This is a genomic window from Vibrio sp. Vb1337 (assembly GCF_033338715.1).
Classification (GTDB): Bacteria; Pseudomonadota; Gammaproteobacteria; order Enterobacterales; family Vibrionaceae; genus Vibrio; species Vibrio alginolyticus.
On sequence record NZ_JAWOTD010000031.1, the window covers coordinates 1 to 46,527 of the forward strand.

Genomic DNA, 46,527 nt, shown 5'->3' on the forward strand with positions numbered 1-46,527 from the left:
ATCCCAACAATGTTGGTTTTGATCACCGTATCTTTCTTTCTTATGCGCTTTGCACCGGGAAACCCTTTCTCGACAGAGCGTCCATTGCCACCCGAAGTAATGGCAAATATCGAAGCTAAATATGGCTTGGATAAACCTGTATTTGAACAATACACCACGTATTTGACCAATGTTATCCAAGGTGATTTCGGACCGTCATTTAAATACCTTGATTACTCAGTAAACGAGCTGATCGCGGTTGCCTTACCAGTTTCGGCTAAAGTGGGCTTCATCGCCTTTATCTTTACTTTGATAATGGGGGTTACCGTCGGTACCATTGCTGCGCTCAAGCAAAATACTTGGATTGATTACACCATTATGTCGACTGCGATGCTTGGTGTGGTAATGCCATCCTTTGTATTAGCGCCTGCGCTTATCTACATATTCTCGCTTCACTGGAATATCTTCCCTGCGGGCGGTTGGCAAGATGGTAGCTGGCAGTATTTAGTGCTTCCTGTTATTGGTATGTCGCTACTGTATGTTGCTACTTTTGCTCGTATTACGCGTGGTTCGATGATCGAAACCTTAAACAGTAACTTTATTCGTACGGCACGTGCTAAAGGTCTAAGTTACCGTTACATCATTATCAAACATGCTCTGAAGCCGGCACTTCTCCCTGTTGTTTCTTACATGGGTCCAGCTTTCGTAGGTATCATCACCGGTTCCGTTGTTATCGAAACCATTTTTGGTCTGCCTGGTATTGGTAAACTATTCGTTAACGCTGCGTTTAACCGTGACTACTCGCTAGTAATGGGGGTAACCATTCTGATTGGTTTCCTATTTATTCTATTCAACGCGATTGTAGATATTTTACTTGCAATGATTGACCCGAAAATTCGCTACTAACAGGGACGTTTGGTTATGTTAACGAAAAAAGAAAACCTAGAAGCGATTGAGAAATTCTCCGAAAACTTGGAGATTGAAGGTCGCAGTCTTTGGCAAGATGCTCGTATCCGTTTCATGCGCAACAAAGCGGCGATGGTGAGCTTATTCCTTCTTGTTCTAATGACGTTGGCGGTTATTATCCTGCCAATGATCGCACCGTACACATTTGATGATACTGACTGGTACGCGATGCACGTTGCACCGAATGCTGACCATTGGTTTGGTACTGACAGCTTAGGCCGTGATTTATACGTGCGTACGCTAATTGGAGGTCGTATTTCGTTGATGGTAGGTGTTATGGGTGCATTTGTAGCGGTACTGATTGGTACGCTCTACGGCGCAGCATCTGGTTTCATCGGCGGTAAAGTTGACCGCGTAATGATGCGTATTCTAGAAATTTTATACGCGGTACCGTTTATGTTCCTGGTGATTGTACTGGTAACATTCTTCGGTCGTAACATCATGCTGATCTTCGTTGCGATTGGTGCTATCGCATGGCTAGATATGGCGCGTATCGTACGTGGTCAGACTCTTAGTCTACGTAGCAAGGAGTTTATCGAAGCAGCACATGTGTGTGGTGTAAGCAACTGGAAAATCATTACTCGTCATATCGTACCGAACGTACTGGGTATTGTAGCGGTATACTCTACGCTGCTTATCCCAAGTATGATTCTAACGGAATCATTCCTATCATTCCTTGGTCTTGGTGTTCAGGAACCAATGACAAGTTGGGGCGCTCTTCTACAAGAAGGTGCACAGACGATGGAAGTAGCAATCTGGCAGCTGGCATTCCCAGCAGTGTTCATGGTTGTGACGCTATTCTGCTTCAACTACGTTGGTGACGGCCTGCGCGATGCGCTGGATCCAAAAGACAGATAATTAAAAGATAAGATTAAGGAAGCAATGATGAGCTTATTAGATGTCAAAGATCTGCGCGTCGAATTCACCACGCAAGATGGTATCGTAACCGCAGTAAACGATTTGAACTTCTCTCTCAACCAAGGCGAAACCTTAGGTATCGTTGGAGAGTCGGGATCAGGTAAATCTCAAACCGTATTCGCAATCATGGGCCTTTTGGCTAAGAACGGTATTATTTCTGGTAGCGCAAAGTTTGAAGGCAAAGAAATCCTAAACTTACCGGAAAAAGAACTGAACAAAGTGCGTGCGGAACAGATCGCAATGATCTTCCAAGACCCAATGACATCACTGAACCCTTACATGAAAGTGAGTGATCAGTTGATGGAAGTGCTTATGCTGCACAAAGGCATGGGCAAAGCGGAAGCATTTGAAGAATCAGTACGCATGCTGGAAGCGGTAAAAATCCCTGAAGCGCGTAAGCGTATCACGATGTACCCGCATGAGTTTTCAGGCGGTATGCGTCAGCGTGTAATGATCGCGATGGCGTTGTTATGTCGTCCTAAACTGCTTATTGCCGATGAGCCAACAACAGCACTTGATGTGACGGTACAAGCACAGATCATGGACTTGTTGAATGAGCTGAAATCTGAGTTCAACACAGCGATCATCATGATCACGCACGACCTTGGTGTGGTTGCAGGTTCGTGTGACAAGGTGCTGGTGATGTATGCAGGCCGTACTATGGAGTACGGCAACGTAAACGAAATTTTCTACAATCCAAGCCATCCTTATGCGGAGGGGCTGCTGAAGGCGATTCCTCGCCTCGATACTGAGGGTGAAATTCTGCCGACCATTCCTGGTAATCCACCAAACTTGCTTCGTCTACCGCCGGGCTGCCCTTATCAAGAGCGCTGTCACCGTGTGATGGATCGTTGTAAGCGCGAGGCGCCAATTCTGACACCATTTGGTGATGGTCGTCAGCGTGCATGTTTTTCTGAATGGGAGGCTTGGAACAAATGAACGCAGTAGACAAAAAACTAATTCTGGACATTTCTGAGCTGAAAGTTCACTTCAGCATTGCCTCAAAGTCGGCATGGCCGTGGTCAAAGCCTTCGAGCCTGAAAGCGGTAGATGGCGTGAACGTTCGACTATACGAAGGGGAAACGCTTGGTGTAGTAGGTGAATCAGGTTGTGGTAAATCGACGTTTGCTCGTGCCATCATTGGTCTGGTTGAAGCTACTGACGGCCAAGTAGTTTGGTTGGGTCAAGACCTTACTAAAATGAAAAGCGTTCAGCGCCGTGAGACGCGTAAAGAAATTCAGATGATTTTCCAAGACCCATTGGCATCGCTGAATCCGCGTATGACTGTTGGTGATATCATTGCTGAACCTCTTGAGACATTCTATCCAGAACTGTCTAAGCAGGAAGTGAAAGATCGCGTTAAAGAGATGATGGCGAAAGTTGGCCTATTACCTAACGTGATTAACCGTTACCCACACGAGTTCTCGGGTGGTCAGTGTCAGCGTATCGGGATAGCGCGTGCGCTTATCCTTAAGCCTAAGATGATCATTTGTGACGAGCCAGTATCGGCGCTTGATGTATCTATTCAAGCTCAGGTGGTTAACCTGCTTAAAGAGATTCAAAAAGAGTTAGGGCTTTCTCTGGTATTCATTGCGCATGACTTGTCTGTCGTTAAACACATTTCAGATCGCGTTTTAGTTATGTATTTAGGTAATGCCGTGGAACTTGGCGAGGCCGAGGCTCTGTTTGCTGATCCTAAGCACCCATATACGCGTGCGCTGATGTCTGCGGTTCCGATCCCGGACCCGGATATTGAGCGCAATAAGAAAATCCAAATGCTAGAGGGTGATCTTCCTTCACCTATCAACCCACCGTCGGGTTGTGTATTCCGCACTCGTTGCCCACAAGCAACCGAAGAGTGTGCGAAGACGAAGCCAACCATTTTAGGTAATGACGTTCACGCGGTATCTTGTTTACACGTTAGTGTATAAATTCAGCCTGTGACGGGCTTAAGCGCGACACCTTCATCGGGTCGCGCTTTTTTTATGTGTCTGATTTATACATTCGAATTTCTTGAACATGATGTCCTAAGTTCGATGATTCTCTGTTTGATAGGAAACGCTAATATAGACACAAACAAAACGAGAGGAGAGCAATCATGGGTAAGTTGGTTGAAGGTGTTTGGCAAGATGTCTGGTATGACACAAAATCAAATGGTGGCAAATTTGTGCGCGAAGATGCCGGATTCCGTAACTGGGTTAAAAACGACCCTGATGCGGAATTTACACCAGAGTCCGGTCGATACCATTTGTATGTCTCTCTTGCTTGTCCGTGGGCACATCGAACCCTCATTTTCCGCAAGCTGAAAGGTTTAGAACCACATATTGATGTCACGGTCGTTTGCCCTGATATGCTCAGCCAAGGTTGGCAAATGGGGCTTCCTGAGCCATTGTTTGGTCACACGCGCATGTATCAAATTTACACGCAGGCCAAACCCGATTACACGGGCCGCGTAACCGTGCCTGTACTTTGGGATAAAAAGACCAATACTATTGTGTCAAACGAGTCGTCAGAGATCATTCGCATGTTCAATTCGGAATTCAATGCGTTAACAGGGAATCACGACGACTACTATCCAGATCATCTAAAACACGTTATTGATGAGTGGAACGATTTTGTTTATCCAAATGTCAACAACGGAGTGTATCGTTGTGGCTTCGCGACTACACAAGAGGCGTATGAAGAAGCGTTTGATTCTTTGTTTAATGCGTTAGATAAAATCGATGCTCACTTAGCGACGCATCGTTACTTAGCAGGGAACACAATTACTGAGGCTGATTGGCGTTTGTTTACGACTCTTATTCGTTTTGATGCGGTGTATGTGGGGCATTTCAAGTGTAACAAGCAGCGCATCGCAGACTACGAAAATATACAAGGCTACTTAAAAGAGTTATATCAAGTCGAAGGCGTCGAAGAAACGACGGATTTCTATCACATTAAACGCCACTACTACTTCAGCCACACTGGGATTAATCCGACGCAAGTTGTACCAAAAGGGCCTGATTTAGACCTAAATACTCCTCATGGAAGAGAAAGGATTGGCTAGTTTGCTGCTTCCATCGCAAATGAAAAAGTACTTAACGGTTAGCAATGCCGTTAAGTACTTTTGTGTCATCTAAATACCGGGAGTAGGAAGTTTACTTTTTCATTCATCGCCACCTTACTTAGCGCGTACGATGTCCATCACTAGCTTTCCGTCCACTTTTACAGGACCGTCCCCTTTAGCGCCGAGCGTATACTCAAACACACCAGTCTTCATGCCACCTTTCTCTCCGTGGACCATTAACATCAGCATATCGCCTGATTCTACTGGTTCCATCAAAATTGCATTTACGTTTTCATTCTTTCCCATTTTTAACGGAGCGTAGCCGATAACAGGACCAGGCTTCATTGATTCGTCTGTTCGGTGGACAACCATCCACCCATTGTCATCAGCATGAGCCATTTCAGCGGTCACCGTTCCTCCGGACATATCTTGATCGACGCCTTTAATACTCGGGGCGGAAAAGCTGAATGAAGAAAAACTAATCAGAAACGCAGCTAAACCAAACTTTATCAGTGATGTATTGATGAAATCCTTCATATATATTCCTTAGCAGTCAATGAGTTTGTGCATTGCAGTAGCTTTTACGTATTTCCTAGCAAAAAAGTTTAGCTAAAACGTAAATAATGTCGATAAATTGAACAGGGACCGTGCTGCTTTGGAGCCAATGCATTTTGGGGAGTGGGTCAATCGGTGTAAGAACAAGCACGAGCAATGTCGATTAGGTATGGGGGGCGATAGGGAGAAAAGCTTTGTGCACCAGTAATTATAGGTTGTGCAGTGATTGGTATAAAAAACAAATAAGTGTTCTGGCCAGCAATAGAAAAAGCCCTCGATGAATCGAGGGCTTTGTATCTATATCCAACTAGATGTCAGAAGCGATTATTTAGCTTCTTGGTCTGCTTGGATAGCTGTTAGAGCGATGGTGTACACGATGTCGTCTACTAGCGCGCCACGAGACAAGTCGTTTACAGGCTTACGCATACCTTGCAGCATTGGACCGATAGATACTAGGTCAGCTGAACGTTGTACCGCTTTATAAGTTGTGTTACCCGTGTTTAGGTCTGGGAATACAAATACTGTCGCTTTACCTGCAACTGGAGAGTTTGGTGCTTTAGAAGCAGCAACGTTTTCCATAATAGCAGCGTCGTACTGTAGAGGACCGTCAATGATAAGATCAGGACGTTTCTCTTGAGCCAGTTTTGTTGCTTCACGTACTTTATCAACGTCTGCACCCTTACCAGATTCACCAGTAGAGTAAGAGATCATTGCAACGCGTGGTTCGATACCAAATGCTGCTGCAGAGTCAGCAGATTGGATAGCAATTTCAGCAAGCTGTTCAGCAGTTGGATCTGGGTTGATTGCACAGTCACCGTAAACCAGTACTTGATCAGGCAGAAGCATGAAGAATACTGAAGATACGATAGACGCATTTGGTGCCGTCTTGATGATTTGGAACGGAGGAACGATAGTGTTCGCCGTAGTGTGAACAGCACCAGAAACTAGGCCGTCAACTTCGTCGTTCTCAAGCATCATTGTGCCTAGGAATACTGAATCTTGTAGCTTCTCACGAGCCACAACTTCAGTCATGCCTTTAGCACCGCGCAACTCAACTAGGCGAGCAACGTAGTTTTCACGAACAGCATCTGCATCAATGATGGTTACACCAGTACCTAGCTCAACGCCTTGTTGAGCCGCTACGCGACGGATTTCATCTGGGTTACCTAGAAGTACACAGTCTGCAATGCCGCGTTCAGCACAGATTGCTGCTGCTTTAACTGTGCGTGGTTCGTCACCTTCTGGAAGAACGATACGCTTACCTGCTTTACGAGCAAGTTCAGTTAGCTGGTAACGGAACGCTGGTGGGCTTAGACGACGAGACTTCTGAGTGCCTTCAGTCATAGACTCGATCCAGTTACCGTCGATGTGGCCAGCAACGTGTTCGTTGATGAACTCGATACGCTCTTTATCGTCTGCAGGTACTTCGATGCTGAAGCTCTGTAGGTTTAGAGACGTTTGCCAAGTGTTACCTTGAGCTTTGAAGATAGGTAGACCAGTGTCGAATGCTGGTTTACATAGGCCTTCGATTTCGCTAGGGATATCGTAACCGCCAGTTAGCAGTACTGCACCAATATCCACACCGTTCATTGCAGCAAGAGAAGCAGCAACGATAACATCAGGACGGTCTGCAGAAGTAACAAGTAGAGAACCCGGTTTGAAGTGCTCAATCATGTTTGGCAGAGAACGCGCACAGAAAGTGATGCTCTTGATGCGACGAGTGTTGATGTCACCTTCGTTGATGATATCTGCTTTCAGGTGTTTAGCCATGTCGATTGCACGAGTCGCAATCAGATCAATGCTCCATGGCACACAACCTAGTACACGAATTGGAGAAGTGTTGAAAATTTCCATCACTTTCAATTCGTTTTGTTTCGCGCTGTCTGCATCGTCAAAGATTTCAGATAGGTCAGGGCGAGTACGGCCAGCTTCGTCAACAGGAGCGTTTAGCTTGTTGATGATAACGCCAGAGATGTTTTTGTTTTTAGTGCCGCCGAAGTTAGAACATGCTACTTCGATACGCTCTTTCAGTTGCGCAGGGTTATCAGTACCTGGAGTCGCAACTAGCACGATTTCTGCACCAAGTGTTGCCGCGATTTCCGCGTTTACTTGGTTTGCAAATGGGTGCTTACGAGTAGGTACAAGACCTTCGATTAGCGTAACGTCTGCGTCTTTGTTGATTTGGTTGTAACGTTCAACAACGGTTTCTAGCAGCTCGTCCATGTTGTCGTTACCGATTAGGCTTTCAGCAACAGACATCGCCATTGGTTCACCGATCTTCATATCGCTGTTACGACCAACGATAGTTGAAGTCAGATCTGGTTGATCACCACCTGAACGTGGCTGACAGATTGGCTTGTAGAAAGAAACTTTAACGCCTTTACGCTCCATAGCGCGAAGAACACCCATGCTAACGCTTGTTAGGCCAACGCCTGCGCTAGTAGGGATAAGCATAATAGTACGAGACATTCGTAGAGTACCTTTAGCTATTTGGGGGATAAAAGCTCAACTCTTATTCCATGAAGCTCGAAGAATAGGAGTTGAGCCCCTAAGAAATTCGTTTGAATGAAAATCTGGCTAGCCGAGTGGCTAGCCAGGAATTCAATTAAAGACCTGTCAGGCGAGCAGTGTCTTCAGCGATGACTAGCTCTTCGTTAGTAGAGATAACCATTGCAGGGATACGGCTGTTTTCAGTCGTGATAACGCCTTCGCCGCCGAAGCGAGCTTTAAGGTTAGCTTCGCTATCTACTTCGATACCGAAGATGCCAAGACGGTTTAGAACCATTTCACGGATAGGGCCAGAGTTCTCGCCGATACCGCCAGTGAAAGTGATTGCGTCTAGACGGCCTTCCATTGAAGCAGTGTAGCCAGCAACGTATTTAGCTAGACGGTGGCAGAACACGTCCATTGCGCGTGTTGCTTCTTCTTTTTGACCGTAGTTGTCTTCAACGAAACGACAGTCAGAAGTCACTTCAGTTAGACCTTGAAGACCAGACTCTTTAGTTAGCATCGTGTTGATTTGATCAACAGAGTAACCTAGAGCGTCGTGTAGGTGGAAGACGATAGCAGGGTCGATGTCGCCACAGCGAGTACCCATTACCAGACCTTCAAGTGGAGTAAGACCCATAGAAGTGTCTACAGATTGACCGTTCTTGATCGCACATACAGATGCGCCGTTACCTAGGTGACAGTTGATGATGTTTACTTCTTCAACTGGTTTGTTTAGTAGGCCTGCAACTTCACGAGTGATGAACAAGTGAGAAGTACCGTGCATGCCGTAACGACGGATACCGTGTTCTTTGTATAGGTTGTATGGAAGAGCGTATAGGTAAGACTCTTCAGGCATAGTTTGGTGGAACGCAGTGTCAAATACAGCAACGTTTTTCAGCTCTGGGAAGTTTTTCTTAGCCGCTTCGATTCCGATGATGTGAGCAGGGTTATGAAGAGGTGCAAATGTTGCAGCGTCTTGAATACCTTTTAGAACTTCATCAGTAATTAGTGCAGATTGAGTGAACTGCTCGCCGCCGTGAACGATACGGTGACCGATTGCGCCTAGGTTAGCTTTAAGCTCTGGCTTAGAAGCAAGAATAGTTTCTACCATAAACGCTAGTGCTTCTTCGTGAGCTGCACCATTGCCTAGTTGAGCTTCGTGCTTGCCATCAAGTTTCCACTTGATGCGAGCTTCAGGAAGGTGAAGACACTCAGCAAGACCTGACAAGTGCTCGTCGCCGTTCTCGGCATCAACAACGGCAAATTTAAGAGAAGAACTACCGCAGTTTAAAACTAAAACTAGCTTAGACATGTATGACTACCTGTTATTCGTCTGATAAAAAATCAGTTAAAGAATGAAAAATTAATCACAAGAATAGCCGATACCCAGAAGGCTGCGTACTAATCCTGGTCAAAAATTGTTCTAATTCCATATAAAGAAATAGTGATGAACCCTTCCATCACTATGATGCGATCCGTGCAGATAGATATCTCGGAGTTGCTTAAATTGTAAATAACAGCAACAATGAGATTGAGGGTCTGCAAAGGATAGCGATAATAAGCAATGATAACAAAAAAAATTTGAAAGAATATTAACTTTCATCAATTTTTTGTACCTTCAGTTGAAATGTTCAACTATTTTTTAGTGAGAGAGCGGTATGAGTAATAAAGTCGGATTGATCCATAGCCTGAAAGATGGCCAGAATTACATGGAGATCTGGCCGGTTCGTAAAGAGCTAAGCGCCATATTTCCGGAACAGCGTATCATTAAGGCGACTCGCTTTGGCATTAAAGTCATGCCGGCCGTTGCTGCGATCAGCGTACTCACTCAAATGGCATTCAACAATTACCACGCGTTACCTCAATCCATTGTTGTCGCCTTGTTTGCGATTAGCTTGCCACTTCAAGGCATTTGGTGGCTTGGTGCTCGATCCAACACGAAATTGCCGCCTTCTTTGGCCTCTTGGTATCGGGAGTTGCATCAAAAAATTGTGGAAACAGGTTTTGCATTAGAGCCTGTCAAAGCTCGCCCTCGTTACAAAGAGCTTGCGATAATATTGAACCGAGCGTTTCGCCAGCTCGATAAATCGTCATTAGAGCGTTGGTTCTAATTTAAATTGTTTGAAATGGAGTGTGCACTGGCCGCTCCATTTTTGATCCTGCCTCTATTACCTACTTTGACGGTCGTTGATGAAGCGAGCGAAGCTTTGTTTACCAAAGATTCTTTCCGGATGAAGAAGTCCCCCGATCACAAATGTTGCTTTAGTGTTAAATCTTTCTTTTCTTTACTAAGACTTAGTAGTAATAATAAAAACAAGATGCGCAAGAAGTGCACAGTTATACGAACACAACAATACCGCCTTCAAACATTTGAATTCACGAGTCGATACACATATTGAAAGCTCGTGAAACAAGGACGAAGTCACATCAAGGAGTTATGATGAAAACGAAACGTTTATTAGCCACCGCCGTTCTATCTGCTACTGCTATTTTCTCTTCTACCAATGTACTGGCCGCCACTGCAACTGTCGCAGTTTCACAGATTGTCGAACACCCGGCGTTAGACGCGACGCGCCAAGGGTTACTTGATGGTTTGAAAGCGAAAGGCTACGAAGAAGGCAAAAATCTAGAATTTGATTATAAGACCGCACAGGGTAATCCAGCGATTGCGGTGCAAATTGCCCGTCAGTACGTCGGTGAAAATCCTGATGTGTTAGTTGGCATCGCGACACCTTCGGCACAAGCTTTGGTGTCGGCTACTCGCTCTATTCCTGTTGTCTTTACTGCGGTAACAGATCCGGTTGGTGCGAAATTGGTTAAGTCGATGGAACAACCAGGCAAAAACGTAACTGGCCTGTCTGATCTTTCACCCGTTGCTCAGCATGTCGATCTCATCCAAGAAATTCTTCCTCAGGTGAAAAGCATCGGGGTTGTATTTAATCCCGGTGAAGCTAATGCCGTGACTTTAGTTGAATTACTAAAAGAAAGCGCAAAAGCAAAAGGCATACAAGTGGTTGAAGCGACCGCACTAAAAAGTGCTGATGTTCAGTCTGCGACTCAAGCGATTGCAGCGAAATCAGACATTCTTTACGCCCCAACAGACAATACAGTTGCAAGTGCGATTGAAGGGATGATTGTGGCAGCGAATCAAGCGAAGAAACCTGTATTTGGTGGCGCGACGTCGTATGTCGAAAAGGGTGCAATTGCAGGCTTAGGTTTTGACTACTACCAGGTTGGTGTACAAACCGCGGATTACGTGGCGGCGATTCTTGATGGTCAAGAACCAGGCAAGCTGGATGTAAAAGTCGCGACGGGCTCTGACCTTGTTATTAATGAAAGCGCAGCATCTAAGCTCGGTATCAAGCTGCCAAGTTCTGTGATTGAACGTGCGACAAGCATGCAATAAGTAACGCTTTTTGGGGTTAAGCCTGTCACGTTGGTTGATAGAGGCTTGCCCCAAAACTGATACTCTCCAGATTTCTCGTGTAAAGCATTCTGCTAGAGAAGAAGGGGAGTATACGTTAGAAGTCTTAAGTTCAGGTTGGTATTAGCCAGCCTGAGCATGCAGAAAGGAGCAGTTATGTCTGCATTTGCTTTTTTTGGCGCACTCGAAATTGGCTTGATTTATGGCCTAGTCGCTCTGGGTGTGTATCTTACGTTCCGTGTTCTCGATTTCCCCGATTTGAGTGTGGATGGCAGCTTTCCAATGGGAGCTGCGGTGGCTGCAACGGCGATTGTCGCAGGTATTAATCCTTGGTTTGCGACAATAATGGCGATGATAGCTGGTAGTATGACGGGGTGGGTAACCGCTTTTCTGGCTGTTCGGTGTGGTATTTTACACTTGTTAGCTTCCATTCTTACCATGATCGCTGCATTTTCAATTAATATTCGTATTATGGGCAAACCTAATATGGCGTTGCTTGGAGAGGATACTATTCTCACTCCGTTTGAAGCATTGGGCGATGCGATGTTTATTCGCCCTCTGGTTGTTGGGGTCTTAGTTCTTCTGTCCGCTTTCTTTGTCATTCGCCTGCTGAACAGCGACTTTGGTCTTGGTTTACGAGCCACGGGTGTGAATGCGCGTATGGTTTCTGCGCAAGGGGCTAGCACTGGCTTTTATACCTACTTTGGCTTGGCTTTATCCAACGGGTTTGTGGGATTCGCAGGCGCGTTGTTTGCACAAACGAACAGCTTTGCGGATGTGACCTCTGGCGTGGGCACCATTGTCGTTGGTTTGGCTGCTGTGATTTTGGGGCAGACCCTTATTCCCGGGCGCAAGATTTGGGTTGCGGTATTTGCGGTCATCATCGGTTCGGTACTTTATCGTCTTGCAGTGGCTTTCGCTTTGAGTTCTGGCATGTTTGGTTTACAAGCTTCAGACCTCAACCTGGTTACCGCAGTATTGGTGGCTGTGGCGCTTATTGCTCCAAAGCTAAAACAGAGCATGAGAGCGAAACAACGCGTTACTGATGCCAAACAAGCGGCATCAAAAAATGGTTCTGGGGAGGCATTATGATCGAACTAAATAACATTCAGGTCACGTTCAACCCAGGGACGATTTTGGAAAATCGTGCATTGAAAGGCGTCTCTTTAGAGGTTCCAGAGCATCAATTTCTTACCGTGATTGGTTCTAATGGCGCAGGAAAATCGACGTTGCTTGGTGCGGTGACAGGTGAGACGCCGATGATAGGTGGTCAGGTGATCATTGATGGCAAAGACGTCACCAAGCAGACGATAGCCCAACGTGCGACGCAATGTGCCCGAGTGTTTCAAGATCCATTGGCCGGGACTTGTGGTGAACTGACGATAGAAGAGAACATGGCTCTAGCGCACATGCGTGGTAAAAAACGCAGCTGGGGGTTGGCGCTCTCTACTAAACGTCGCAAGCTGTTCCAAGAGAGAATTAGCATCCTTGGTCTTGGTTTAGAAGACCGCTTGGGCGATAGCATTGGGTTGCTGTCTGGTGGGCAACGACAAGCCGTTAGCCTTGTGATGGCGACGTTATCGGAGAGTAAGTTGTTATTGCTTGATGAACACACGGCTGCGCTTGATCCTCGTATGGCGGCGTTTGTTATCGACTTAACTAAACGTATTGTCGATGAGTTCGACTTAACCGTGATGATGGTGACGCATTCGATGAAAGACGCATTAGCATGTGGCGATAGGACCGTAATGCTTCACCAAGGTGAAATTGTGCTTGATGTGGCTGGAGAGCAGCGTGCTAACATGCAAGTACCAGACTTGTTGGATATGTTCTCCAAAGTGCGTGGTGAAGAGCTGGCAGATGACAGTCTTTTGTTGAACTAAGCGGTATCCGACAAGTCACTACGCCTACTAAGTGTGATCCTCCTTGGGAAAATTGGCTGATATGTCAACTCGCAGGGAGGATTTCTTGTCTCTAATTTTTCAATAACATAGTGGCATATCCGATGACGAGGAGTGCCCATAATGAACCTGCCATTTATTTTTCATAGTCAAACTATTGATGGTTTAGCTTTTAATGACGAGCAAGTTACAGTCAGACTGAAAACCGAGACATTGGATTTTGATTCCGTCTATGTGCGTATTGAGCCGGACAATGAAGAATATCTGGTCGACATGGCTCAAGTAGGAACGTCTGGTGAATTATTACTATGGGAGGCATCGTTTCGACCAAATCAAGATCGAGATGTCACACATTATGTGTTTAAGCTCCTCAAAGACGGACAACAATACTGGCTCGATGCACGAGGCGTACAAAAGCGTATTCCACCCAAAGAGTTCCACTTTAAGTTGAATGTGGAGCATCAACCACCAAGCTGGGTCCAAGAGCAAGTTTTCTATCAAATCTTTCCTGACCGTTTTTCTGCTAGTAAAAGTGAGTCCGATATTCGCCACGCTTATGCTCAGTATGATTCTGCATCGATCGTCAAGGCGTGGGGAGACGCGGTAGGCTCTCACCAAAATACCGGGGCGCGTGAATTCTTTGGCGGCGACCTCAAAGGTGTAGAACAAAAGTTGGACTATCTTGAACAGCTCGGCGTTACTGCGCTTTATTTCAATCCGATCTTTTCTTCACCAAGTAATCATAAATACGACACCACTGATTACTTCACTGTTGACCCTATGTTCGGCACCAACGATCAGTTTGCTGAACTGTGTGAGAAAATCCGTGGTAAGAATATGAAGATTGTCTTAGACGCGGTGTTTAACCACACGTCAGTGCATCATCCTTGGTTTGATATCCAACAAAAAGGAGAAGGAGCATATGGCAATCCGCAGTCAAAGTTCCGTGATTACTACTTTTTCGAAGGCGAAACCAATCACTACATTGGTTGGAAAGGCATTGGTAACTTACCGGTTCTGAACTTCGAAAATGAACAGGTGCGCGACTACATCTACCAAAGTGAAGATTCTGTCATCAAGTATTGGCTGAAGCCACCGTACTTGGTTGATGGCTGGCGGTTTGATGTAATCCATATGCTTGGCGAAGGGGACGGCGCGAAAAACAATGCTCATTATGTGGCAGCGTTTCGTAATGCGACTAAGTCAGTAAACCCGAATGCTTATGTGTTAGGTGAGCACTTTTTTGAAGCAACGCAGTGGTTGCAAGGTGATCAAGAGGATGGGGCGATGAACTACTACGGTTTTGCTCATCCAGTCCGAGCTTTTATCGCACGACAAGATATTATGTACGATCCAATCAACATTGATGGTTTGGAGTTTAAAGCATGGTTGGACGAAGCCAGAGCAAAAATCCCATTTTCTAATCAGCTATCGCAGCTAAATCAACTCGATAGTCACGATACTGCTCGGTTTATCACATTGGTTGATGGTGATAAGCGTAAAATGAACATCGCGCTAGCAATGCTTATGACTTACGTTGGCACGCCTTGTATTTACTACGGGAGTGAAGTCGGTCTAGAAGGAGGGCTAGACCCGGATAATCGTCGTTGTTTTCCTTGGAATGAAATTGAAAGTTCACAATGGCTATCGCTTTACCAACAATGGATCAAGATACGTAAACAATGTAAGCCTTTACAGTCGGGCTGTATTCAATGGCTTCATTGCACTAACAACCAGTTGGCGTACGCACGTGTACTGGGTCGCGAAGCAGTCGTTGTTATGATTAATCTCAGTGGTAATGAATGTTCAATCGATTTACCTATGTGGCAACTGGGCTTGGAGGTTAGCCAAGTTATATCGTTGTTAGATGACACAGAACAGGTTGATTATAAAGGTCATATCTCTGTCAATATGTCGGCACAGAGCTGCAAATTATGGCGACTAAAGTGACACCACACTCTATATTGATTAAACTCCTTTAATATATAAACGGTCTCAAACAGCGCGCACACATTTGTTTGGTCTCTTGTTATCTGGTGCTGCATTGCATGCGTCACCAGATAACGAGTATCAATTTAATAGCAGTCATAAGAGACTATTGACCTTTCATATGCATGGTACTCAATGGTAAACCAAAGGCGATTTAGCCTCTCATTTGTCATCTTTTTTCCTCTGGCGTTATTTGTAGTGGTTTTACTCGTGACAACGAAAAATTACTATGATGCGGTTAACCGCTATATCGATTCTGAGTATTCGCGTATCGAGCGTGCAATGTCTCGCGGTATTAAAGTACTCACGGCTTTAGATTACAGCTTCACCAACTATACCAATTACGCTAACCCACTGTTTGAAGAACATAATTCTTTAGTCAAAGAAGGGCTTTGTTATCTTTGGCCTATAGATGTGTTATTACTCGAAAGTGTTTATAGTGAAGGGTTACCTGCGGTTGACCTGGATTATATGATCGTAGGGGACGAAAGCTTATGTCAGCAAGGTTCAACGATTAACCAGTTAGCTGAACAAAAGGCGGGTTTTGCGCCGTCATTGTCATTTCTGCACGATATTGAATCGCACATTGTTGGAATCCATTACATTGACAAGCGCGGTTACGTTATCTCCTCACCCGATACCTACGCAAAAAATTTCACAAAAGAGCTTTTGTCAACGCTAAAAGCCCGACCTTTTTGGCAAAAAACCGCGCAAGATAAAGTGAACATTACCTTGGCTGGACCAGGGCCTGTGTTGGACTCGATGGAAGGTCAAGTCATTAGTATGACGGTACCCGTCTATGAGAAAGGAGAACATCAAGGTGTTTTATCTATTGATTTTGACATCAATACGCTTATGGCTTCGTCGCTAGGTCTTGTAGGTCAGTTTCATTTGGTTTCCAATTTACAATCCATTCCTTCAAACAGTACACGAATCAAACCAGTCGAATTAGAGCGATTGAGTGCGAATCACAGCATGTACTACGAGTACAACCTTTGGGATGAAGCTAAGAACCTAGCGGTTTTTGAAAAATACAGCCTTATTGTCGCACTATTTATTTACGTGTTGAGTACCGTCGTCTTGTTCTATGTGAATATGCATAGCGAGCGACGCTACTTTAAAGAACTGGCAGCAAGAGACCCAATGACCAGCTTATTGAATCGTCGAGGTATGCAAACCGTGTGGCGTAATAAGATGACAAAAAAACAGGTTGCTTTAGCAGTGTTCGATATTGATAACTTCAAGAAGATCAACGACACCTATGGTCATGATGTCGGTGATTCTGCAATTCAGCTTGTTGCAAAATGTATACGTGAAAATATTCGCCATACCGATGTTGCCTCAAGGTTTGGTGGCGAAGAGTTCGTTTTAGCGATTTATGACGAAGATTCAGAGGGCATTAAACTCATTTTAGACAGAGTAAAAAAGGCCATAGATGAGCGCTCGACACGCGTAACGAAAGAAGGCTTTACGATCTCTGGCGGTGTGGTGTTTAGTAAAGAGAGCCGAGTAGAAAACTTTGATGAATTGTTTAAAGCGGCGGATGAAAAGTTATATCAAGCCAAAAGTACCGGCAAAAATAAGATCTGTTACTAGGATTTAGATACAAAAAAGGACGAGATATTCGTCCTTTTTTGTGTTCGGGAGTTATGCAACCTGAGAGTTTAAGTCATCGCGGTAGCGTTGAATATGCTCAACAATTGGTGCGGCTTTGTTGAACGTTCTGATTTCTCTAAATAGGTCTTTTGCTTCAGGATAAGCCTGACGTAAGTAAGAGAACCATTGTTTTACGCGGTTTGGGTAATACAAGCCTTTATCGCCTTTCATCTCAAACTTGGAATAATAGATGAGCAACTCAACCACCTCGGGCCATGACATTGGCTGGTGGTTATGTTTTACCATATTGCCTAAGTTAGGGATATTGAAAGCGCCTCGGCACACCATCAAAGAGTTAACGCCAGTCGTTTCAATGCAACGTTGACCGTCTTCATAATTCCAAATTTCGCCATTCGCAATCAGTGGGATATCAAAACGTTCACGAATTTGGTTGATGTAATCCCATTTTATCTCAGAAGCTTTATAACCACCTTGTTTAGTACGTGCGTGTACGGTCAGTTCATTTGCGCCAGCAGACTGAATGGCATCGACAATTTCAAAGCAATCTTCAGGGTTCTCCCAGCCAAGACGAATTTTTGCAGTTACGGGAATGGCTTCTGGAACGGCTTCTCGACAAGCTTTAACCACACGGTGAATGAGCTCTGGATGTTGGAGTAGCGCTGCTCCACCTTTACTTTTGTTGACCATTTTGGCTGGGCAACCAAAGTTTATATCAATACCTCTGGCGCCAAGGTTTGCCGCTTTAATTGCGTTCTCAGCCATCCAGTTCGGTTCTTGTCCCAACAATTGCACATGTACTGGCACACCAGATGCAGTCTGAGAACCTTGCAACAGCTCTGGGCATAAACGGTGAAACACATGATCGGGTAATAGCTGGTCGATTACGCGAACAAACTCCGTAACACACAGGTCATAGTCGTTTATCTCGGTCAGGATTTGGCGCATCAAATGATCTAAAACGCCTTCCATTGGGCCTAGTACAACTCGCATAGCTTGCCTAATACAGTTTGGTGGTAAAAAGGAGGGCGATTGTAGCGATGTAAGTTAAGTTTGTCATTAAAAGACTCGAAGCGCCCAATGCAGTCAAACACACAACGTTAGGTTACGTGCTTTTGAGCTCTGAGGTATAATGCCGCCAAATTTATGGGAAACCAGATGTCATGCAATACACATTGATTGAAAAAGGTGAAGTTCACGTCGATGAATCTTGCCTATTTATCGAAGGCGCAGTGTTAGCTGCGAATCTGACGACAAAACCACTCGCTCCTGAAAAGTGGTTAGAGCCGCTATTAGGTGAGGGATTCAAAGCGATTCAACCAGCTGTGGAAGAGCAAATTCACAAGCAGCATAACCGAATTCAACGAAACGAATATTCTGTGCTAGAGCTAACAGGCAAAGAACCTGAACAACTTGCTGATTTTGCCGAAGGCTTTATGTCTGTTTGGCCAATGATTGAAGAACAGTGGCAAGACGTTGAGCTCAATGATGGATTACAGCGTATGCTGCAAGCATTACTGACCACTTTGATGCTGGCTATCGATGAGCCAGCAACGCAGCAACAGATGCGCGACGCAGGTATTGAAACGCCACCGGCCCTGACAGATTTAGTCGACCAGCTTGATTTAATGGTCGGTGAAGTCGCGCTGGGCGCGGATGAGTTGATGGTAGGCAATAAAGCTCAAAGCCTAAACCCATTCAAAGGTATCGGGCGCAATGATCCCTGTCCTTGTGAGAGCGGAAAAAAATTCAAGCAGTGCTGTGGTCAATCACGCGGCTAAATCGAATCGCCGCGCTATCCACTTAACAAAAAGCCGACCAGATGGTCGGCTTTTTGTTAATTTTTACGCGTCAGTAGGATTAACGAATTGGATTAACGCGTTTTGCAGGGAAGAATTGTGCAATTACAATTAATGCCAAAGCGATTAAATTGCCTGCAAAAATTACGACTAACCATTGTGGCATTGATAAATCAAGGAACTGCCACACAACCTTAGAGCAATCACCATATGCTTCAAACATCCAAGGAACCCACTGATTGAGCGGAGCCCAGCTAGGGAATGTGACGAATAAATCGCAAGTCGCGAATGGTGATGGATTAAACTGGTAGTCAACGTGCTGCATCGCAAGTAACAAACCCTTGTAAGCACTTAATCCCCAGCCTATCAAACCTAGCCAGCGGAAAATTGGGTTCTTGGGTGCCAATATACCAACCATTGCAGCGACGCCCACTCCAATCATCGCGACTCTTTCATAAATACACATGACACATGGTGCAAGCATCATGACGTGCTGAAAATAGAGGGCACATGCTTCAAAGAAAACGACGAATAGCAGAAGCAGTAGCCACGATAAACGTCCCTTTGAAAACTGGTTAAGTGAATTTAAAATAGTCACGTTTTTGTTCCTGTCTGAAATAGAAAAAGCTCTGAATACTCAGAGCTTTTTATCGTGGATAAGTTTCCTAATCAACTCAAATTTTAGTGACCACCGGATACTACGGGAGTCAGATCACCACTATGAGGTAAAATCCAACCAGCTTCGTAGAAAGAAGCGGTTGCAGGCTCTAGGAAGAACATGATTCCCATCAGACCGACAATCGCAAGAACGACGGTGTAAGGCAGCGCCATGATAACCATTCGACCGTAAGACAGACGAATTAATGGAGCGAGAGCCGATGTGAGTAAGAATAGGAATGCCGCTTGACCGTTTGGCGTTGCAACAGAAGGCAGGTTAGTACCAGTATTGATTGCCACCGCCAGTAAGTCGAACTGATCACGAGTAATGAGACCCTCAATGAGTGCAGTTTTTACTTCATTGATGTAAACCGTACCAACGAACACGTTATCCGACACCATAGATAATAAGCCATTCGCCACATAGAACAGAGCTAGCTGAGTACCTTTATCTTCAACGGCAAGCACCGCATCGATGACTGGTTTAAACAGCTCTTGGTCAATGATTACAGCAACGATCGAGAAAAATACTGCAAGCAGTGCAGTGAAGGGCAGGGCCTCTTCAAACGCTTTCCCCATGGAGTGCTCTTCAATGACACCAGTAAATGCGGTCGCTAAAATGATCACAGAAAGGCCAATTAAGCCGACAGCCGCTAAGTGCAAAGCGAGTGCAACGATCAACCAAACCGCAATAAGACCTTGAACCCAGAGTTTTGCGACATCTTGATTTGTTCGCGTTTTACGCTCTTCACGGTCAAAATCGACGAGGATCTGACGAACGTTGTTAGGAAGCTTCGCGCCGTAGCCAAACACTTTAAGCTTTTCAACTAAAGCACAAGTGATGAGACCACAGAAAAATACAGGTAGTGTCACTGGAGACATACGGATTAGGAATTCACCAAATAACCAACCCGCTTGGTCTGCAATAATTAAGTTTTGAGGTTCACCAACCATCGTGGTTACGCCACCTAAGGCAGTACCTACACCAGCATGCATCAACAAAGAGCGCAAAAAGGCACGATAGTTTTCTAGGTCATCACGCGTTAGTTCAGTGATCGTGTCATCTTGTGTATGGTCATGGTCACCGATAGGGTTACCAGACGCTACTTTGTGATAGATAGAGTAAAAGCCGATCGCCACGCTGATAACAACGGCGATAACTGTCAAGGCATCCAAAAATGCAGACAAAAATGCCGCAGCAAAGCAGAACGCGAGTGATAGTAGGGTTTTAGAGCGAATGCCAAGTAAAATTTTGGTAAAAATGAACAGCAATAGCTGCTTCATGAAGTAGATGCCCGCAACCATAAATACCAGAAGTAGCAGTACTTCGATATTTGCTACTAATTCGTGCTTAACTTGCGCAGGGCTAGTCATGCCGATAGCAATGGCTTCAATAGCAAGTAAACCGCCAGGTTGTAATGGGTAGCATTTTAATGCCATTGCTAGCGTGAAAATAAATTCAGCGACCAACAACCATCCAGCTACAAATGGGTTTATTAGGAAGAATACAATCGGGTTAATTATTAAGAAGGCTATAATGGCAACTTTGTACCAATCAGGCGCTTTACCAAGGAAGTTCTTGATAAAAGCGTTTCCGAGCGATATCGGCATGATAATTCTCTTTATAACAAAATTATGAATAGACACTACAATAGTGCTTAAGTATCTGTTTGTTAGACTTATTAACTAGTCTTTAAAAACAATAACTTAGTAAAACAACAATCCTTTGTTTATTGTAGTCTTGCCAAGTTACTTCCCCTGAACTCAAGCACCGCTCACTTTCGACCGCAAACTCTACACTCAGGCATTTATTAGTCAATAACAAAACGTGATGCTACCGACTAAAATGACTTTTTAAATGTAATAACGCGATCAAAACGGCGTTACTATACCATGAAAGTCTTAAAAAAATCCTCTTGGATTTTAAATGACGGTCAGTGACGAGAAAAGGCAAATTAAGAAAGAATATTAACTGTGATATACAAAGTAATTTTTCATATTTTGAATATAAAAATGTGACACGGTTGTCTTTATTTCTCCGAGATTTGTGAGCTGTTTAATTAAATGAAAATTCATATTTTACTGCTTTCGCTTGCATGTTAGAGCCTCTTAAATTGACACAACATATAGAGTATTAACTCTATGTTATGGAGTCGTTTCCACTATTGATCGTAAATTTTCTCAAACCGCTAAGTAGTGGTATGATGAGTAGTATCGACCCTCAGAAATCAATATTGGATAAAAAGTAGAATGGTCATAAAGGCGAAAAGCCCTGCGGGATTCGCAGAAAAATATATTATCGAGAGCATTTGGAACGGCCGTTTTCCTCCAGGCTCAATTTTACCTGCTGAGCGCGAGCTGTCCGAACTGATTGGTGTTACTCGAACGACTTTAAGAGAGGTTCTTCAACGACTAGCCCGTGATGGATGGCTGACTATCCAGCACGGCAAACCTACGAAAGTTAACCAATTTATGGAGACCTCTGGTCTGCATATTTTGGATACTTTAATGACGCTAGACGTTGATAATGCGACAAACATTGTAGAAGATCTGCTTGCGGCACGTACTAACATCAGTCCTATCTTTATGCGCTATGCATTTAAAGCGAACAAAGAGAGCTCTGAGCGTACAATTAAGAACGTAATCGAATCTTGTGAAGCTTTAATGAATGCGGCTTCCTGGGACGAATTCATCGCTTCTTCGCCGTATGCTGAAAAAGTTCTGCAGAATGTGAAAGAAGATAACGAGAAAGATGAAGCGAAGCGTCAAGAAATCTTGATTGCTAAAACGTTCAACTTTTACGATTATATGCTTTTCCAGCGCCTAGCATTCCATTCAGGAAATCAAATTTACGGTTTGATCTTTAATGGTTTGAAGAAGCTCTACGATCGTGTCGGTAGCTACTACTTCTCAAATCCAGCTTCTCGTGAGCTAGCTCTGAAGTTTTACCATCAATTGCTCGAAACTTGTGAAAGTGGCCAGCGTGAACAACTACCAGTAGTGATTCGTCATTATGGTATGGAAAGTGCGTTGATCTGGAACGAAATGAAAAAGCAATTACCAACGAACTTCACGGAAGACGACAGTTAAGCGCTGACAAGTTGGATAAGCGAAAACCGCAGTGCCTTAGGCCTGCGGTTTTTTTGTTTTTATTTATAAGTCGGCGACGGCCCAAGCACCAATAATAAGGCATGGAACGTTTATCCTGCTAGCGAGAGTCTGGGTAACGGTAGATATAATGACTCTACGACATCTGAAAGGACATGGTCGTAAGTATTGAAGATGGTCAATGACAAGTCCGATGTGACGCCATAAAGCTCTGCTTCTGTTAAGTCGACATGACTCCCTGTCACGTATTCATTTAGCGTCTGTATTGAGCGCGTGGAAGCAGGAGAGGTAATGCTAAGTGGAGCGATAACCGCTAGTTGGTTTAGCTTACGCATCATGACCGATGCATAATTTTTGAAACGTTCATTTCCGCCTTGCTCTCCTAAATCTTGAATGCTGATTCGCAACTGAGTCAGGGTCTCCAAGCTATCCATAATGTTTTGCCAGTTCATGTGATACTCATTATGTAAGTCATCTCTTTGTTCAACCGCTAGCCATGCGATGGTTACTTCATCCATCAAAAACAAGCAATGACGAATTAACTTACCATGCTCCATCTGGTTTCTTGCAACACTATGGTCATTCCATTGTTCAAGTAGTTTCCCTACTTTAATCTGTAATACGCGATACATGGGTTTGTTTTCAAACCGTGATGTTTCGACTAAAAGATGCAGCTTGTTAGTCAGAGCATCATGAAGAGCGTCCAATTTTTGTTGATCGTTTTGTTGGAATTGAAGCGAGTAGTGAGTAGCAGCTCGGTGGTGTCTCAGAAGGTGAACAACATCTCGCAACAATGTTAACAGCTGATATTTGCGCGCATGTTGCTGCTCTCGTTTAGAAGATAAGTGATATATTCCAGCTAAAATAGCGATGGACAATAGTGTGGAAATCAAAACAAACATAACCAACTCCTTGTTAGTGTTTGGACCTAACAAGGAAGATTGCAGTTTTGATGCCAAACAAAAACTCAATTTAAACAATTGGTTATATTGAATGTTCTTTTTGAATGGTCGTTGTTGGTGCATGGATTCACCAAATTTGTGAATATGGTTGATTATTCGGTGTCGATGCTTGGTGTACGCGTTATTCTTTGTGAGTTACATATTGATTACTTTTTGTAGTCTGATTCAAGTCAAAATGTTTAGAAATTAAAATACTCGAACACTTCATATGATATAAGTTGTCTATTTTGTTGATTGTTCGAGGTAATTAATTTGTCTAATAAATTCGACCTATGCTTCAGTACTCACTCAAAGATAACGCTCCCTATCGATACAAATGATGAGGATAGGTATCTTCAGTTTCGTAAGGACAACCCACATATATTTGGTAGTTTTATTCCCGCAGGTACTCCTTTCATACTGAACGAAGGCTCTGTGATCAACATAGCTAAGTTGCGTAGCGAGAGACCTGATATAGCTTGTGCTCTTGATACTGTAAAAAGTTGGTCACAAGAAACCAAAAGAAATGTAGCCAATCTAACACGTGAGTTTGGCGATGAAAACTAACAAGCGGTAGCCCTCCTCTATGAAAAAGAGATTAAGCCTTTTTAGATGCTACTAATCATACTATGGGGGGAATCGATGAGTATACTGCAGTAGGTGCTGCCGCTACTGCTGTTAATGAAAAGCAAGTCAGATTGAGTAATTTCGGGAAAGCTTTGCTCAAATATCAAAACGCCTTACTAGATGTACGTACAGCCTCACGAAGTGGTGCGCAGAAAAAGGAGCTTGTGAAGCTTGGATATAGAGTTAAAGAAGCTCACAGTTCTTTGAATGCAAAATTTAAAAAAGAGCTTGCCCATTATGCAGGAAGAGTTAAAAGTAGCCGTGGAAACATTTGGAGTAACCCGAATAGGGCTGTCAATATCGCGCGAAGTGGCAGGGATATAACTAAGTTACATTTAACATCTATAGCTAACATCCGCTCAATTCGATTTCTTGAACAAAGCTCTAGTATTGTGGGTAAAAAGATCATCATGATTGATGCTGGTGTTCGCTTTAACAATGTTCGAAATGCCAAGAATAACGGAGAAAATTGGCAAAAAAGAGCAGCAATGGAAGTTGCAGGGTTTGGTGCGAGCAACGCTGCTGGCGTTTGGACCACATCCAAAGTGATTGTATCTGGGATGGGAGTCGCTTTGGCTGCTGGCCCATTTGGAGTAGTAGTCTTAATTGGTGTAGGCTTAGGTGTCGGCTATGCAGCAGCTAAGATGGCTGATAGTGCAGGGCAAAATTTAGCCAAAGGTGCCTATGAAGTTAGTTCTAACATTCATTGGAATTAAAGGGATCAACGTGTCTTATTTTGATATGACAAATATGATTATCGGATGTACTTGGTTAGTTAGTACTTTGCTTTTCATTCGTGTTTCGGTAAAGCGGATCGAGAAAAAGATGTCGAAGGATGGTCATGGCCCTGTCGGTTGGGATAGAGATACCTGGGGGGTTAGATTCCCAATGTATACTACAGTTTTAATGCGAGGCAAGCCTGCGAAAGTATCACTTGTAGATGATCAGTTAATACTAAAATACGCAACGACATTTGATCGAGTTCTCGCTTTTGTAGTCACGATCAGCTTTGTACTTTTCCTTGCATGTGGCGCGATTATTACTTGGGGTCCAGAAGAATTCTCTTTGTAGTACAATCAAGCTTAATCGATAAGCTTAACTGCGAGAAAAGGCTTAACTGATTTAGTTAAGCCTTTTCAATAAAGATACTTACATTACGCGCATGCCAGGTTGAGCGCCTTCGTGTGGCTCAAGGATCCACAGGTCGCTACCACCAGGGCCTGCCGCTAGGATCATACCTTCAGACATACCAAACTTCATCTTACGAGGTTTTAGGTTTGCTACCATTACCGTTAGCTTACCTTCTAGCTCTTCAGGTTTGTAAGCTGACTTGATGCCAGAGAATACCTGACGAGTTTCACCACCGATGTCCAATTGGAACTTAAGCAGTTTGTTGGCTTTTGGTACTTCTTCACAAGAGATGATACGAGCGATACGCATATCTACTGCAGCAAAAGCATCGAACTCAATCTCTTCAGCGATTGGTTCTTTGTCTAGCTCGGTTTGGCTAGCCTTGTTCTTTTCCGCTTCAGCTTTCTCTTTCGCCGCCATTTCTGCCGCCGCATCTTCTTTAGACGCTTCGATCATCGCTTCAACATTCTTCGGATCGATACGGTTGAACAGTGCTTTGAACTTAGTGATCTCGTGGCCTGTTAGTGGAGCAGCGATGTTTTCCCAAGTTAGCTCTTGGTTTAGGAACGCTTCAGTACGCGCAGCTAGCGATGGCATTACTGGTTTCAGGTAAGTCATCAGTACGCGGAACAGGTTGATACCGACAGAACAGATGTCTTGTAGTTCCTGATCTTTGCCTTCTTCTTTTGCTACAACCCACGGTGCTTTTTCATCAACGTATTGGTTAGCTTTGTCTGCCAATGCCGTGATTTCACGGATTGCACGACCAAACTCACGCGTTTCGTAAAGCTCAGCGATACGGTCAGCAGCAGCAACAAATTCGTTGTAAAGTTCAGGCTCTGCAAAGTTGTCAGACAGTTTGCCTTCAAAACGTTTCGCGATGAAACCTGCGTTACGAGATGCCAGGTTAACGATCTTGTTAACAACGTCAGCGTTTACGCGCTGAGTGAAGTCTTCAAGGTTAAGATCTAGATCATCGATACGGCTGTTTAGCTTCGCAGCGTAGTAGTAACGTAGACACTCAGGGTCTAGGTGCTCTAGGTAAGTGCTTGCTTTTACGAACGTACCTTTAGACTTCGACATTTTCGCGCCGTTTACGGTTACGTAACCGTGTACGAATACGTTGTTAGGCTTGCGGAAGCCAGAACCTTCTAGCATTGCTGGCCAAAATAGGCTGTGGAAGTAAACGATGTCTTTACCGATGAAGTGGTACAGCTCTGCTGAGCTGTCTTTTTTCCAATACTCGTCGAAATCTAGGTCGTCGCGCTTGTCACATAGATTTTTGAAAGAGCCCATGTAGCCGATAGGCGCGTCTAGCCACACGTAGAAGAATTTGTTTTTCTCACCAGGGATCTCGAAGCCAAAGTATGGTGCGTCACGTGAGATATCCCATTGCTGCAAACCAGATTCGAACCATTCTTGCATTTTGTTCGCTGTTTCAGCTTGTAGCGAGCCAGAGCGAGTCCACTCTTTTAGCATGCTTTCAAACTGAGGTAGGTCGAAGAAGAAGTGCTCTGAATCTTTCATTACTGGCGTCGCACCAGAAACCGCAGATTTAGGATTGATCAGTTCTGTTGGGCTGTAAGTCTCACCACAGTTGTCACAGTTGTCACCGTATTGGTCTTCAGACTTACATTTTGGACAGGTACCTTTTACGAAACGGTCCGGTAAGAACATCTCTTTTTCTGGATCGAACAGCTGAGAGATAGTGCGGCTAGAGATAAAGCCATTTTTCTTCAACTCAAGATAAATGTGTGACGCTAGCTCACGGTTCTCATCTGAGTGTGTGCTGTGGTAGTTATCAAAGCTGATATCAAATCCAGCGAAGTCTTTTTGGTGCTCTTCGCTAACTGCGGCAATCATTTCTTCAGGAGTAATACCCATCTGTTGCGCTTTAAGCATGATTGGCGTGCCGTGAGCATCGTCAGCACAGATGAAGTTTACAGTGTTGCCGCGTAGGCGTTGGTAACGAACCCAAATGTCCGCTTGGATATGCTCAAGCATATGACCAAGGTGGATCGAACCGTTAGCGTACGGAAGGGCACAAGTTACCAGCATTTTCCTTGACGGAAAGTTTTTTGGATCGTTTGCCATACTTAATATTCGCTTTTCTTGATAGGTATAAATAAATTTTGATGGATAATACTACCCCATGAACTGACTAACTCCAAGGTGTCAAACTGCGGAATGCCTTAGTTTTTTTGGGGTTCTGGTTGAGCCTGGACGGTGGTAGCATGACATCTAAAAGGAGGGCTTATGCATCAGTTCACTTCAAAACAAGATTTTTGTCACTGGTTTAACCAATTCCAACATCCACAGTTGGTGGAAAACTGGGCAGATATTCATGGCGCAATTTCGATTACGACACAGGGTTCTATTGATATAACGTTGCCATTCGCAAGTAATGAGCTTCAAACCGTACTGCATGACTGGATCAAACAGCAGCAAGCCTCGGGTAAAGTGGCTGAATTCCCATTTAATATTCGCCTTGGAGTTAAAGCTTTAGAAACTCAAGTGGCTAACTCGGTTAAGGGTGTTAAGAACATCATTGCCGTCAGTTCTGCGAAAGGTGGCGTTGGTAAATCTACTACCGCAGTTAACTTAGCGTTGGCGATTGCTCAATCTGGGGCGAAAGTGGGATTGTTGGATGCAGATATCTATGGTCCGTCTGTACCTATGATGTTGGGGCAAGAAGATGCTAAACCAGAAGTTCGTGATGGCAAGTGGATGGAACCCATTTTTGCTCACGGCATCTATACTCATTCTATCGGTTATTTGGTGGATAAATTAGAAGCGGCGATATGGCGCGGTCCAATGGCTTCAAAAGCATTGTCGCAGTTATTAACTGAAACAGATTGGCCAGATTTGGATTATTTGGTGATTGATATGCCGCCAGGAACGGGGGATATTCAATTGACTCTGTCACAACAAATTCCGGTAACAGGTAGCGTGCTAGTCACAACGCCGCAAGATTTAGCCCTTGCCGATGCAAGGAAGGGAGCGGCAATGTTTAACAAAGTCCATGTCCCAGTCATTGGTGTTGTGGAAAACATGAGTTATCACATTTGTAGTCAATGTGGCGCGAAAGAGCATATTTTTGGTATGGGCGGAGCTGAAAAAATGTCGCAAGAATTTGGCTTAGCATTGTTAGGACAAATTCCGCTTCATATCTCTATGAGAGAAGATATTGACGCTGGCGTGCCAACGGTAGCAAGACGCCCAGAAAGTGAGCATGCAGGGTATTATAAGCAACTTGCCGATCGCGTATGTAGCACGATGTTTTGGCAAGGCAAAGCAAAACCAGATGCGATTAGCTTTACAATGGTGAACTAAGTTTACTATGCCTGTTGGTTGATAATTGCACACTTTAACGTTTGCTCGGAGGTTAATCCTCTGAGCAGGCAGAAACTTATGACTAAACCCTAATTCCAACTAGTAACTATGGGGTGAACTCCCTATAATCAGGCAGTTTATCTTTTTATGTGACTAGAAATCATCATCGGGTGCAAACTAATGTCTGATAATAATCAATGCGTCATCGTAGGTATTGCTGGCGCTTCTGCTTCTGGAAAAAGTCTGATCGCGAGCACTATTTATAATGAGCTTCGCGCGAAAGTAGGCGATCATCAAATCGGTGTCATCACGGAAGATTGCTACTACAACGACCAAAGCCACCTAAGCATGGAAGAGCGAGTAAAGACGAACTACGATCACCCGAGTGCGTTGGACCACGACCTACTGTGTGAGCACCTAGAAAAATTGGTACGTGGTGAAGCAGTAGAAGTGCCTGAGTACAGCTACACTGAGCACACAAGAACAATTAACACCACCACAATGACACCTAAAAAGGTGATCATTCTAGAAGGTATCCTTCTTCTTACAGACCCTCGTCTTCGTGATTTGATGCATGCGACAGTATTTATGGACACACCGTTAGATATTTGCTTGCTTCGCCGTGTTAAGCGTGATGTGGAAGAACGAGGCCGAACTATGGAGTCTGTTCTTAAGCAATACCAACAAACAGTACGTCCGATGTTCATGCAGTTTATCGAACCTTCTAAGCAATATGCGGACATTATTGTTCCTCGCGGTGGTAAAAACCGTATCGCAATTGATGTATTAAAAGCTCACATTGCAAGACTTTTGAAAGCTTAAGCCTATAGACGGCTATATCGCTTTATTTTTAGGAGAAGAAGTGGCACCTTAAGTGCCACTTCTTTTTTTGTTTTTAAATTAGTCAGTTGCAGGTTAAAACCAGACACTTTTCACGCTTTTGTGGAACTGTCAGTGGTAAATGGAGTCTGCGCTTATAATTGTAAAAACACTCGAGCAAGGAAAAACAAATGAAGAAACTGCTCTTAATTCTAGCAATACCGATTGTGGTCATTTTGGTCGCAATTTTAGCGTTAACCATCTTCGTCAATCCGAATCAGTTTAAACCCCTTATTGTTGAGCAAGCGCAAAAGCAAACGGGATTAGAGTTGGCGATTGAAGGGGATATCAGTTGGCAATTTTTCCCATCGATTGGCTTTGAGTTGGGACATACAGAATTGCGAAACCCACAAGGCTTTAGTAAACCCAATTTATTCAAAGTTGATACCGTTGGTGTAGACATCTCTGTTATGCCACTTTTTAGTCAACAGCTTGAAATTGGAAACGTCACGCTTGATGGTGCTGAGTTCTACATTGAAACCAAGAAAGATGGCAGCAAGAATATTGATGCATTGACGAAAGCCCAAACACAACAAGCAGAACAAGAGAGCAATACTGCGCCTACGCAAAATGGTGAAACGCAAACTTCTGGTTCTGATTGGAGTATTAATCTTGCTGGCGTTACGGTTTCTAACGGTTCATTAGAAATGCAGGATAAGCAAGCCGGTAGTTACACCAAACTTTATGATATTTCATTAAACCTTTCCGAATTCGCTTTTGACAACTGGACAACGGCTGATTTTGGCGTGAAGGGCGAAATGAACGACCAAAAGTTCACCGCGAAAGGTCAGGCAGACTTTAAGCTAGAAAAAGGTTTGGCAAACTACGCGCTAAAGAACATCAACTTTGATGCGACATACTCTGACCCTGCCAATAAAATTGAATCGGCAACGATCGGTTTAGACACGTTTGAATTCGATAAAGTAAATAACCTGACTTATGCCATTAAGGGTGACGCTGGTGGTATGAAGTTAGATATGCAGGGTGCTGGTCAACTTAGCGTGGACAAGGCTATCAGCAAAGTACAGTTGGATAAGTTAACTCTTAAATCGACTTTTGAGGGTGATGCTTTACCTCAGTCCCCAATGAAAGTCGACATGGTGTCTGATCTGTCTTTCGACCTAACGAAAAACCATCTGAGTTTTGTTCTAGAGAAGTTAACAGCGAATGCTATCGCCTTAGATGGTAAGGCTGATGTGGCACTCGGTGATATTCCTAAAGTACGCTTTGCTCTCCATAGCCCCAATATCGATCTTGATGAGTTCTTAGGGTTAGATAAGCAAGCTGCCGAAGGTAATAAGCCTGCTTCTGGTGGCGAGAGTGCTCCTGCCGGACCTGAGGTTGAGCCTGATTTGTCTGCGTTGAAAACGTTAGATGTAAAGGGTGACATTACCATCGACAAATTCAAAGCGGCAAATGCGAAGATGGAAGCGGTAAAAACGAGCTTCACTGTAAATCGTGGCGTGTTTGAGCTTACATCTTTTAGTTCGAAGTTGTACCAAGGCTCAATCTCAGCGACAGCGAAGTTAGATGCACGCCAATCACCAGCGACTTACAGTGTTAAAAAGTCAATCAAAGGCGTGAAAGTTCAACCGCTACTTATAGACGTTGCTGAAAACGACAAACTTGAAGGGACAGGTAACATTGATGTGAATGTTACAGGTAAGAGTCTCACGCCTACCGGTATCAAGAAGAATCTATCTGGTACGGTTGTTATCAATTTTGCTGACGGTGCGGTGAATGGCATCAACGTTGCTCAGTTGATTCGTGAAAACTATGCGAAATTTAAAGGGCAAAAAGTTGAAGGCACCAATGTAGCTAAGAAAACAGACTTCAGTGCGATGACGGCGACATTGAAACTCAACAAAGGTGTTGTATCAACGGATAATATGCAAGCTCAGTCTCCATTGTTACGTGTTCGTGGTAAAGGTACCGCAAACTACATCAATGAAACAGTCGACTTTACTATCAGCACGTCAGTTGTAGGCAGCCTAGAAGGCCAGGGCGGTAAAGATATAGATGAGCTGAAAGACATCACGATTCCAATCAATGTGTCTGGTAAGTGGGCAGATCCTAAATTCAAGCTCGTATTCGATGATGTTCTGAAGCAGAAAGCTCAAAAAGAAATCGATCGTGGCGTGGAGAAGCTAACGGACAAAATCAAAGACGAGAAAACCAAAGATGCGGTCGATGGTTTATTGAAGAATCTTTTCAACTAACCGTGCGTGAAAATCAAAAGGGTTGGCATTTTGCCAACCCTTTTTAAATTACTCTGCGAGTGTTACCAATCGACGCCTTTGAGGGCTTTTACGCCAGATTCAAATGCGTGCTTTACATTTTTCACTTCAGAAACGGTATCGGCCATTTCAATCAGGGTTCGATGTGCGCCACGCCCAGTAATAATAACCGACTGCATTTTAGGTCTGTTGCTCAGTGCTTCGACCACTTCGTCTAAGTCGATGTAGCCGTAGCTCACCATATAAGTTAGCTCGTCAAACAAGATGACATCGATAGAGTCGTCTTGCAGCATGCGCTTACATTCTTGCCATACGCCTTGCGCTGCTTCGGTATCAGCGGCTTTGTTTTGAGTTTCCCACGTAAAGCCGGTTGCCATTACTTGGAATTCAACGCCGAGTTTCTCAAGTAGGTTGCGCTCACCGTTGTCCCAAGTACCTTTAATAAACTGCGCGACAGCACAATTCAAACCATGACCCACTGCGCGTGCGATCGTACCGAATCCTGATGTCGATTTACCTTTACCATTTCCGGTAATGATCAGTAGCAGACCTTTTTCCTCTTGAGCAGCAGCGATTTTTGCGTCTACCTGTTCTTTGACTTTTTGTTGGCGAGCTTTATGGCGTGCTTCTTTATTTTCTTCGATAGACATAATACTTCCTCAATTCCTTTTCGTGCTGTGCCCAAGCTAATTTGGGTTCATTGATTTATCTCGCTATGATAGACCAACATATCGTGAAGAAAAACCACCGATAATTCAGGGAATAAAATGAAGAAAATACTTGTTGTTTGTATGGGAAACATTTGTCGGTCACCAACTGGAGAGGCAGTGTTAAGAGCGAAAGCTCAAAAGCTAGGCGTTGAAGTAGAGGTTGATTCGGCAGGTACAATTGGCTACCACGCAGGAAACCGACCGGATTCAAGAGCGATGGCAGCAGGAAAGCAGCGAGGTTATTCTTTTAAAGGAATGCAAGCGCGCCAAGTCACCATTGATGACTTTGAAAAGTTTGACCTTATATTAGCCGCAGATAAAGCAAATTTGGCCGATTTATTGGATATTTGTCCGTTGAAGTATCGACACAAAGTATCGTTATTTTTAAGTCATTCTGAGTCAGGTTACGACGAAGTCCCGGACCCATATTATGGTGGGGAAGATGGCTTTGAACTGGTGCTTGATTTAATCGAAGAGGCATCAGACGCAATTTTGAAGAAGCTATAATCGCCGTGCTTGAAGACAATAGAAAAAGGGATGAGCTCAGCTCATCCCTTTTTATTCGTGTTAACCCGCTAGTATGTCGGTTGCGACTTTGTAGCTTGGGTCTTCCTTCACGTTAATTTCAACCAAGCTGCCAGCTTTGTCCAAAAGTTTACGACAATCTGGGCTTAGGTGACGAAGGTGCAGCGTTTTACCTTGAGCATTGTAACGCTCAGCCAGTGTTTCAATGGCTTCAATTGCAGAGTGATCTGTCACGCGAGAGTCTGCAAAATCGACAATCACATCTTTTGGATCTTCAGGCGCGTTAAACAACTCCAGGAAGTTAGCCGCAGAGCCAAAGAAAATAGGGCCGTGAATCTTGTACTCTTTTGAACCTTCCTCGTTTAAGCACGTGTCGGCATAGATGTGCTTAGCGTGTTGCCATGCAAACATTAATGCAGAAACGATAACACCAACCGCTACGGCAACAGCAAGGTCAGTAAGAACAGTAACAACGGTCACAAGAACAATAACGAAGAAGTCTTGCTTCGGTACGCGGCGTGCTAGCTTAAATGTTGCCCATTCGAATGTACCAATGACAACCATGAACATCACACCAACCAGAGCAGCGAGTGGGATCATTTCAATTAGCGAAGAAGCGAATAAGATAAACATCAATAGAGCGATAGCCGCAACGATACCAGATAGACGGCCGCGACCACCTGAGTTTACGTTGATCATCGACTGACCAATCATCGCACAACCACCCATTGCGCCAAACACAGAACACGTCATGTTTGCCATACCTTGACCGATACATTCGCGGTTAGATTGACCACGAGTATTCGTCATCTCATCTAAAACTGTCAGTGTTAGTAGAGATTCAATTAGACCAATGGCCGCTAGAATGATCGCGTATGGAAGAATGATTTGTAGAGTTTCTAGCGTAAATGGCACCGCCGGAATAGAGAAGGTCGGCAGTGAACCTGCAAGTGTTGCCGCTTCATCACCAGACATTGTACGCAGGAAGTCAACAACAGTACGAGTTTCCAGATCCAAACCAACCACTAAAGCAGTCACCGTTACGATTGCAACAAGTGAAGAGGGTACAGCCGTTGTGATTTTTGGTAGAAAGTGAATGATTGCCATAGTTAGCGCAACCAAACCAAGCATTAGTAGCATTTGGTCTTGTGGTAGCCAAGTAAGCATGCCGTTGATATCTGGCGCTTTAAACTGACCCAACTGAGCTAGGAAGATAACAATAGCCAGACCGTTCACAAAACCAATCATCACAGGGTGAGGCACGATACGGATGAACTTACCCAATTTAAACATACCAGCGGCAATTTGAAGTATACCAGCGAGCATGATGGCTGCGAATAGGTACTGGACACCGTGAGTCGCGACAAGCGAAACCATTACGACTGCCATGGCACCTGTTGCACCAGAGATCATGCCGGGACGACCACCGAAAATGGAAGTAATAAGACCAACGATGAATGCAGCGTAAAGACCGACCATCGGATCTACGCCTGCGACGAACGCAAATGCGACAGCTTCAGGAACCAATGCTAGCGCAACGGTTAAGCCTGATAGCACATCATTTTTTACGGAGTGCTTAGAAAATTGGGGAAATTCGAACATGTTTGTTTTTAAGTTCTCTTTGCAATGAGTTAAACCCGACACATATTCGTATTTGCACAAGCCACTGAGTGGTTGATTTCTAATCAAACATTGCAGTGTAAACCGTAGTATTAAAAGAGCAGCATCAGAATGGTGTCGAAAACTTGAGTCGGCGCATGCTACCGAAAAGTGTGATTAAGTTCAAGAATGATACGAATAATGGCGTACAAATGTGATCACGAATTGGTATTTATATGAACAATTTATAGGGCAAATATGAAGATAAAAAAGGCTACCAGATGGTAGCCTTTAATTTATTTATGCCGTTAAGCAGTTGAACGTAATGATTTAGCCTAGTTAAAGTTAGGCTTTGTCATCTCTGCTGATGCGCGGTTTTTAGCCACTTGGCTACCCGCACCTTTAGCTTGGTAACGTTCGGTTTTGAACGGTGCTGCTGCAACCGTGATTTCGCGTAGCTCTTGAGGGCCAGGTGCTTTAGTCATCGGTGCGCTAGCGTTTAGCTTAGCCGCAACTTTAATGGCTTCGACTTTAGGCTCTGATTTAGCTACTGGCGCTTCGGCTACAATCTCTTTTGCTGCTTCAACGATAGGCTCTTCAGTAGGTGCCGTTTCTACAATGGCATCAACCGGTTCAGCATGTTCAGTTACAGGAGTTTCAACGATAGGCTCTACCGATGCTGTTTCTACTACTGCCGATTCAGTTTTTTCTGCGATTACTGCTTCCACAACAGGTGCTTCCACTTTCGCTTCAACTGTTTCTTGAATCTTTGATTCAACAACTGGCGCTTCTGTTACAACAGGTTGCTCGCGGCGAATAATCACTTTACCCATAGCCATCTCTGGACAAGCAAAACCACCTTGCATTGTAGGTACTGCTGCTACTGTTTCTTCCTTAACTTGCTCTTCTTTCTTAGGTGCTGGTTTCGGAATGTAGCGTGGCATTACTTTACCCATAGCCATCTCAGGAGAAGCTACACCACCTTTACGCAGGCGGAACGGGTTAGGACGGCGATCGCGGCCACGGCGACGGCGCTGGCCGCTTGCACGCAGGTGACGTGGCGAACGACGGTTACGACGTTGCTTAGACTCTGCTTGCTTGTTGTCTTGTTGTGCTTCTACCGCTGCTTCTGTTGGCTTCTCAACTTTAGCTTCAACCGTTTCTTGAGTCTTAACCGCTGTTTCTTCGGCTTTCTTCTCAATAGCTTCTTGGTCCTTAACGCGTACAGACTTGTTCAATTTGCGACGTTGGCGGCGCTCTTTCACTTTTTCTGCTTTCGCATTTTGCTGCTTCGGTTTGCTCTCTTCTGGTTTTGTTTCAGTACGAGCTTCCGCTGCTAGCTGCAGACCTTTTTCCGCTACTTTTGCGTTTGCTTTCTGCTCTTGGGCTTTATCTGCCTGTTGAGCTTTAGGTTTACGCTTTTGGTTGCGGTTTTGCTGTTTATTGGTTTGTTGTTGAGCTTCGTTTTGCTCATTCGCTTGCTCATCACGAGGCTTACGACGACGTCGGTTATCGCGATTGTCGCGGTTATCACGATTATCGCGCTGGTTGTTATTGCGACGACGATCGTTGCGATCACGCTTGTTACGTCGATTATCGCGATTTGGTTTTTTCTCTTCCTGAGGTTTCTGTTCTTCTTTTGTTTCTTCAGAACCACCGAATAGGAAGCTACCAAGTGCTTTAAACAGACGGCTGAACAATCCAGGTTTCTCTTCTTGTTCAACGTTTTGTTCTTTCTTCTTCGCCTCAGGAGCTGGTTTAGCTGCTGGTGCAGGTGCGGTTTGAGACGGAGCAGCAAAGCCTTTAAGAACTGGCTCTTCAATTCGTTTTGGTTTTACGTCAACTTCCGCTGGCTCTTTACCTTCTGCTTCTTTCATTGCTTCCAGTTTCTTAGGAAGTAAGTAAGAAATCAGATCGAACTCTTCGCCTTCACGAACACGGATAACTTCAAAGTGCGGTGTTTCCATATCAGAGTTAGGAACAACCGTAATTTTCACTTCTTGAATGCGTTCGATATGGTTTACTGAACGACGTTTTTCGTTCAATAAGTAAGAGGCGATTGGCACAGGTACGACTGCAAGTACTTGTGCTGTGTTGTCTTTTAGCGCTTCCTCTTCAATTAAACGAAGTACAGAAAGTGCTAGAGATTCGTTGTCGCGAACGACACCAGTTCCGCTACAGCGAGGACAGATGTGATGGCTTGCTTCTGCAAGAGAAGGGCTCAAGCGCTGGCGTGACATCTCCAACAAACCAAAGCGAGAAATACGACCGATTTGTACACGAGCGCGATCAAGACGAACGGCTTCACGTAGACGGTTTTCTACTTCTCGTTGGTGACGAACCGGGGTCATATCGATAAAGTCGATAACCACTAAGCCACCCAAGTCACGTAGACGTAATTGGCGAGCAATTTCGTCGGCTGCTTCTAGGTTCGTGTTTAGAGCTGTTTCTTCAATATCGCCGCCCTTGGTTGCACGAGCAGAGTTGATATCGATAGACGTTAGTGCTTCAGTCGGGTCAATAACAATAGAACCGCCAGATGGCAGACGCACTTCACGTTGGAAAGCCGATTCAATTTGGCTTTCGATTTGGTAGTGGCTGAATAGTGGAACTTCGCCTTCATATTTCTTAACGCGGTTAAGGAAATCAGGGCGCACCAATTGAATGTGCTCTTTTGCACGTTCGTAGATGGTGTTGCTATCAATTAAGATTTCGCCAATATCACGACGCAAATAGTCACGGATTGCACGAACGATAACGTTACTTTCTTGGTGGATTAAGAATGGAGCAGGGTTAGAGTCCGCTGCACCTTTGATTGCACCCCAGTGGTTAAGTAGTACATTCAAATCCCACTCAAGTTCTTCAGCACTCTTGCCAACGCCAGCAGTACGTACGATTAGGCCCATGCCCTGAGGCAGTTCCAAAGTACTTAATGCGGCTTTTAGTTGAGTACGCTCGTCACCTTCGATTCGACGAGAAATACCGCCAGCACGAGGGTTGTTAGGCATCAGAACAAGGTAACTACCAGCAAGAGAAATGAAAGTAGTAAGAGCAGCGCCCTTGCTTCCACGTTCTTCTTTTTCCACTTGAACGATAACTTCTTGGCCTTCCGTTAGCACTTCTTTGATGCTTGGACGACCTTGGTAGGTGTAACCTTCAGGGAAATATTCGCGGGCAATTTCTTTGAGAGGGAGGAAACCGTGACGCTCGGCGCCGTAATCAACAAATGCGGCTTCTAAGCTTGGTTCGATACGTGTGATACGTCCTTTGTAGATATTCGCTTTTTTAGATTCATGTCCTGGACTCTCGATATCAAGATCGAAAAGTCGCTGGCCATCAACCAGAGCGACACGCAACTCTTCTTTTTGAGTTGCGTTAATTAACATTCTTTTCATTGAAAATTCTCGTTGTCTTTTCTTTTATATCTTTCTTGTCGACTTGCCACTGTTTTTTCGCTCTTTCACGGTGCCTGATCCCATGGCTTGTATTTTGCAGCCTCCCGGCTGGAAGGGGATGCTCTCGGGCACTTCAGTCATCACAAGCCTCTTGTGGTTTCTGTTGGAAACGTAGACTTGTGACCCGCTATTTGGGCGGTAGGTACTCAACGTGAATATGCGAGGAGTAGGGTGGCAAGAGTGTTGAATTCGATGTGTCTCACGCCAATGCTGCACTCGACCTTCAACGATCTACTCACATTGCTTGAGGATAAATGATTGGTAATGAATAAAATGTAACCAAACCTTCCTTAGCAGCTGTGAACTATAGCAGTGCGCGTGGCTATCAGCAATCTGCTTTCACGCAAACGATAGAAAATTTGCCGCTAAACTCAAAATTTCTATTTTATAACTGGCTGTTTCATAAGCAATTGAGATGTGCAAACTGTTCAAGACAGAAAACAAATTGAGAACTTGATTGAGAGTTTTAATAATTTAAACAAAAGCTTGGCGAAATTTAGACCAGTATGTGCCACCGAGTGTTTCTTTTACGACAAGAATAATGTGAAGTCGCACGAAATTGAGTTTACAATACCGCCCATGAACGAAATAAGAACAAAAGTCCAGTTCGTCGACATCGACGAAGATATGGCGGGTCAGCGCATTGATAATTTTTTGCGCAACCAATTAAAAGACATTCCTAAAAGCATGATTTACCGAATTGTGCGTAAGGGCGAAGTGCGCGTAAATAAAAAGCGTATAAAAGCAGAGTACAAGTTAAAAGCAGGCGATCTCGTTCGTATTCCACCGGTGACCGTCGAGAAAAAAGATGACGATGTCGCACCAAGTACGAAACTTAACAAAGTCGCTGAGTTGGAAAATATGATTATCTTCGAAGATGACCATATGTTGATTCTAAACAAACCATCTGGCACCGCTGTGCATGGTGGCAGTGGTTTAAAGTTTGGTGCGATTGAAGCGCTTAGGGCTCTGCGTCCTCAAGCTCGCTTTCTTGAACTTGTGCATCGTATTGACCGTGATACTTCAGGGATTTTGCTGGTTGCTAAGAAGCGTTCTGCACTTCGTCACTTGCAAGCCCAGTTTCGTGAAAAGACAGTAAAGAAGTTTTACTTAGCTCTTGTCATGGGGCAATGGAAAAGCAGTTGTAAGGTTGTGAACGCGCCACTGCTCAAAAACGAAGTGAACAGTATTGTTCGTGTTAACCCTAATGGTAAGCCGTCAGAAACGCGTTTTAAGATTTTGGAAAAGTTCGAACAAGCTACATTGATTCAGGCGAGTCCGATTACTGGTCGAACTCACCAAATACGAGTTCATACGCAATACACTGGTCACCCAATCGCTTGGGATGATCGCTACGGTGATCGTCGCTTTGATGCTTACACAGGTCAAGTTGGTTTAGATCGTTTGTTCCTACACGCGGCAAACATCAAGTTCCAACACCCATCAAATGATGAGTGGATGGAAATCAACGCACCGATGGAACCGAAACTAGAAAAAGTGTTGGCGGGTTTAAGAAACGCGTAACCATGTTTTCCTCGCGGATGCAAAAGGGAGCCTGTGGCTCCCTTTTATCGTATTTGGGTTAAAGGACATCGAGTCCTTGAACATGCAACATATCAATCAAATCAATCAATGGTAGTCCGACAAGTGTGTTCGGGTCTTTACCGACTAATTTCGTAAACAAGCAAATTCCCATGCCTTCGCTTTTAAAGCTGCCTGCGCAGTAAAAAGGTTCTTCCCTGTCGACGTAGCGTTCGATTTGTTCAAGTGTTAAATCTCTAAAGTGCACCTCGAAAGAATCAAAGCCGACTTCTGTATGGTTTGTGACGGTGTTATGTACCGCAAGACCAGTATAGAAAGTGATGACTTTTCCACTTTGAGCCAAAAGTTGATTTATCGCGTTATCTCTATTTAAAGGCTTGCCAACGATTTCACCATTAATGACACAAACTTGGTCACTGCCGATAACTAAACTTGCTTTATCCGTCTGGCAAGATATTGCTTTCTCTTGGGCCAGTCTCTGTACAAGTTCAGTTGGCGTTTCTTGGTCAAAAGGTGTTTCATCGCAATCAGGTGGTAAACAAACGAATGGTAGTGAGAGCTTTTCAAGCAGTTGTTTACGAAAAGGGGAAGTTGAGGCTAAAACCAGTTGGTAATTTTTCATTTTGAATTACAATTCGTGGGAGCATTTCCAATAGGATAATCGATCAAAAATGATTCTGGCTAATGCTCTGTATGTTAAGCGTAAAAAAGTACAACTTTTTTGCCTTTTTCTTTGACTAATTTTGATTTGGAAGATAATATTCGCGCCCTATGCAAAAGGTAAAAATACCGCGAACGGTTGACCCAGCTAAAGCTGCACAGAAACGATTGGATTACGATGGCATCATCCAAGCTAGTCTTTTCAAGCGCTTAGTGGAAACAACTGAAGGCGTAAAACGCGACGCAGAAGTCTCATTGTCATTTGGGATGGATGAACAGCGACTCGTTGTTATCTCTGGTAAAGCTAACATCGAAGTCGATTTAGAGTGTCAGCGTTGTAATGAGGTATTCGCACATGAGTGCGAAGTTGAATTCCTTTCTACTCCTTACTACGGTGAGAAAACAGAACAGGAAGCACCAGAAATTTATGATTTGGTAGATCTAAATGAATATGGTGAATTAGACCTCATACAACTTGTTGAAGACGAGTTCATCTTAGCATTACCTCAAATTGCGATGCACGATGAAGCGGATTGTAGCGTTGATTCAAATAACATGGTTTTTGGTGAGATTCCTGAAGAAATTGAGGAAGAAAAACCGAATCCATTCGACGTTTTGAAAAGTCTGAAAAAGTAATAGGTGTGGTAGCCGATTCTTCTTCAGGTTTTTAACCCAATAGTATAGGAGTAGGGTCAATGGCCGTACAGAAAAACCGTAAAACTCGTTCTAAGCGCGGTATGCGTCGTTCACACGATGCGCTAACTACAGCTGCTCTATCTGTAGACGCGACTTCTGGTGAAACTCACCTACGCCACAACGTAACTGCTGAAGGTTACTACCGTGGTCAAAAGGTTATCAACAAGTAAGGTTGAACCTTTGCAAAGTATTACCGTTGCACTTGATGCAATGGGCGGGGATTTCGGTCCACGCGTAACAGTGCCTGCCGCCGTGCAGGCACTGTCTCATTTCCCAGAGCTAAAAGTGATTCTTATTGGTGATCAATCTCTGATCACGTCTCAATTATCTCAACTCGGTACCTCGACCAGTTCTCGCTTGACTATTCTTCACAGCGAGAAAGTTATCTCGAACTCAGAAAAACCTTCATTGGCGTTACGTAATAGCCAAAATAGTTCTATGCGTATGGCTATCGATTTGGTTTCTGAGCAGAAAGCGGATGCTTGTGTTAGTGGTGGCAACACCGGTGCATTAATGGCACTATCGCGTTTCATTCTTAAGTTACTTCCTGGCATTGAACGTCCTGCTTTAGTTTCCGCTTTACCGACGATTACCGGAAAGCGTACTTGGATGCTGGATCTGGGGGCGAATGTATCGTGCGATGCTGATAGCTTGTTCCAATTTGCTGTAATGGGCAGTGCATTAGCTGAAGAACACTTGGGTCGTCCTCCTCGCGTTGCTGTACTCAATATTGGCGCAGAAGAGATTAAAGGTAACGATTTAGTCAAACGTTGCGCAGAAATGCTTTCTCAGACCGATGCGATTAACTTTGTCGGTTATATTGAAGGTAATCAAATTTTGCATGATGTTGCGGACGTCATTGTTTGTGATGGATTTGTCGGCAACGTATGCTTAAAAGCCAGTGAGGGAACAGCTCAACTTTTTATCGAAAAAATTAAAACCAGCATAATGGCATCAACGATAAAGGGTTGGATAGCTAGAAAGTTGTTTTCTAGGCTGTTTAATGAACTAAAAACACTGAACCCCGACCAGTATAACGGCGCAAGTTTGCTAGGATTGCGCGGCATTGTCATAAAAAGCCATGGAAGTGCGGATGTATCTGCGATTGTCAATGCACTTGGCGAGGCAGTACACGAGGTCAAACGACAAGTACCAAGCCGTATTAGCGATCGTTTGGAAGCGGTTTTACTCGAGAGGCATTATTAGTCTTCATGTATAGCAAAATTTTAGGTACTGGCAGCTACCTGCCATCTCAGGTGCGTACAAACGCAGATCTAGAGAAAATGGTAGATACAAGTGATGAGTGGATCGTTGCTCGCACAGGTATTAAAGAGCGTCGAATTGCTGCAGAAAACGAAACTGTAGCAGACATGGCATTCTACGCAGCTGAAAACGCTATCGATATGGCGGGTATTGATAAAAACGATATCGACCTGATTATCGTAGCCACAACGAGCAGTAGCCATACTTTCCCTTCATCTGCGTGTCAGGTGCAGGCAAAGCTTGGCATTAAAGGTTGTCCAGCTTTTGACTTAGCCGCTGCTTGTTCTGGTTTTGTGTACGCATTATCTGTTGCAGACCAACATATCAAATCTGGTATGTGCAAAAACGTACTTGTGATTGGTTCAGATGCTTTGTCTAAAACGTGTGATCCGACAGACCGTTCAACCATCATCCTATTTGGTGATGGTGCCGGAGCCGTTGTCGTAGGCGCTAGCCAAGAGCCTGGCATTATCTCTACCCACATATACTCGGATGGTCAATTCGGAGAGCTTCTAAGCCTACCTGTACCTGTGCGGGGGCAAGATGCGGATAAATGGCTTCATATGGCTGGGAACGAAGTATTCAAAGTCGCTGTAACTCAGCTATCGAAACTAGTAAAAGATACGCTTGAAGCCAACAACATGCATAAGTCTGAACTAGACTGGCTAGTGCCGCACCAAGCGAACTACCGCATTATTTCAGCGACAGCGAAGAAACTTTCGATGTCACTAGACCAAGTCGTGATTACACTTGATAAACACGGCAACACATCGGCTGCAACTGTGCCAACAGCACTAGATGAAGCGGTACGTGATGGTCGTATTAAACGCGGTCAAACTCTGCTTCTTGAAGCGTTTGGCGGCGGATTCACTTGGGGCTCAGCCCTTGTGAAGTTCTAAGTTTCACAAGAATTCAAAATTTAAGGTGCACTTGGTGCATCTTATTTCTTTTTACTTTGCTTAAAGGAAAACAACATGAGCAAGTTTGCTATCGTATTTCCAGGTCAAGGTTCTCAAGCTGTAGGTATGCTTGCAGAACTAGGCGAACAATATGACGTAGTAAAACAAACATTTGCAGAAGCATCTGACGCACTAGGTTACGATCTATGGGCGCTTGTTCAAAATGGACCTGCAGAAGATTTAAACGAGACTTTCCGTACTCAACCAGCTTTGCTAGCTTCATCTGTTGCAATCTGGCGTGTATGGCAGGAACTTGGCTTAGAGCAACCAGCAAACCTAGCCGGTCACAGCCTAGGTGAGTACTCAGCACTTGTATGTGCGGGTGTTATTGACTTTAAAGAAGCCATCAAGCTGGTTGAATTACGTGGTCAACTTATGCAAGAAGCAGTACCAGCTGGTACTGGCGCAATGTACGCGATTATCGGTTTGGCTGATGATGCGATTGCAAAAGCGTGTGAAGACGCAGCGCAAGGCGAAGTGGTCTCTCCAGTAAACTTTAACTCGCCTGGTCAAGTCGTTATCGCTGGTAGCAAAGACGCAGTAGAGCGAGCTGGTGCGCTATGTAAAGAAGCCGGTGCGAAGCGTGCGCTTCCTCTTCCTGTTTCAGTACCTTCACACTGTGCACTTATGAAGCCAGCAGCGGAAAAACTTGCTGTAGCTCTTGAGTCTATCGAATTTAACTCACCACAGCTGCCAGTTATCAACAACGTTGATGTGGTTGCTGAGACAGATCCTGCAAAAATCAAAGATGCGCTTGTTCGTCAGCTACATAGCCCAGTTCGTTGGACTGAAACAGTTGAACTGATGCACGAACAAGGCGTAGAAAATCTTCTTGAGCTTGGCCCTGGTAAAGTTTTAACAGGTCTAACAAAACGTATCGTGAAAACGCTAACTGCAGCAGCAGTGAATGATATCGCATCGCTAGACGCTGCGAAGTAATCCATCAAGCGATAAATTTGCGATAAGAAAAGGAAACACAACATGATGAATCTCGAAGGTAAGATCGCGCTAGTTACCGGCGCAAGCCGTGGTATTGGCCGCGCGATCGCGGAACTTCTTGTCGAGCGAGGTGCTACGGTTATCGGTACTGCTACTTCTGAAAGTGGTGCGGCTGCTATCAGCGAGTATCTTGGTGATAACGGTAAAGGCTTAGCGCTTAACGTGACTGATGTCGAGTCTATCGAAGCGACATTAAAAACGATCAACGAAGAATTTGGTGTGATCGATATTCTGGTGAATAACGCTGGTATTACTCGTGACAACCTATTGATGCGCATGAAAGATGATGAGTGGAACGACATCATCGATACCAACCTAACGCCTATCTACCGCATGTCTAAAGCGGTTTTACGCGGTATGATGAAAAAACGTGCGGGTCGTATCATCAACGTAGGCTCTGTTGTTGGTACCATGGGTAATGCTGGTCAAACTAACTACGCAGCAGCGAAAGCGGGCGTGATTGGTTTTACTAAATCAATGGCTCGTGAAGTTGCGTCTCGTGGTGTAACAGTGAACACTGTTGCTCCTGGTTTCATCGAAACTGACATGACTAAGGCACTAAATGATGACCAACGTGCGGCAACTTTGTCGAACGTGCCAGCAGGTCGTTTAGGGGACCCACGTGAAATTGCATCAGCAGTAGTTTTCCTTGCTTCTCCTGAAGCAGCGTACATTACTGGTGAAACTTTGCATGTAAATGGTGGCATGTACATGGTTTAATGCGACAGTTTATGCAAAATAAGCTATTTTACATTGTGAAAAATAGCCTATAGTTGCAGTTAACTGTCATGAACTTGTCATGCTTATGCGCAAGATTTGTGCATGATTTAAGTCAAAAATGTATTGAAATTCGGTTAAATTCGCTAATTTTGTGGTTTGACCAGCAAGGACCCCCTTGCAACTTTCAATAGTTCGAATAAACTACGGAATCATCGCATTAGGCGAAATCTGTAAAGGAAAAGAAAAATGAGCAACATCGAAGAACGCGTAAAGAAAATCATTGTTGAACAGCTAGGTGTAGACGAAGCAGAAGTTAAAAACGAAGCTTCTTTCGTTGATGATCTAGGTGCTGATTCTCTAGACACTGTAGAACTAGTTATGGCTCTAGAAGAGGAATTCGACACTGAGATTCCTGACGAAGAAGCTGAGAAGATCACTACTGTTCAAGCTGCAATCGACTACGTAAACAGCGCTCAGTAATTAGCTCTCCCAGGCGGTCTCCTAGACCGCCTGTGTTCTTTCTAACTTCTTCTATCCTCTCATAGAAATATTCAATTCCCGGAGAATTATATCGTGTCCAAGCGTCGTGTAGTTGTCACTGGCATGGGTATGTTGTCACCGGTAGGCAACACAGTAGAATCATCTTGGAAAGCCCTGCTAGAAGGTCAAAGTGGTATCGTAAATATTGAGCACTTTGATACTACGAACTTCTCAACTCGTTTTGCAGGTCTTGTTAAAGATTTCGATTGCACAGAGTACATGTCTAAAAAAGATGCTCGTAAGATGGACCTTTTCATCCAGTACGGCATTGCAGCGGGTATTCAAGCTCTTGATAACTCTGGCTTACAAATTACCGAAGAAAATGCGGCTCGAGTTGGTGTTGCTATCGGCTCAGGCATTGGCGGTCTTGACCTTATCGAAACTGGCCATACTGCATTAGTAGACAAAGGCCCTCGCAAAGTTAGCCCATTTTTTGTTCCTTCGACCATTGTAAACATGGTTGCAGGTAACCTATCTATCATGCGTGGTCTTCGTGGTCCAAATATCGCGATTTCTACCGCATGTACTACTGGCCTGCATAATATCGGTCATGCAGCACGTATGATTGCCTACGGCGATGCAGATGCGATGGTTGCTGGTGGTGCAGAAAAAGCTTCTACGCCTCTTGGCATGGCTGGCTTCGGTGCAGCTAAAGCACTATCTACTCGTAATGAAGAGCCTCAAAAAGCGTCTCGCCCATGGGATAAAGGCCGTGATGGTTTTGTTCTAGGTGATGGTGCTGGCATGATGGTGCTTGAAGAGTACGAACACGCAAAAGCACGTGGCGCGAAGATTTACGCAGAACTGGTTGGTTTTGGTATGTCTGGTGATGCTTACCACATGACATCTCCAAGCGAAGACGGCTCTGGTGGTGCACTTGCGATGGAAGCGGCGATGCGTGACGCTAACATCACAGGTACTCAAGTAGGTTATGTGAATGCTCACGGTACTTCTACTCCAGCTGGTGATGTTGCAGAAATCAAAGGCGTGAAACGTGCTCTTGGTGAAGAAGGTGCGAAGCAAGTTCTTGTATCTTCAACTAAGTCGATGACGGGTCATCTATTAGGTGCTGCTGGCTCTGTTGAAGCAATTATCACGGTTATGTCTTTGGTTGACCAAATTGTTCCGCCAACCATTAACCTTGATGATCCAGAAGAAGGTCTAGACATCGACCTTGTGCCGCATACAGCGCGCAAAGTTGAAGGTATGGAGTACGCTATCTGTAACTCGTTTGGCTTTGGTGGTACAAACGGTTCTTTGATCTT

General features: G+C 44.4%; 40 protein-coding genes. 28 read left to right on the forward strand and 12 right to left on the reverse strand.

Annotated elements, in window-relative coordinates; genetic code table 11:
- The 5 genes from oppB to R7E42_RS22230 all read left to right on the forward strand — a co-directional run.
- Positions 1 to 885 (forward strand): oligopeptide ABC transporter permease OppB (oppB, locus tag R7E42_RS22210; protein ID WP_318072996.1); only part of this gene is annotated, 885 nt, incomplete at its 5' end.
- Positions 886 to 900: 15 nt separating this feature from the next.
- The gene (gene oppC, locus R7E42_RS22215; RefSeq protein ID WP_017633861.1) at positions 901 to 1,803 is read left to right on the forward strand and encodes an oligopeptide ABC transporter permease OppC; all 903 of its coding nucleotides are present in this window, start codon (positions 901 to 903) and stop codon (positions 1,801 to 1,803) included.
- Positions 1,804 to 1,830: 27 nt separating this feature from the next.
- Entirely contained in the window at positions 1,831 to 2,802 is a 972-nt protein-coding gene (locus R7E42_RS22220) for an ABC transporter ATP-binding protein (protein ID WP_005380792.1), read from the forward strand.
- On the forward strand, positions 2,781 to 3,794 hold the full coding sequence (gene oppF, locus R7E42_RS22225) for a murein tripeptide/oligopeptide ABC transporter ATP binding protein OppF (protein ID WP_005387265.1): 1,014 nt from the start codon (positions 2,781 to 2,783) through the stop codon (positions 3,792 to 3,794). Before R7E42_RS22220 ends, oppF begins: the two co-directional genes overlap by 22 nt.
- A 167-nt stretch (positions 3,795 to 3,961) precedes the next feature.
- On the forward strand, positions 3,962 to 4,909 hold the full coding sequence (locus R7E42_RS22230) for a glutathione S-transferase family protein (protein WP_005387267.1): 948 nt from the start codon (positions 3,962 to 3,964) through the stop codon (positions 4,907 to 4,909).
- 114 nt (positions 4,910 to 5,023) lie between these two features.
- On the opposite strand, the gene R7E42_RS22235 is transcribed toward R7E42_RS22230, so the two are convergent.
- The 3 genes from R7E42_RS22235 to R7E42_RS22245 all read right to left on the reverse strand — a co-directional run bounded on the left by R7E42_RS22235 (position 5,024) and on the right by R7E42_RS22245 (position 9,266).
- Complete coding sequence (locus R7E42_RS22235) at positions 5,024 to 5,446, reverse strand: hypothetical protein (protein ID WP_318072997.1); 423 nt, start codon at positions 5,444 to 5,446, stop codon at positions 5,024 to 5,026.
- Positions 5,447 to 5,788: 342 nt separating this feature from the next.
- Complete coding sequence (pta, locus tag R7E42_RS22240) at positions 5,789 to 7,933, reverse strand: phosphate acetyltransferase (RefSeq protein WP_005380805.1); 2,145 nt, start codon at positions 7,931 to 7,933, stop codon at positions 5,789 to 5,791.
- Between the two features lie 136 nt (positions 7,934 to 8,069).
- On the reverse strand, positions 8,070 to 9,266 hold the full coding sequence (locus R7E42_RS22245) for an acetate kinase (protein WP_005380807.1): 1,197 nt from the start codon (positions 9,264 to 9,266) through the stop codon (positions 8,070 to 8,072).
- A 346-nt stretch (positions 9,267 to 9,612) separates the two neighbouring features.
- On the opposite strand from R7E42_RS22245, the gene yfbV reads away from it, so the two are divergent.
- From yfbV to R7E42_RS22275, 6 genes are all read left to right on the forward strand, one after another.
- Entirely contained in the window at positions 9,613 to 10,065 is a 453-nt protein-coding gene (gene yfbV, locus R7E42_RS22250; protein ID WP_005380809.1) for a terminus macrodomain insulation protein YfbV, read from the forward strand.
- Between the two features lie 329 nt (positions 10,066 to 10,394).
- A complete protein-coding gene (locus R7E42_RS22255; RefSeq protein ID WP_005380811.1) occupies positions 10,395 to 11,360 on the forward strand; it encodes an ABC transporter substrate-binding protein in 966 nt (321 codons plus the stop codon).
- A 174-nt stretch (positions 11,361 to 11,534) separates the two neighbouring features.
- Positions 11,535 to 12,470, forward strand: a complete 936-nt coding sequence (locus R7E42_RS22260; protein WP_085569758.1) for an ABC transporter permease — start codon at positions 11,535 to 11,537, stop codon at positions 12,468 to 12,470.
- On the forward strand, positions 12,467 to 13,261 hold the full coding sequence (locus R7E42_RS22265) for an ABC transporter ATP-binding protein (protein ID WP_262666688.1): 795 nt from the start codon (positions 12,467 to 12,469) through the stop codon (positions 13,259 to 13,261). The genes R7E42_RS22260 and R7E42_RS22265 overlap by 4 nt, the downstream gene beginning before the upstream one ends.
- A 141-nt stretch (positions 13,262 to 13,402) precedes the next feature.
- Positions 13,403 to 15,229 carry a maltodextrin glucosidase gene (gene malZ / locus R7E42_RS22270; protein WP_318072998.1) on the forward strand — a complete coding sequence of 609 codons (1,827 nt, stop codon included), beginning with the start codon at positions 13,403 to 13,405 and terminating at the stop codon, positions 15,227 to 15,229.
- A 174-nt stretch (positions 15,230 to 15,403) separates the two neighbouring features.
- Positions 15,404 to 16,864 carry a sensor domain-containing diguanylate cyclase gene (locus R7E42_RS22275; RefSeq protein WP_213886608.1) on the forward strand — a complete coding sequence of 487 codons (1,461 nt, stop codon included), beginning with the start codon at positions 15,404 to 15,406 and terminating at the stop codon, positions 16,862 to 16,864.
- A 51-nt stretch (positions 16,865 to 16,915) separates the two neighbouring features.
- On the opposite strand, the gene dusC is transcribed toward R7E42_RS22275, so the two are convergent.
- Positions 16,916 to 17,875, reverse strand: coding sequence for a tRNA dihydrouridine(16) synthase DusC (dusC, locus tag R7E42_RS22280; RefSeq protein ID WP_017633856.1), 960 nt, complete (start codon positions 17,873 to 17,875; stop codon positions 16,916 to 16,918).
- Between the two features lie 170 nt (positions 17,876 to 18,045).
- Between dusC and R7E42_RS22285 the strand changes: the two genes are divergently transcribed.
- Complete coding sequence (locus tag R7E42_RS22285; RefSeq protein WP_005380818.1) at positions 18,046 to 18,663, forward strand: YecA family protein; 618 nt, start codon at positions 18,046 to 18,048, stop codon at positions 18,661 to 18,663.
- A 79-nt stretch (positions 18,664 to 18,742) separates the two neighbouring features.
- Here the strand turns inward: R7E42_RS22285 and dsbB are convergent, their stop codons facing one another.
- Both dsbB and nhaB read right to left on the reverse strand, forming a co-directional pair.
- Positions 18,743 to 19,279: a disulfide bond formation protein DsbB gene (gene dsbB / locus R7E42_RS22290; protein ID WP_213885513.1), complete on the reverse strand. Its 537-nt coding sequence runs from the start codon at positions 19,277 to 19,279 to the stop codon at positions 18,743 to 18,745.
- Between the two features lie 83 nt (positions 19,280 to 19,362).
- A complete protein-coding gene (nhaB, locus tag R7E42_RS22295; protein WP_005380822.1) occupies positions 19,363 to 20,949 on the reverse strand; it encodes a Na(+)/H(+) antiporter NhaB in 1,587 nt (528 codons plus the stop codon).
- A 639-nt stretch (positions 20,950 to 21,588) separates the two neighbouring features.
- On the opposite strand from nhaB, the gene fadR reads away from it, so the two are divergent.
- Positions 21,589 to 22,428, forward strand: a complete 840-nt coding sequence (gene fadR, locus R7E42_RS22300; RefSeq protein ID WP_005380824.1) for a fatty acid metabolism transcriptional regulator FadR — start codon at positions 21,589 to 21,591, stop codon at positions 22,426 to 22,428.
- Between the two features lie 110 nt (positions 22,429 to 22,538).
- Here fadR and R7E42_RS22305 read toward each other — a convergent pair whose 3' ends face one another.
- Positions 22,539 to 23,348 carry a hypothetical protein gene (locus tag R7E42_RS22305; RefSeq protein WP_017821380.1) on the reverse strand — a complete coding sequence of 270 codons (810 nt, stop codon included), beginning with the start codon at positions 23,346 to 23,348 and terminating at the stop codon, positions 22,539 to 22,541.
- 668 nt (positions 23,349 to 24,016) lie between these two features.
- On the opposite strand from R7E42_RS22305, the gene R7E42_RS22310 reads away from it, so the two are divergent.
- Together R7E42_RS22310 and R7E42_RS22315 are read left to right on the forward strand one after the other, a co-directional pair.
- Positions 24,017 to 24,730, forward strand: a complete 714-nt coding sequence (locus R7E42_RS22310; protein ID WP_318072999.1) for a hypothetical protein — start codon at positions 24,017 to 24,019, stop codon at positions 24,728 to 24,730.
- A 10-nt stretch (positions 24,731 to 24,740) separates the two neighbouring features.
- The gene (locus R7E42_RS22315; RefSeq protein WP_104980051.1) at positions 24,741 to 25,085 is read left to right on the forward strand and encodes a hypothetical protein; all 345 of its coding nucleotides are present in this window, start codon (positions 24,741 to 24,743) and stop codon (positions 25,083 to 25,085) included.
- A gap of 78 nt (positions 25,086 to 25,163) precedes the next feature.
- Here the strand turns inward: R7E42_RS22315 and metG are convergent, their stop codons facing one another.
- Positions 25,164 to 27,239, reverse strand: coding sequence for a methionine--tRNA ligase (metG, locus tag R7E42_RS22320; RefSeq protein WP_005387290.1), 2,076 nt, complete (start codon positions 27,237 to 27,239; stop codon positions 25,164 to 25,166).
- 162 nt (positions 27,240 to 27,401) lie between these two features.
- Between metG and apbC the strand changes: the two genes are divergently transcribed.
- The 3 genes from apbC (at position 27,402) to R7E42_RS22335 (ending at position 31,576) form a co-directional block, all read left to right on the forward strand.
- Entirely contained in the window at positions 27,402 to 28,478 is a 1,077-nt protein-coding gene (apbC, locus tag R7E42_RS22325; protein WP_318073000.1) for an iron-sulfur cluster carrier protein ApbC, read from the forward strand.
- A 180-nt stretch (positions 28,479 to 28,658) separates the two neighbouring features.
- The gene (gene udk, locus R7E42_RS22330; RefSeq protein ID WP_005380833.1) at positions 28,659 to 29,300 is read left to right on the forward strand and encodes a uridine kinase; all 642 of its coding nucleotides are present in this window, start codon (positions 28,659 to 28,661) and stop codon (positions 29,298 to 29,300) included.
- A 188-nt stretch (positions 29,301 to 29,488) separates the two neighbouring features.
- On the forward strand, positions 29,489 to 31,576 hold the full coding sequence (locus tag R7E42_RS22335; RefSeq protein WP_318073001.1) for an AsmA family protein: 2,088 nt from the start codon (positions 29,489 to 29,491) through the stop codon (positions 31,574 to 31,576).
- A 62-nt stretch (positions 31,577 to 31,638) separates the two neighbouring features.
- Here the strand turns inward: R7E42_RS22335 and cobO are convergent, their stop codons facing one another.
- Positions 31,639 to 32,244, reverse strand: coding sequence for a cob(I)yrinic acid a,c-diamide adenosyltransferase (cobO, locus tag R7E42_RS22340; protein WP_005380837.1), 606 nt, complete (start codon positions 32,242 to 32,244; stop codon positions 31,639 to 31,641).
- Between the two features lie 117 nt (positions 32,245 to 32,361).
- Between cobO and R7E42_RS22345 the strand changes: the two genes are divergently transcribed.
- Positions 32,362 to 32,811 carry a low molecular weight protein-tyrosine-phosphatase gene (locus R7E42_RS22345; RefSeq protein ID WP_025767219.1) on the forward strand — a complete coding sequence of 150 codons (450 nt, stop codon included), beginning with the start codon at positions 32,362 to 32,364 and terminating at the stop codon, positions 32,809 to 32,811.
- A 60-nt stretch (positions 32,812 to 32,871) separates the two neighbouring features.
- Here the strand turns inward: R7E42_RS22345 and R7E42_RS22350 are convergent, their stop codons facing one another.
- Positions 32,872 to 34,431 carry a SulP family inorganic anion transporter gene (locus tag R7E42_RS22350; RefSeq protein WP_005380840.1) on the reverse strand — a complete coding sequence of 520 codons (1,560 nt, stop codon included), beginning with the start codon at positions 34,429 to 34,431 and terminating at the stop codon, positions 32,872 to 32,874.
- Positions 34,432 to 34,763: 332 nt separating this feature from the next.
- Positions 34,764 to 37,823: a ribonuclease E gene (gene rne / locus R7E42_RS22355; protein WP_285385573.1), complete on the reverse strand. Its 3,060-nt coding sequence runs from the start codon at positions 37,821 to 37,823 to the stop codon at positions 34,764 to 34,766.
- Positions 37,824 to 38,462: 639 nt separating this feature from the next.
- On the opposite strand from rne, the gene rluC reads away from it, so the two are divergent.
- Complete coding sequence (gene rluC / locus R7E42_RS22360) at positions 38,463 to 39,407, forward strand: 23S rRNA pseudouridine(955/2504/2580) synthase RluC (protein WP_021033985.1); 945 nt, start codon at positions 38,463 to 38,465, stop codon at positions 39,405 to 39,407.
- A gap of 58 nt (positions 39,408 to 39,465) precedes the next feature.
- Here the strand turns inward: rluC and R7E42_RS22365 are convergent, their stop codons facing one another.
- On the reverse strand, positions 39,466 to 40,047 hold the full coding sequence (locus R7E42_RS22365; protein WP_054729223.1) for a Maf family protein: 582 nt from the start codon (positions 40,045 to 40,047) through the stop codon (positions 39,466 to 39,468).
- Positions 40,048 to 40,196: 149 nt separating this feature from the next.
- Here R7E42_RS22365 and yceD point away from each other — a divergent pair, with 149 nt between their 5' ends.
- The 8 genes from yceD to fabF form a co-directional block, all read left to right on the forward strand.
- Positions 40,197 to 40,721 carry a 23S rRNA accumulation protein YceD gene (gene yceD / locus R7E42_RS22370; protein WP_005387307.1) on the forward strand — a complete coding sequence of 175 codons (525 nt, stop codon included), beginning with the start codon at positions 40,197 to 40,199 and terminating at the stop codon, positions 40,719 to 40,721.
- A 59-nt stretch (positions 40,722 to 40,780) separates the two neighbouring features.
- A complete protein-coding gene (gene rpmF / locus R7E42_RS22375; protein WP_005396978.1) occupies positions 40,781 to 40,951 on the forward strand; it encodes a 50S ribosomal protein L32 in 171 nt (56 codons plus the stop codon).
- Positions 40,952 to 40,961: 10 nt separating this feature from the next.
- Positions 40,962 to 41,987 carry a phosphate acyltransferase PlsX gene (gene plsX, locus R7E42_RS22380; protein ID WP_017633846.1) on the forward strand — a complete coding sequence of 342 codons (1,026 nt, stop codon included), beginning with the start codon at positions 40,962 to 40,964 and terminating at the stop codon, positions 41,985 to 41,987.
- A gap of 5 nt (positions 41,988 to 41,992) precedes the next feature.
- Positions 41,993 to 42,943 carry a beta-ketoacyl-ACP synthase III gene (locus R7E42_RS22385; RefSeq protein WP_017821385.1) on the forward strand — a complete coding sequence of 317 codons (951 nt, stop codon included), beginning with the start codon at positions 41,993 to 41,995 and terminating at the stop codon, positions 42,941 to 42,943.
- A gap of 75 nt (positions 42,944 to 43,018) precedes the next feature.
- Positions 43,019 to 43,942, forward strand: coding sequence for an ACP S-malonyltransferase (gene fabD, locus R7E42_RS22390; RefSeq protein WP_005387313.1), 924 nt, complete (start codon positions 43,019 to 43,021; stop codon positions 43,940 to 43,942).
- A 45-nt stretch (positions 43,943 to 43,987) separates the two neighbouring features.
- The gene (gene fabG, locus R7E42_RS22395) at positions 43,988 to 44,722 is read left to right on the forward strand and encodes a 3-oxoacyl-ACP reductase FabG (protein ID WP_031781117.1); all 735 of its coding nucleotides are present in this window, start codon (positions 43,988 to 43,990) and stop codon (positions 44,720 to 44,722) included.
- 246 nt (positions 44,723 to 44,968) lie between these two features.
- Positions 44,969 to 45,202, forward strand: coding sequence for an acyl carrier protein (acpP, locus tag R7E42_RS22400; protein WP_004406112.1), 234 nt, complete (start codon positions 44,969 to 44,971; stop codon positions 45,200 to 45,202).
- Positions 45,203 to 45,295: 93 nt separating this feature from the next.
- On the forward strand, positions 45,296 to 46,527 hold a 1,232-nt coding region (gene fabF / locus R7E42_RS22405), incomplete at its 3' end, for a beta-ketoacyl-ACP synthase II (protein WP_318073002.1).

Excerpts from the sequence above, each read along its gene's own strand:
- oppC (WP_017633861.1), top strand. The coding sequence starts at position 901 with ATGTTAACGAAAAAAGAAAACCTAGAAGCGATTGAGAAATTCTCCGAA.
- R7E42_RS22220 (WP_005380792.1), top strand. The coding sequence starts at position 1,831 with ATGAGCTTATTAGATGTCAAAGATCTGCGCGTCGAATTCACCACGCAA.
- oppF (WP_005387265.1), top strand. The coding sequence starts at position 2,781 with ATGGGAGGCTTGGAACAAATGAACGCAGTAGACAAAAAACTAATTCTG.
- R7E42_RS22230 (WP_005387267.1), top strand. The coding sequence starts at position 3,962 with ATGGGTAAGTTGGTTGAAGGTGTTTGGCAAGATGTCTGGTATGACACA.
- R7E42_RS22235 (WP_318072997.1), bottom strand. The coding sequence starts at position 5,446 with ATGAAGGATTTCATCAATACATCACTGATAAAGTTTGGTTTAGCTGCG.
- pta (WP_005380805.1), bottom strand. The coding sequence starts at position 7,933 with ATGTCTCGTACTATTATGCTTATCCCTACTAGCGCAGGCGTTGGCCTA.
- R7E42_RS22245 (WP_005380807.1), bottom strand. The coding sequence starts at position 9,266 with ATGTCTAAGCTAGTTTTAGTTTTAAACTGCGGTAGTTCTTCTCTTAAA.
- yfbV (WP_005380809.1), top strand. The coding sequence starts at position 9,613 with ATGAGTAATAAAGTCGGATTGATCCATAGCCTGAAAGATGGCCAGAAT.
- R7E42_RS22255 (WP_005380811.1), top strand. The coding sequence starts at position 10,395 with ATGAAAACGAAACGTTTATTAGCCACCGCCGTTCTATCTGCTACTGCT.
- R7E42_RS22260 (WP_085569758.1), top strand. The coding sequence starts at position 11,535 with ATGTCTGCATTTGCTTTTTTTGGCGCACTCGAAATTGGCTTGATTTAT.
- R7E42_RS22265 (WP_262666688.1), top strand. The coding sequence starts at position 12,467 with ATGATCGAACTAAATAACATTCAGGTCACGTTCAACCCAGGGACGATT.
- malZ (WP_318072998.1), top strand. The coding sequence starts at position 13,403 with ATGAACCTGCCATTTATTTTTCATAGTCAAACTATTGATGGTTTAGCT.
- R7E42_RS22275 (WP_213886608.1), top strand. The coding sequence starts at position 15,404 with ATGGTAAACCAAAGGCGATTTAGCCTCTCATTTGTCATCTTTTTTCCT.
- dusC (WP_017633856.1), bottom strand. The coding sequence starts at position 17,875 with ATGCGAGTTGTACTAGGCCCAATGGAAGGCGTTTTAGATCATTTGATG.
- R7E42_RS22285 (WP_005380818.1), top strand. The coding sequence starts at position 18,046 with ATGCAATACACATTGATTGAAAAAGGTGAAGTTCACGTCGATGAATCT.
- nhaB (WP_005380822.1), bottom strand. The coding sequence starts at position 20,949 with ATGCCGATATCGCTCGGAAACGCTTTTATCAAGAACTTCCTTGGTAAA.
- fadR (WP_005380824.1), top strand. The coding sequence starts at position 21,589 with ATGGTCATAAAGGCGAAAAGCCCTGCGGGATTCGCAGAAAAATATATT.
- R7E42_RS22305 (WP_017821380.1), bottom strand. The coding sequence starts at position 23,348 with ATGTTTGTTTTGATTTCCACACTATTGTCCATCGCTATTTTAGCTGGA.
- R7E42_RS22310 (WP_318072999.1), top strand. The coding sequence starts at position 24,017 with ATGGGGGGAATCGATGAGTATACTGCAGTAGGTGCTGCCGCTACTGCT.
- metG (WP_005387290.1), bottom strand. The coding sequence starts at position 27,239 with ATGGCAAACGATCCAAAAAACTTTCCGTCAAGGAAAATGCTGGTAACT.
- apbC (WP_318073000.1), top strand. The coding sequence starts at position 27,402 with ATGCATCAGTTCACTTCAAAACAAGATTTTTGTCACTGGTTTAACCAA.
- udk (WP_005380833.1), top strand. The coding sequence starts at position 28,659 with ATGTCTGATAATAATCAATGCGTCATCGTAGGTATTGCTGGCGCTTCT.
- R7E42_RS22335 (WP_318073001.1), top strand. The coding sequence starts at position 29,489 with ATGAAGAAACTGCTCTTAATTCTAGCAATACCGATTGTGGTCATTTTG.
- cobO (WP_005380837.1), bottom strand. The coding sequence starts at position 32,244 with ATGTCTATCGAAGAAAATAAAGAAGCACGCCATAAAGCTCGCCAACAA.
- R7E42_RS22345 (WP_025767219.1), top strand. The coding sequence starts at position 32,362 with ATGAAGAAAATACTTGTTGTTTGTATGGGAAACATTTGTCGGTCACCA.
- R7E42_RS22350 (WP_005380840.1), bottom strand. The coding sequence starts at position 34,431 with ATGTTCGAATTTCCCCAATTTTCTAAGCACTCCGTAAAAAATGATGTG.
- rne (WP_285385573.1), bottom strand. The coding sequence starts at position 37,823 with ATGAAAAGAATGTTAATTAACGCAACTCAAAAAGAAGAGTTGCGTGTC.
- rluC (WP_021033985.1), top strand. The coding sequence starts at position 38,463 with ATGAACGAAATAAGAACAAAAGTCCAGTTCGTCGACATCGACGAAGAT.
- R7E42_RS22365 (WP_054729223.1), bottom strand. The coding sequence starts at position 40,047 with ATGAAAAATTACCAACTGGTTTTAGCCTCAACTTCCCCTTTTCGTAAA.
- yceD (WP_005387307.1), top strand. The coding sequence starts at position 40,197 with ATGCAAAAGGTAAAAATACCGCGAACGGTTGACCCAGCTAAAGCTGCA.
- rpmF (WP_005396978.1), top strand. The coding sequence starts at position 40,781 with ATGGCCGTACAGAAAAACCGTAAAACTCGTTCTAAGCGCGGTATGCGT.
- R7E42_RS22385 (WP_017821385.1), top strand. The coding sequence starts at position 41,993 with ATGTATAGCAAAATTTTAGGTACTGGCAGCTACCTGCCATCTCAGGTG.
- fabD (WP_005387313.1), top strand. The coding sequence starts at position 43,019 with ATGAGCAAGTTTGCTATCGTATTTCCAGGTCAAGGTTCTCAAGCTGTA.
- fabG (WP_031781117.1), top strand. The coding sequence starts at position 43,988 with ATGAATCTCGAAGGTAAGATCGCGCTAGTTACCGGCGCAAGCCGTGGT.
- acpP (WP_004406112.1), top strand. The coding sequence starts at position 44,969 with ATGAGCAACATCGAAGAACGCGTAAAGAAAATCATTGTTGAACAGCTA.